The organism is Lentzea sp. NPDC058436 (assembly GCF_042721515.1).
In the GTDB taxonomy this organism is placed as follows: Bacteria; Actinomycetota; Actinomycetes; order Mycobacteriales; family Pseudonocardiaceae; genus Lentzea.
Window position 1 is genome coordinate 227246 of the sequence record NZ_JBHXLF010000003.1, and the last position, 55844, is coordinate 283089.

The 55844-nt window shown below is 70.4% G+C and carries 55 protein-coding genes and 1 pseudogene (2 of these 56 running past the window's edge); 29 read left to right on the forward strand and 27 right to left on the reverse strand.

Features of this window, described 5'->3' with window-relative positions; translation table 11 throughout:
* The 3 genes in view from ACFWN2_RS14765 to ctaD are tightly spaced (at most 38 nt apart) and all read left to right on the forward strand, a layout consistent with a single transcriptional unit that may run on beyond the window.
* Window positions 1-2227: the 3' portion of a hypothetical protein gene (locus ACFWN2_RS14765; RefSeq protein WP_382427773.1), read on the forward strand. The gene continues 1670 nt to the left of window position 1, outside the view; 2227 of the gene's 3897 nt are visible here — the last part of the coding sequence; the start codon falls outside the window, past its left edge; it ends in the stop codon at window positions 2225-2227.
* Entirely contained in the window at window positions 2228-3553 is a 1326-nt protein-coding gene (locus ACFWN2_RS14770; RefSeq protein ID WP_382427775.1) for a hypothetical protein, read from the forward strand.
* 38 nt (window positions 3554-3591) lie between these two features.
* Window positions 3592-5346: a cytochrome c oxidase subunit I gene (ctaD, locus tag ACFWN2_RS14775; RefSeq protein WP_382427777.1), complete on the forward strand. Its 1755-nt coding sequence runs from the start codon at window positions 3592-3594 to the stop codon at window positions 5344-5346.
* A 36-nt stretch (window positions 5347-5382) separates the two neighbouring features.
* On the opposite strand, the gene ACFWN2_RS14780 is transcribed toward ctaD, so the two are convergent.
* The gene (locus ACFWN2_RS14780; protein WP_382427779.1) at window positions 5383-6195 is read right to left on the reverse strand and encodes a hypothetical protein; all 813 of its coding nucleotides are present in this window, start codon (window positions 6193-6195) and stop codon (window positions 5383-5385) included.
* 240 nt (window positions 6196-6435) lie between these two features.
* Between ACFWN2_RS14780 and ACFWN2_RS14785 the strand changes: the two genes are divergently transcribed.
* Window positions 6436-6972: a DUF4240 domain-containing protein gene (locus ACFWN2_RS14785; RefSeq protein WP_382427781.1), complete on the forward strand. Its 537-nt coding sequence runs from the start codon at window positions 6436-6438 to the stop codon at window positions 6970-6972.
* A gap of 57 nt (window positions 6973-7029) precedes the next feature.
* Here ACFWN2_RS14785 and ACFWN2_RS14790 read toward each other — a convergent pair whose 3' ends face one another.
* Together ACFWN2_RS14790 and ACFWN2_RS14795 are read right to left on the reverse strand one after the other, a co-directional pair.
* The gene (locus tag ACFWN2_RS14790; RefSeq protein ID WP_382427783.1) at window positions 7030-8958 is read right to left on the reverse strand and encodes a VWA domain-containing protein; all 1929 of its coding nucleotides are present in this window, start codon (window positions 8956-8958) and stop codon (window positions 7030-7032) included.
* Entirely contained in the window at window positions 8955-10346 is a 1392-nt protein-coding gene (locus ACFWN2_RS14795) for a sigma 54-interacting transcriptional regulator (RefSeq protein WP_382427785.1), read from the reverse strand. Before ACFWN2_RS14795 ends, ACFWN2_RS14790 begins: the two co-directional genes overlap by 4 nt.
* 155 nt (window positions 10347-10501) lie before the next feature.
* Here ACFWN2_RS14795 and ACFWN2_RS14800 point away from each other — a divergent pair, with 155 nt between their 5' ends.
* The 4 genes from ACFWN2_RS14800 (at window position 10502) to ACFWN2_RS14815 (ending at window position 15010) form a co-directional block, all read left to right on the forward strand.
* The gene (locus tag ACFWN2_RS14800) at window positions 10502-10927 is read left to right on the forward strand and encodes a hypothetical protein (protein WP_382427787.1); all 426 of its coding nucleotides are present in this window, start codon (window positions 10502-10504) and stop codon (window positions 10925-10927) included.
* A 60-nt stretch (window positions 10928-10987) separates the two neighbouring features.
* Window positions 10988-11785: a hypothetical protein gene (locus tag ACFWN2_RS14805; protein ID WP_382427789.1), complete on the forward strand. Its 798-nt coding sequence runs from the start codon at window positions 10988-10990 to the stop codon at window positions 11783-11785.
* A gap of 100 nt (window positions 11786-11885) precedes the next feature.
* A complete protein-coding gene (locus ACFWN2_RS14810) occupies window positions 11886-13688 on the forward strand; it encodes a substrate-binding domain-containing protein (protein ID WP_382427791.1) in 1803 nt (600 codons plus the stop codon).
* On the forward strand, window positions 13685-15010 hold the full coding sequence (locus ACFWN2_RS14815; protein WP_382427793.1) for an extracellular solute-binding protein: 1326 nt from the start codon (window positions 13685-13687) through the stop codon (window positions 15008-15010). The genes ACFWN2_RS14810 and ACFWN2_RS14815 overlap by 4 nt, the downstream gene beginning before the upstream one ends.
* On the opposite strand, the gene ACFWN2_RS14820 is transcribed toward ACFWN2_RS14815, so the two are convergent.
* Together ACFWN2_RS14820 and ACFWN2_RS14825 are read right to left on the reverse strand one after the other, a co-directional pair.
* Window positions 14998-15828, reverse strand: coding sequence for a catechol 1,2-dioxygenase (locus tag ACFWN2_RS14820; protein WP_382427795.1), 831 nt, complete (start codon window positions 15826-15828; stop codon window positions 14998-15000). The two genes, ACFWN2_RS14815 and ACFWN2_RS14820, sit on opposite strands and share 13 nt — an antisense overlap.
* Window positions 15829-15839: 11 nt before the next feature.
* Window positions 15840-16403, reverse strand: coding sequence for an NADPH-dependent FMN reductase (locus tag ACFWN2_RS14825; protein ID WP_382427796.1), 564 nt, complete (start codon window positions 16401-16403; stop codon window positions 15840-15842).
* 96 nt (window positions 16404-16499) lie between these two features.
* Between ACFWN2_RS14825 and ACFWN2_RS14830 the strand changes: the two genes are divergently transcribed.
* Window positions 16500-16982 carry a MarR family winged helix-turn-helix transcriptional regulator gene (locus tag ACFWN2_RS14830; RefSeq protein ID WP_382427798.1) on the forward strand — a complete coding sequence of 161 codons (483 nt, stop codon included), beginning with the start codon at window positions 16500-16502 and terminating at the stop codon, window positions 16980-16982.
* Window position 16983: 1 nt separating this feature from the next.
* Here ACFWN2_RS14830 and ACFWN2_RS14835 read toward each other — a convergent pair whose 3' ends face one another.
* The 3 genes from ACFWN2_RS14835 to fabG are packed head-to-tail and all read right to left on the reverse strand — an operon-like array spanning window position 16984 to window position 19571.
* Window positions 16984-18009 carry a ferrochelatase gene (locus ACFWN2_RS14835; RefSeq protein ID WP_382427800.1) on the reverse strand — a complete coding sequence of 342 codons (1026 nt, stop codon included), beginning with the start codon at window positions 18007-18009 and terminating at the stop codon, window positions 16984-16986.
* Between the two features lie 52 nt (window positions 18010-18061).
* On the reverse strand, window positions 18062-18829 hold the full coding sequence (gene fabI, locus ACFWN2_RS14840) for an enoyl-ACP reductase FabI (protein ID WP_189156736.1): 768 nt from the start codon (window positions 18827-18829) through the stop codon (window positions 18062-18064).
* Between the two features lie 37 nt (window positions 18830-18866).
* Window positions 18867-19571 (reverse strand): 3-oxoacyl-ACP reductase FabG, encoded by a 705-nt coding sequence (gene fabG / locus ACFWN2_RS14845; RefSeq protein WP_382427803.1) that lies wholly within the window; start codon window positions 19569-19571, stop codon window positions 18867-18869.
* A gap of 108 nt (window positions 19572-19679) precedes the next feature.
* On the opposite strand from fabG, the gene ACFWN2_RS14850 reads away from it, so the two are divergent.
* Window positions 19680-22259 carry an FAD-binding and (Fe-S)-binding domain-containing protein gene (locus tag ACFWN2_RS14850; protein WP_382427805.1) on the forward strand — a complete coding sequence of 860 codons (2580 nt, stop codon included), beginning with the start codon at window positions 19680-19682 and terminating at the stop codon, window positions 22257-22259.
* Here ACFWN2_RS14850 and ACFWN2_RS14855 read toward each other — a convergent pair.
* Window positions 22239-23543 (reverse strand): MFS transporter, encoded by a 1305-nt coding sequence (locus ACFWN2_RS14855; protein ID WP_382427807.1) that lies wholly within the window; start codon window positions 23541-23543, stop codon window positions 22239-22241. The two genes, ACFWN2_RS14850 and ACFWN2_RS14855, sit on opposite strands and share 21 nt — an antisense overlap.
* A 104-nt stretch (window positions 23544-23647) precedes the next feature.
* Between ACFWN2_RS14855 and ACFWN2_RS14860 the strand changes: the two genes are divergently transcribed.
* The 4 genes from ACFWN2_RS14860 to ACFWN2_RS14875 are packed head-to-tail and all read left to right on the forward strand — an operon-like array spanning window position 23648 to window position 27002.
* Entirely contained in the window at window positions 23648-24307 is a 660-nt protein-coding gene (locus tag ACFWN2_RS14860) for a response regulator transcription factor (RefSeq protein WP_382427809.1), read from the forward strand.
* Window positions 24308-25612: an ATP-binding protein gene (locus ACFWN2_RS14865; protein ID WP_382427811.1), complete on the forward strand. Its 1305-nt coding sequence runs from the start codon at window positions 24308-24310 to the stop codon at window positions 25610-25612.
* Window positions 25609-26472, forward strand: a complete 864-nt coding sequence (locus ACFWN2_RS14870; RefSeq protein WP_382427812.1) for a TAXI family TRAP transporter solute-binding subunit — start codon at window positions 25609-25611, stop codon at window positions 26470-26472. The genes ACFWN2_RS14865 and ACFWN2_RS14870 overlap by 4 nt, the downstream gene beginning before the upstream one ends.
* Window positions 26469-27002, forward strand: a complete 534-nt coding sequence (locus ACFWN2_RS14875) for a dihydrofolate reductase family protein (protein ID WP_382427813.1) — start codon at window positions 26469-26471, stop codon at window positions 27000-27002. Before ACFWN2_RS14870 ends, ACFWN2_RS14875 begins: the two co-directional genes overlap by 4 nt.
* On the opposite strand, the gene ACFWN2_RS14880 is transcribed toward ACFWN2_RS14875, so the two are convergent.
* From ACFWN2_RS14880 to ACFWN2_RS14900, 5 genes are all read right to left on the reverse strand, one after another.
* On the reverse strand, window positions 26987-27952 hold the full coding sequence (locus ACFWN2_RS14880) for a VWA domain-containing protein (protein WP_382427814.1): 966 nt from the start codon (window positions 27950-27952) through the stop codon (window positions 26987-26989). The two genes, ACFWN2_RS14875 and ACFWN2_RS14880, sit on opposite strands and share 16 nt — an antisense overlap.
* Window positions 27949-28830, reverse strand: a complete 882-nt coding sequence (locus tag ACFWN2_RS14885) for a DUF58 domain-containing protein (protein WP_382428725.1) — start codon at window positions 28828-28830, stop codon at window positions 27949-27951. Before ACFWN2_RS14885 ends, ACFWN2_RS14880 begins: the two co-directional genes overlap by 4 nt.
* Before the next feature lie 59 nt (window positions 28831-28889).
* Window positions 28890-29939, reverse strand: coding sequence for an AAA family ATPase (locus ACFWN2_RS14890; RefSeq protein ID WP_382427816.1), 1050 nt, complete (start codon window positions 29937-29939; stop codon window positions 28890-28892).
* Between the two features lie 62 nt (window positions 29940-30001).
* Complete coding sequence (locus ACFWN2_RS14895) at window positions 30002-30532, reverse strand: molybdenum cofactor guanylyltransferase (RefSeq protein ID WP_382427818.1); 531 nt, start codon at window positions 30530-30532, stop codon at window positions 30002-30004.
* Entirely contained in the window at window positions 30529-31212 is a 684-nt protein-coding gene (locus ACFWN2_RS14900; protein ID WP_382427820.1) for a TetR/AcrR family transcriptional regulator, read from the reverse strand. The genes ACFWN2_RS14895 and ACFWN2_RS14900 overlap by 4 nt, the downstream gene beginning before the upstream one ends.
* Window positions 31213-31289: 77 nt before the next feature.
* Here ACFWN2_RS14900 and ACFWN2_RS14905 point away from each other — a divergent pair, with 77 nt between their 5' ends.
* Both ACFWN2_RS14905 and ACFWN2_RS14910 read left to right on the forward strand, forming a co-directional pair.
* Window positions 31290-32198 (forward strand): ATP-binding cassette domain-containing protein, encoded by a 909-nt coding sequence (locus tag ACFWN2_RS14905; RefSeq protein ID WP_382427822.1) that lies wholly within the window; start codon window positions 31290-31292, stop codon window positions 32196-32198.
* Window positions 32195-32938, forward strand: a complete 744-nt coding sequence (locus tag ACFWN2_RS14910) for an ABC transporter permease (protein WP_382427823.1) — start codon at window positions 32195-32197, stop codon at window positions 32936-32938. The genes ACFWN2_RS14905 and ACFWN2_RS14910 overlap by 4 nt, the downstream gene beginning before the upstream one ends.
* Here ACFWN2_RS14910 and ACFWN2_RS14915 read toward each other — a convergent pair.
* Window positions 32925-33797 carry an oxidoreductase gene (locus ACFWN2_RS14915; protein ID WP_382427824.1) on the reverse strand — a complete coding sequence of 291 codons (873 nt, stop codon included), beginning with the start codon at window positions 33795-33797 and terminating at the stop codon, window positions 32925-32927. The two genes, ACFWN2_RS14910 and ACFWN2_RS14915, sit on opposite strands and share 14 nt — an antisense overlap.
* Before the next feature lie 27 nt (window positions 33798-33824).
* Between ACFWN2_RS14915 and ACFWN2_RS14920 the strand changes: the two genes are divergently transcribed.
* Window positions 33825-34166 (forward strand): DUF2203 domain-containing protein, encoded by a 342-nt coding sequence (locus ACFWN2_RS14920; protein ID WP_382427826.1) that lies wholly within the window; start codon window positions 33825-33827, stop codon window positions 34164-34166.
* On the opposite strand, the gene ACFWN2_RS14925 is transcribed toward ACFWN2_RS14920, so the two are convergent.
* Window positions 34163-35056, reverse strand: coding sequence for a hypothetical protein (locus ACFWN2_RS14925; protein WP_382427828.1), 894 nt, complete (start codon window positions 35054-35056; stop codon window positions 34163-34165). The genes ACFWN2_RS14920 and ACFWN2_RS14925 overlap by 4 nt on opposite strands.
* A gap of 90 nt (window positions 35057-35146) precedes the next feature.
* Between ACFWN2_RS14925 and ACFWN2_RS14930 the strand changes: the two genes are divergently transcribed.
* The 3 genes from ACFWN2_RS14930 to ACFWN2_RS14940 all read left to right on the forward strand — a co-directional run bounded on the left by ACFWN2_RS14930 (window position 35147) and on the right by ACFWN2_RS14940 (window position 37222).
* Window positions 35147-35695, forward strand: coding sequence for a cysteine hydrolase family protein (locus ACFWN2_RS14930; RefSeq protein ID WP_382427830.1), 549 nt, complete (start codon window positions 35147-35149; stop codon window positions 35693-35695).
* Window positions 35692-36594, forward strand: coding sequence for a GlxA family transcriptional regulator (locus tag ACFWN2_RS14935; RefSeq protein WP_382427832.1), 903 nt, complete (start codon window positions 35692-35694; stop codon window positions 36592-36594). The genes ACFWN2_RS14930 and ACFWN2_RS14935 overlap by 4 nt, the downstream gene beginning before the upstream one ends.
* Window positions 36595-36667: 73 nt before the next feature.
* Window positions 36668-37222, forward strand: a complete 555-nt coding sequence (locus ACFWN2_RS14940; RefSeq protein WP_382427834.1) for a cysteine hydrolase family protein — start codon at window positions 36668-36670, stop codon at window positions 37220-37222.
* On the opposite strand, the gene ACFWN2_RS14945 is transcribed toward ACFWN2_RS14940, so the two are convergent.
* Genes ACFWN2_RS14945 through ACFWN2_RS14960 form a run of 4 tightly spaced genes read right to left on the reverse strand, consistent with a single transcriptional unit; the run spans window position 37219 to window position 38991 of the window.
* Complete coding sequence (locus ACFWN2_RS14945) at window positions 37219-37389, reverse strand: hypothetical protein (protein ID WP_382427836.1); 171 nt, start codon at window positions 37387-37389, stop codon at window positions 37219-37221. The two genes, ACFWN2_RS14940 and ACFWN2_RS14945, sit on opposite strands and share 4 nt — an antisense overlap.
* Before the next feature lie 44 nt (window positions 37390-37433).
* Window positions 37434-37823, reverse strand: a complete 390-nt coding sequence (locus ACFWN2_RS14950; protein WP_382427838.1) for a hypothetical protein — start codon at window positions 37821-37823, stop codon at window positions 37434-37436.
* A complete protein-coding gene (locus ACFWN2_RS14955) occupies window positions 37820-38461 on the reverse strand; it encodes an epimerase (protein WP_382427840.1) in 642 nt (213 codons plus the stop codon). The genes ACFWN2_RS14950 and ACFWN2_RS14955 overlap by 4 nt, the downstream gene beginning before the upstream one ends.
* A complete protein-coding gene (locus ACFWN2_RS14960) occupies window positions 38458-38991 on the reverse strand; it encodes a TetR/AcrR family transcriptional regulator (protein ID WP_382427842.1) in 534 nt (177 codons plus the stop codon). Before ACFWN2_RS14960 ends, ACFWN2_RS14955 begins: the two co-directional genes overlap by 4 nt.
* Window positions 38992-39037: 46 nt before the next feature.
* Here ACFWN2_RS14960 and ACFWN2_RS14965 point away from each other — a divergent pair, with 46 nt between their 5' ends.
* Window positions 39038-39538 (forward strand): GNAT family N-acetyltransferase, encoded by a 501-nt coding sequence (locus ACFWN2_RS14965; protein ID WP_382427843.1) that lies wholly within the window; start codon window positions 39038-39040, stop codon window positions 39536-39538.
* On the opposite strand, the gene ACFWN2_RS14970 is transcribed toward ACFWN2_RS14965, so the two are convergent.
* A complete protein-coding gene (locus ACFWN2_RS14970; RefSeq protein WP_382427845.1) occupies window positions 39510-40826 on the reverse strand; it encodes an NlpC/P60 family protein in 1317 nt (438 codons plus the stop codon). The genes ACFWN2_RS14965 and ACFWN2_RS14970 overlap by 29 nt on opposite strands.
* A gap of 193 nt (window positions 40827-41019) precedes the next feature.
* Here ACFWN2_RS14970 and ACFWN2_RS14975 point away from each other — a divergent pair, with 193 nt between their 5' ends.
* From ACFWN2_RS14975 to ACFWN2_RS14985, 3 genes are all read left to right on the forward strand, one after another.
* Window positions 41020-42171 (forward strand): sensor histidine kinase, encoded by a 1152-nt coding sequence (locus tag ACFWN2_RS14975; protein WP_382427847.1) that lies wholly within the window; start codon window positions 41020-41022, stop codon window positions 42169-42171.
* Window positions 42168-42827 carry a response regulator gene (locus ACFWN2_RS14980; protein ID WP_382427849.1) on the forward strand — a complete coding sequence of 220 codons (660 nt, stop codon included), beginning with the start codon at window positions 42168-42170 and terminating at the stop codon, window positions 42825-42827. Before ACFWN2_RS14975 ends, ACFWN2_RS14980 begins: the two co-directional genes overlap by 4 nt.
* 100 nt (window positions 42828-42927) lie before the next feature.
* Window positions 42928-44100 (forward strand): glycosyltransferase 87 family protein, encoded by a 1173-nt coding sequence (locus tag ACFWN2_RS14985; RefSeq protein ID WP_382427851.1) that lies wholly within the window; start codon window positions 42928-42930, stop codon window positions 44098-44100.
* A 37-nt stretch (window positions 44101-44137) separates the two neighbouring features.
* Here the strand turns inward: ACFWN2_RS14985 and ACFWN2_RS14990 are convergent.
* Window positions 44138-44461: pseudogene (locus ACFWN2_RS14990) on the reverse strand (cupin domain-containing protein); the annotation flags it as partial.
* A gap of 85 nt (window positions 44462-44546) precedes the next feature.
* Here ACFWN2_RS14990 and ACFWN2_RS14995 point away from each other — a divergent pair.
* Window positions 44547-45116 carry a TetR/AcrR family transcriptional regulator gene (locus ACFWN2_RS14995; RefSeq protein ID WP_382427853.1) on the forward strand — a complete coding sequence of 190 codons (570 nt, stop codon included), beginning with the start codon at window positions 44547-44549 and terminating at the stop codon, window positions 45114-45116.
* Here ACFWN2_RS14995 and ACFWN2_RS15000 read toward each other — a convergent pair.
* Entirely contained in the window at window positions 45109-46623 is a 1515-nt protein-coding gene (locus tag ACFWN2_RS15000) for a class I adenylate-forming enzyme family protein (protein WP_382427855.1), read from the reverse strand. The genes ACFWN2_RS14995 and ACFWN2_RS15000 overlap by 8 nt on opposite strands.
* Before the next feature lie 9 nt (window positions 46624-46632).
* The gene (locus ACFWN2_RS15005; protein ID WP_382427857.1) at window positions 46633-47442 is read right to left on the reverse strand and encodes an NAD-dependent deacetylase; all 810 of its coding nucleotides are present in this window, start codon (window positions 47440-47442) and stop codon (window positions 46633-46635) included.
* Between the two features lie 466 nt (window positions 47443-47908).
* Here ACFWN2_RS15005 and ACFWN2_RS15010 point away from each other — a divergent pair, with 466 nt between their 5' ends.
* Window positions 47909-49411: a flagellar basal body protein FliL gene (locus ACFWN2_RS15010; protein WP_382427859.1), complete on the forward strand. Its 1503-nt coding sequence runs from the start codon at window positions 47909-47911 to the stop codon at window positions 49409-49411.
* Between the two features lie 84 nt (window positions 49412-49495).
* Window positions 49496-50797, forward strand: a complete 1302-nt coding sequence (locus ACFWN2_RS15015) for an FAD-dependent monooxygenase (RefSeq protein WP_382427860.1) — start codon at window positions 49496-49498, stop codon at window positions 50795-50797.
* Here ACFWN2_RS15015 and ACFWN2_RS15020 read toward each other — a convergent pair.
* From ACFWN2_RS15020 to ACFWN2_RS15030, 3 genes are read right to left on the reverse strand one after another with little or no spacing between them, the layout of a single operon-like run.
* Window positions 50717-53506, reverse strand: coding sequence for a BTAD domain-containing putative transcriptional regulator (locus ACFWN2_RS15020; protein ID WP_382427862.1), 2790 nt, complete (start codon window positions 53504-53506; stop codon window positions 50717-50719). The two genes, ACFWN2_RS15015 and ACFWN2_RS15020, sit on opposite strands and share 81 nt — an antisense overlap.
* The gene (locus ACFWN2_RS15025) at window positions 53506-54138 is read right to left on the reverse strand and encodes a hypothetical protein (RefSeq protein ID WP_382427864.1); all 633 of its coding nucleotides are present in this window, start codon (window positions 54136-54138) and stop codon (window positions 53506-53508) included. Before ACFWN2_RS15025 ends, ACFWN2_RS15020 begins: the two co-directional genes overlap by 1 nt.
* Entirely contained in the window at window positions 54135-54866 is a 732-nt protein-coding gene (locus tag ACFWN2_RS15030) for an ATP-binding cassette domain-containing protein (protein WP_382427866.1), read from the reverse strand. Before ACFWN2_RS15030 ends, ACFWN2_RS15025 begins: the two co-directional genes overlap by 4 nt.
* Between ACFWN2_RS15030 and ACFWN2_RS15035 the strand changes: the two genes are divergently transcribed.
* Both ACFWN2_RS15035 and acnA read left to right on the forward strand, forming a co-directional pair.
* The gene (locus ACFWN2_RS15035; RefSeq protein ID WP_382427867.1) at window positions 54865-55272 is read left to right on the forward strand and encodes a hypothetical protein; all 408 of its coding nucleotides are present in this window, start codon (window positions 54865-54867) and stop codon (window positions 55270-55272) included. The genes ACFWN2_RS15030 and ACFWN2_RS15035 overlap by 2 nt on opposite strands.
* 136 nt (window positions 55273-55408) lie before the next feature.
* Window positions 55409-55844, forward strand: partial view of an aconitate hydratase AcnA gene (gene acnA / locus ACFWN2_RS15040; protein WP_382427869.1) — the beginning only. The gene runs 2393 nt beyond the window's last position; 436 of the gene's 2829 nt are visible here — the first part of the coding sequence; its start codon is at window positions 55409-55411; its stop codon lies off the right edge, out of view.

A 55844-nucleotide genomic window follows, 5' to 3' on the forward strand; every position in this document is an offset into this window, starting at 1 on the left:
GGACGGCGAGGAGGGCACGGCGGTCTTCAAGCTCACGCACCAGACGTTCGCGGACCACCTGCGGCCACCGTTCGCACCGAGCCGCGACGAGGTGTTCGCGCCGGACGCGGAGAAGGTCGCGTGCGCGCTCATCGGGTTGTACCGGCAGCGCATGGAGGCGGGCGTACCGCCGAACGTGCCGGGCTACCTGTGGAAGTACGCGTGGCGGCACTGCGGGCATGCGGGCACACGGGCGTTGGACGGGCTGCGCGCTCTCGCGGTGATGAACCGCATGTTGTTGCCGGACATCGCACTCGCGGCCACGACGGCAGCGAACGAGCTGATGCACTGGGGTCGCGGCGACGAGGCGATCGCCCCGCTCGAAGAGGCCGCCGAGCACTTCCGCGCGCTGGTGCCGAAGCTGCGGATGTACTTGGCGGACCTGGCTTTCGTGCTGAACAAGCTGGGCAGGCGGTTCCGTGACGCCGGACGCCTCCAGCAGGCCGTGGCGCCCGCGGAAGAGGCCGCCGTGCGGTACCGCGAGCTCGTGGCGTCGACTCCGACGACGGCGGAAAGCCTTACGCACAAACGGCTTGCGCAACGCCTCGCGAAGACCTCGGCGCACGGCGGTGACAACCCGACGTACGCGGCGCACCTCAGCGGCGCGTTGGTGGACCTGAGTGAGATCTACGCGATGCTGGGCCGCAGGCAGGAGGCGCTGTCCACGGCTCGTGACGCCGTTGCGGCCGTGGACACCGATGCACCGCTTGCGCGCGCGATGACGTGCCTCGCTGCTCGATGCAGTGACTCCGGCCTGCGCTATGAGGCCATGCAACGGTCGAAGCAGGCCGTGGAGCTGTACTACGCGCTCGCGCAGACGAACCCGGTGTTCCTCGCGGACCTGGTCAGCGCGCTGGTCGAGCTGAGCCGCGACTACCTGGCGCTGAGCAGGCTGTCCGACGCCGCGAGCACCACCCAGCAGGCCTCGGACATCAGCGGCACGCTCGGCCGGCACGCCGCGTTCCGCCCCCAGCTCGCGGACGCGGCGCTGAGCCTGAGCGTCGCCTACAGCATGGTGGGCCGCAGGGAAGCAGCCCTGAACGCCGCCCGCCAGGCCGCCGACCTGGCCGACGGCCTGCCCGTGCACGGCCAGGCGCTGCACAACCTGATGCGCCGCCAGCGCGACGCGGACAAGCCCCGCGACGCCCTGGTCACGGGCCTGCGGGCGATCGAGGTCTGCTTGCTGCCGGAGAACGCGGACCGGCTGTCGACGCTGGCGGCGGCGATGTTCACGCTCGACACGCTCTGCGCGGGGCTGAAGCAGCCCGAGATCGTCGACGAGACCTGGGAACGGGTGACCGCGCGGTTCACCGGCCCGCACCTCGCGACGTTGCTGATGCTGCGGGCGGCTGCCACGAAGGCCGGTGATCCGGCGGCGGCGCAGTGGGTCTGCCAGGCGCTCACGCACGTCGGGCAGTCGCGGCAGGCGATCCACGACGTGCACGACATCGCGCGCCGCCACTACGACTCCGGTCCGTGGCCCTGGGACACCACGCCGGACTGGCTGTCGGTCGACCGGGCGTTGCTGCGGACCGCGCGCTCGTGGGTGTTCGCGCGGTCGTACGCGGAGGAGCGTGATCTCCTGCTCCGGCACCCGGAGTTGCTGTCGACGGACGCGGACGTCGCCGTCACGGAGGCGTTGTACGGGACGAGCCTGATCGAGGCGCAGGTCATCCAGTCGCGCCGGACCACCGCCCAGCAGCAGGGCGTCGCGCTCGCGTACCGGCCGTGGCTGCTCGCGAGTCTCGCGGACGAGTTCGTCGACGCCACACCCACGCGCCGTCGCGAACTGCTCGCCACACGCCGTGATGAGCTGCTGGACAAGGAAGTCCTGAAGAACGTGCGCGACAACCGGCCCGTGCACGCGTTGCTGCTGCTGGCCGACGAGGACGCCGATGTGCTCGACCTCGTGCTGGACGCCGTGGAAGACCCCTCGCGCGTAACGGAGATCCTGCGCGGGCTCGCCAATGGCGCGTCGCCCCCAGCTCTTACGCAGGCCGTGACGGCGTTGGAACCGCATGCGTTGGCGGCGTTGTACAAGGTGGTCGCGCGCGCTCGGGCCGGTGACGAACGTCTGGCGTTGCCCGCTGCCGACCGGCGCATGGCGTGGATCCACGAGCTCACCTATCTGGTGCCCGCGAACTTCGCGTTGCTCTCCCTCATCCGCAAGCTCGCCGAGGAGTCCTAGATGACTGATCTCGTGGTGGTCCTGCCCGGCATTCTCGGCAGCACGTTGCGCAACAGGGACGGCATGGTCTGGGAGGTGTCCGGCAGGGCCGCGTTGCGCGCGGTGCTGACGCTCGGGCGCAGCCTGAAGCAGCTGAAGCTCCCGTCCGGCATCGGCGACGAACACCCGCAGGACGGCGTCGAGCCCGTCGCGCTCATGTCGGACCTGCACGTCATCCCGGGCATCTGGACGCCGTTGAAGGGCTACGACCGCGTCACGCGCAGGATGAACTCGCTCGGCTACACCGTCGAGAAGGGCAACCTGATCCTCTTCGCCTACGACTGGCGGCTGTCGAACCGCTACAACGGCGCGCTGCTGGCCAGGCGGGTGGACGAGGCGCTGGACCGCATCGGCCCGGACGCCAAGGTCAGCTTCGTCTGCCACTCGATGGGCGGGCTGGTCGCGCGGTGGTGCGTCGAGCAGTGCGGGATGGCGGAGCGGACGGACAGGCTGATCACCATGGGCACGCCCTACCGCGGGGCGACCGCCGCGCTGGACCAGCTGGTCAACGGCGTGCGCAAGGGGCTCGGGCCGTTGGCGGTGGACCTGACGGAGTTCTCGCGGTCGATGCCGTCGCTGCACCAGCTGCTGCCCGAGTTCGCGTGCATCGAGTCGCCCAACGGGCTGCTCAAGACCACTGAGGTGTCGTTGCCCGAACTCGACACGAAGATGGTCACGGACGCGATGGCGTTCCACGGTGCGTTGACCGACTCGTTCGCTGACAAGACGTACGCGATCATCGGCGGTAAGCAGCCCACGGCCACCACGGCGCGCATCGCCGACGGCAAAGTCACCTGTTATCGGACATATGAAGGCGACGAGTTGTACGGCGATGCGACCGTGCCGATGGTCGGAGCCGCACGGCGTGGGCTCGCCTTGTCGTCGAACACCCTGCACCGCGTGACGGAGCAGCACACGTCGTTGCAGGACAACGCCGCCGTGCTGGACGCCGTGGAGTCGTTCCTGACCGCGAAGACCATCGTCCCGCGCAACGTGACCGTGACGGAGCCCCAGGTCGTCGTGCCCGACCTCGTGCTCGTCGGGGAGGACCTGGAGGTCACCGTCGAGCTGAAGGACACCACCCCGCGGGCGTTGAAGGTGGCCTTGGTCGACGAGAACGGCAAACAGGTCGAATCGCGCAGTCCGGCGATCTCCGAGAGGATGACGGCGAGATTCGGTGAATTGGCCCCCGGCGCCTACTACGTGCAGGTCAGCGGCATTTCGGTAGGCGCTCCGGTGGTCCCGGTGACCAGTGCGGTGCTCGTCGTGGATTGCCCCTCGGTCTGACCGGGAGGACGATTCACGTCTGGCACGGAGGAGGCGCGATGACCACGATCAAGCCAACGCCCGTAGTGCCCCATCCGGGGGCGGCGCGTGCACGGCCGAAGGGCTCGTACTTCCTCTCGCTGTTCAAGACGACGGATCCCAAGCAGATCGGGATCATGTACCTCACGACGTCGTTCGCGTTCTTCATGGTCGGCGGCGTGATGGCGCTGCTGATGCGCGGCGAGCTCGCGCGGCCGGGGCTGCAGTTCCTGTCGAACGAGCAGTACAACCAGCTGTTCACCATGCACGGCACGATCATGCTGCTGCTGTACGCGACGCCCATCCTGTTCGGGTTCGCGAACTACATCCTGCCGTTGCAGATCGGCTCGCCGGACGTCGCGTTCCCGCGCCTGAACGCCTTCTCGTACTGGCTGTACCTGTTCGGCGGCCTCATCGTGGTGGCCGGGTTCCTGACGCCGGGCGGCGCGGCCGACTTCGGCTGGTTCGCCTACACGCCGCTGTCGTCGGCCGTGCACTCGCCGGGCATCGGCGCCGACCTGTGGATCATGGGCCTGGCCGTGTCCGGTCTGGGCACGATCCTCGGCGCGGTCAACATGACGACGACGGTGGTGTGCCTGCGGGCGCCGGGCATGACGATGTTCCGGATGCCGGTGTTCACCTGGAACATCCTGGTGACCTCGGTGCTGATCCTGCTGGCGTTCCCGATCCTCACGGCCGCGCTGATGGGGCTGGCCGCCGACCGGCACCTCGGGGCGCACGTGTTCGACCCGGCCAACGGCGGCGTGATCCTGTGGCAGCACCTGTTCTGGTTCTTCGGCCATCCCGAGGTGTACATCGTCGCGTTGCCGTTCTTCGGGATCGTGACGGAGATCTTCCCGGTGTTCAGCCGCAAACCGTTGTTCGGATACAAGGGTCTGGTGTTCGCCACTCTCGCGATCGCCATGCTGTCCGTGGCGGTGTGGGCGCACCACATGTACGCCACGGGCGCGGTGCTGCTGCCGTTCTTCGCGTTGATGACGTTCCTGATCGCGGTGCCCACGGGCATCAAGTTCTTCAACTGGATCGGCACGATGTGGAAGGGCCAGGTCACGTTCGAGACGCCGATGCTGTTCTCGGTCGGCTTCCTCGTGACGTTCCTCTTCGGTGGCCTGACGGGCATCCTGCTGGCCTCGCCGGCGCTCGACTTCCACGTGTCCGACACGTACTTCGTGGTCGCGCACTTCCACTACGTGCTGTTCGGCACGATCGTGTTCGCGACGTACGCGGGCATCTACTTCTGGTTCCCGAAGATGACCGGGCGGATGCTCAACGAGCCGCTGGGCAAGCTGCACTTCTGGACGACGTTCTTCGGGTTCCACGGCACGTTCCTGGTGCAGCACTGGCTGGGCAACGAGGGCATGCCGCGCCGCTACGCCGACTACCTGCCGTCCGACGGCTTCACGTTCCTCAACACGTTCTCGACCATCGGCTCGTTCCTGCTCGGCGCGTCCGTGCTGCCGTTCGTGTGGAACGTCTTCCGGTCCTACCGCTACGGCGACCCGGCCCCGCAGGACGACCCGTGGGGCTTCGGCAACTCCCTGGAGTGGGCGACGACGTCACCGCCGCCGCGGCACAACTTCAAGGAGCTGCCGCGCATCCGCTCGGAGCGTCCGGCGTTCGAGCTGCACTACCCGCACATGGTCGAACGGATGCGGGACGAGGCGCACTTCTCGCTGACCCATCCCGGCAAGCACCGTGCGGGCAAGGACGAGGTCACCGAGAAGACGCTCGCCTCCACCGACCGCGACACGTAGGGCCTGTTGCGAAATCCGATCCGCGACGGCCGGGCCCTACTTCCTGCCGGGGAGCAGGCCGCCCTGGACGACGGCCTTGCTCAGCGGCGCGGCCAGCTCGACGAACCGCTGCTTCTCCTGGTCGCTGAGCACGTCGTAGGCCGGCGCGGCCATGCGGTCCGTGTCGTCCTCGATGCCGTCGCGCAGCTCGCGGCCCTTCTCGGTGAGGAGCTGGTCCTCGCCGACGAGCCCGCGCCGCTGCAGGTCCTCCACCGTGGCCGCCCACTGCTCCTGCGACCACGCACGGGTCTTGCGCAACGCGTCGGCCGGGTAGTCGCCCGTCGCGACGTGCAGCACCAACGCCTCGATGCCGCTGATGTTGTGCCGCAGCAGGGCCGCGAGGTGGCCGTCACCGCGGAACTCGCGCAGCAACGTCTGGGCGTGGAACAGTTGCAGGAGCGTGTCGTCCGGCCACGGCAGGGCGGCGTGGGCGGCGAACAACGGGCGCCCCTGCGGCATGTCCTTGGACCGCTCGGCGGCGCGCTTCGCCAGCTCGGTGATCTCCTTGAGGTCGTCGGGAAGCACCTTGCGCAGCGCCTCGTCCGCCGCCTCCCACCGCAGTTCCAGCAGGCGCTGCGGCGTGACCTTCTCCCACGCCTGCGGAATGCGCGCACGGACGAGATCGGGGTTGAAGTTGTAGAACGTCGCGATCACGACCTCGGCCCCGACCGGCCCGAGCGCCGCGGCGCGCGACGCGAAGTACCCGCCGGGCCGGTCTAGCCCGACGCTCGCGTACCGGGAGTCCGCCTCGGGGGCGAAGTAGATCATTCCGTGCACGGCCTCGAGGGAGCGAAACAGAGTCCTGATCATGTCTACAACCTAGGGCCTGTGTCGAGGTCTGGTTCGACGGGAGTCGAGCTTGAGGTGGTTCCTGGCGGTGCGGCCGGGACGGCCGCGTACCGGTGTTGTACGTGGTCGTTCCGGCCGTGCCGCCAGGGGCCGCCTCGGGCCTGGCTGCTGCGGATCAGACCTCGGCACAGGCCCTGGGAACGTCCAGGCTCGTAAGTCAGGCTCCAAAAATTGTCAGACCCCTCTGCCAAGCTCTTTCCCGTGGACCCGAACACCTTCTGGAAGCTCATCGCCGCCGCCAGGGCGAGCGTCCCCGACCCGTCCGACGGCTACGCCGTGGCCGCCGCGGCCACCACCCTGCTCGCCGAGCGGCCGCCCGCCGAGATCGTCGCGGCCCAGCAGGTGCTGTGGGACCTGCTGACGGTCTCGTACCAGAACCCGCTGTGGGCGGCGGCGTACGTCCTCAACGGCGGCTGCTCGGACGACGGCTTCGACTACTTCCGCGGCTGGCTCGTCACCCAGGGCGAGGAGGTCTACACGGCCGTCCTCGCCGACCCCGACTCGCTGGCGGGCTTACCGGCGGTCGTGGAGGCCGCGGAGTCCGGAGACGAGTTCGAGTGCGAGGACGCCCTGTCCATCGCCTGGAACGCCCACATCAAGGCCACCGGCATGCAACTGCCGCAGGACGCGTTCCGGATCAGGTACCCGGAGCTGGATCCGGACTGGGACTTCGACTTCGACGACAGCGCGGAGCTCGCGCCCCGCCTGCCGCGTCTGGCCGCGCTCTACGACCTCTGAGGGTTCGGCTCGCGGTGGCGGGCCGCAACCCGCAGCCGCACCCCCGCAGCCGCCACCTCACCGCCGCCGGCGCCGCGACCTCAGGTAGTCGCTCACCACAGCGGCCCCGAGCCCTTCCTCGTCGGCCGACACCACCCGGCCCCCACCCCGCCGGGCCACGATGTCGACGAACGCCGCCAACCGAGGATCATCACCGAGCTTGAACACCGAGATCGTCGCGCCGAGCCGGGCCAGCCCGTCGACCTCGTTCAACGTCTTGCTCAACGTCCGCGGCAGCGGCGGGTAGTTGAACTCCGCGTCCCCGTCCGGCTCCAGGTGGGCCGTCGGCTCGCCGTCGGTCACCACCAGCACCACGGGCTGCGCGTCGGGATGCCTCCGGAGGTGGCGCCCTGCCAGCAACAGGGCGTGGTGCAGGTTCGTGCCCTGCTCCCACACGCCTTCCAACGCCGTCAGCTGCCCGATGTCCACGGCCTCGGCATAGCGCCCGAAGGTCACCAACTGCAAAGCATCCGTCCGGAAACGGGTGCGCACGAGGTGATGCAGCGCCAGAGCCGTGCGCTTCATCGGTACCCAACGTCCGTCCTGCACCATCGACCAGGAGGTGTCCACGCACAGAGCGACCGCCGCACGCGTCCGGTGTTCGGTCTCGGACACTTCGAGATCGACGACGTCCAGGGACATCGAGCCGGACCGCAGCACGGAGTTGCGCAGGGTTCGCGGCACGTCCCAGGGTTCGGTGTCGCCGAACTGCCACGGGCGCGTCGACCCGATCAGCTCGCCCGCGGCACCGGCGGACGACGTCTCCCGCGACCCCTGGGACGAGCGGAGCTGGTCGACGACGCCGCGCAGCGCGGTCTCGCCGAGGCGCCGCAACGCTTTCGGCGTCAGCCGCATCGAGCCGTCGGGGGCGCGTTCGACGATGTTCTGCGAACGGAGCGCCTTCTCCAGCTCCGCCAACCGGCGGGCGTCGACCGAGGCCGACTCGCCGAGCTGGCGTTCCAGCGCCTCCAGGTCGATGTCCTCCAGGCGCGCGCCCGGATACGACTGCGACAGCTGCTCGGCCAGGTTGTCGAGCTCGGCGAGGTCCGCCATCGCCTGCGCGCCCTCGCCCAGGCCCAGCGGGTCCTGGCCGCGGAAGCGCGCGGACGACGTCCAGTCCTCGCCCGGCCGCAGCCGTTGCAGCAGCGAGTCCAAAGTGGACAAGGCTGAGCCGATGCCGCCGAACGCCTGCTGCGACAGCGCGGACAGCTCGGCGCGCTGGGCGTCGGTCATCGAGTTCATCATGCGTTGGGCGGCGGCCGAACGGGCCGCCAGCGCGTCGATGAGCTCGTCGACGTTGCGGGGCTTCTCGGGGAAGAACTCGCCGTGCTTGCGCATGAAGTCGTCGAACATGCGCGGCGTGTCCGGGGAGCCGGAGGCGTGGGCCTCCAGCAACGCGTTGAGGTCGCGCAGCATCCGCTGGATGCGCTCGACGTCGCGCGAGTCCACGTTGGACATCGCTTCCTTCATGCCCTGGAAGCGCTGGTCCAGCAGTTCCCGGCCGAGCAGGTCGCGGATCTGCTCGAACGCCTCGCGCGCCTCGGCGGAGCGCCAGTCGTAGTTCGACAGCTCCCGCACGGCCGCGGCGGTGCCCGGTGGCAGGGCGTCGAGCTGGGCCTCGCGGAAGCGCGCGTCGTCGGACGGGTCCGGGAACAACGTGCGGCGTTCGGCCTCCAGGGCCTGGTCGAGCAGCTGCCGGACCTCGGTGAGCGTGCCGTCGAGGCGGTGCCGGCGCTGGATCGACGCGCGGCGCTGCCACAGGCGCGAGGTCAGGTCGTCGAGGCCGCGGGTGCCGTCGACGCCGCGGCGCAGCAGTTCGCGCAGGGCGGACTGCGGTGAGGCGCCCTCCATGATCTCGCGGCCGAGCTCGTCCACGGCCGCGCGGAGGTCCACCGGCGGCGCCAGCGGATCGGCGCCGCCGCCCCAGCGTCCGTAGCGGTATCTCATCCGTACACCGATCGGTCGTCGTCGGAGGAGTTGTCCTTCGACAGGTTGCGCGTCAGGTAGAGCGACTCCAGCGCCAGTTCCACGGCCGACGCGATGCGGCCGACGGGGTCCTTCGGGCCCGCGCCCAGACGTGCCGCGACCTCGTGCAGGATCGGGAGCTCCGGCAACGCCGCCAGCAGGTCGCCCGCGTGCACCCGGTCACCGGTCGCGACGGGGTGGCCGTCGGAGACGACCTCGGCCAGCGCGCGGAGGTTCAGCCCGGCCAGGCGCGCCCGTGCCGTGTCGGCGATCGAGCGGCGCAGCAGGTGGACCAGCACCTCCTCCTCGCGGCCCTCCTCCCCCGCCTCGAACTCGAGCTTGCCGCGCAGCACGTCCGGCACCGACTCCAGGTCGACGGGACGCGCGATCGCCGGGCTCTCACCGATCAGCGCGGAGCGGCGCAACGCGGACGCCGCAACGGTTTCCGCCGCCGCGACCGCGAACCGCGCCGAGACGCCGGAACGCTGGTCGATGGACGACGACTCGCGCAGGTGCCGGACGAACCGGGCGATGATCTCCAGCAGGTGGTCGCCCACCTCCGCCACCAGGTCGGCCTCCTGGCGGACCAGGTCGACCTCGGCGTCGACCTCCAGCGGGTAGTGCGTGCGCACCTCCGCGCCGAAGCGGTCCTTCAGCGGCGTGATGATGCGGCCGCGGTTCGTGTAGTCCTCGGGGTTCGCGGTCGCCACGAGCAGCACGTCGAGCGGCAGCCGCAGCGTGTAGCCGCGGACCTGGATGTCGCGCTCCTCCATGACGTTGAGCAGCGACACCTGGATGCGTTCTGCCAGGTCGGGAAGCTCGTTGATGGCGATGATGCCGCGGTGGGCGCGCGGGAGCATGCCGTAGTGGATCGTCTCGGGGTCACCGAGCGAACGGCCCTCGGCGACCTTCACCGGGTCGACGTCGCCGACCAGGTCGCCCACGGACGTGTCGGGCGTCGCGAGCTTCTCCGCGTAGCGCTCGTCGCGGTGCCGCCACACCACCGGCAGGTCGTCGCCGAGCTCGGCGGCACGGCGCTTCGACTCCGGCGTGATCGGGTCGAGCGGGTGTTCGCCCAGCTCGGAGCCCTCGATCACGGGCGTCCACTCGTCGAGCAACGAGATCAGCGTGCGCAGCAGGCGCGTCTTGCCCTGCCCTCGCTCCCCGAGCAGGACGACGTCGTGGCCGGCCAGCAGCGCGCGTTCCAGCTGCGGGAGCACCGTGCGGTCGAAACCGACGATGCCGGGCCATGGGTTGCGTCCTTCGCGCAGTGCCGCGAGGAGGTTCTCCCTGATCTCGGTCTTGACGCCGCGCGGCAGGTGCCCGGCGGCGCGCAGCTCGCCCGCCGTGCGGGCCAGGTTCTGGGTCACTCCGACGACGCTACGCACCGAATCCGGACCCGTCGATGTGGAGCAACTCCAGGCACGGGCGCGGCGCGTGCGCCAGAATGCGGGGCGACATGAGTGACAGCGTTGATTTCAGATGGGCCCCTTCCCCCGCCGACTGGCGCGCCAGCCTGCGCGCGATGGTGCCGATGTTCAGATGGGCGCCGTGGTTCGCGCTCGCGTTCGCGGTGATCTCGCTCGTGCAGCTGTTCGCCCTCGACGGCCCGGCCTTCGTGGGGATCTTCGGACTGGTGTGCGCGCTGGTCATCGGGTTCATGGAGCCGGTCGCGGTGTGGTGGCGCTTCTCGTCCGACGAGATGATCAGCAGGACCGTGGTGGGCAGCGCCGACGCCCAGTCGTTCCGGATGGCCGTGGGCCACGCGGTGCGCGAGGAGATCGTCTGGCAGGAGCTGCCGGGCTGGACCGAGACGCGTCAGGGCTTCGTCCTGGAGACGCTGGACGAGGGCGCGGCGTCGCTCTCCGTGCCGCACCGGGCCTTCGCGTCCGATGAGGACCTGACGTCGTTCCGTTCGCTGCTCGAGAACAACATCGGTCCGGCCAAGTAGGTGTCTCGGATCGGGCACACCGGGTGGGGCTCCCAGGGCAGGGCCACGTAATCTCGTCGGGTGTCCTGTGCAAGTGCCACGCTGGTCGTGTGGACGTCGGGATGGCTGCACGGTCTAGCCGCCGCCGACGACGTCCTCGACGCCCTGCACACGTGGGCCGAGCAGCACGAGGTGGTGGCCGACGACGACGGCACCGCCACGGCGCTCGACCTCCCCGGTCCCGACGAGGCCCCCGTTGGCCCCGCCCTGCTGCTGGCCGCCCTGCGGCGCGCGGGCGCGACCTCCGCACGGCTGGTGCTACCAGTACCGGGCGATGTGCGGGGCCTGGGCGGCAAGGGGACCCTCGCGACGTGCGCGCTGCGCTCCGGCGAGGCGCTCGTCGTGCCGTCCGTGCACATCGGGCTCGTGCCGAAGATCGTGGCCGACGGCGTGATGCGCTGGACGGTGTTCGACCTGCCGTCGTCCAACGGCCTGGAGCACATCCCGATCGGCGAGGCCGAGCACGGCCTGGGCGCCGCGCTGCGCGAGGCGACGGCGGCCCTCGCGGCGCTCGACGTGGCCAAGCACCGCCCGAACGTCCGCAAGGAGATCGCCGACCTCGCGGCGGAGAACTCCCTGCTGCCGTGGCCGGACGCGATGCCACCCCGCGCGCTCCGCGTGCTGCAACGGGCCGCCGAGGTCGCCGCGATCGTGACGGTGGCCAGTTCCGACTCCCCCGGCGGCGCGCTGTCGGCGTCGGCGATGACGGCCCGCACGGAAGCACTGCGTCCGGTGTCCGAAGCCGTGCGTCGCGCACGGTGCGCGGCGGTCGACGAGGCCGTGCGCGTGCTCGCGGACAGCGGCGCCGGTCGTCACTGACCCAAACGAGTGGTTCTCCCCCGGTAACCCCTCCTGAGCGGCCAACTCCCCCAGAAGTGTCGGTGCCCCCACATATGGTGCCGAGTGGGGAGGACGCCGAATGGAGGACGTCGACCAGCGCCGGTCGAGCACAGCACCCCGGTACGCGGGCGCCCTCATGCTGGCCGCGGTCGCCGGGCACCTGCTGTCCGAGACGGCCACGGGCGCGCTCACGACGTGGCAGTCGTGGGTGCTCTACGGCCTCGGCGCGAGTCTTCTGGTGCTTTCGGCGTCCGCGATCGACCGGCTGAACCAGCTGGCCAAGCGCATCCGGTTGCGCTGGGTGGTGTTCACGGCCGTGCTCGCCGTCGTGGCGGTGCTGGTGGCGTTCGCGGGGCCGCCGCTGGTCGCGTACGGGCGGGTGCTGGTGCTCGGCTGCCCGCAGCCGACCGAGGTGCGGGTGCTGACGTCGCAGGACGCCGAGCCCGCGATCGGTGAGGTGGCGCGGAAGTTCGAGCTGCACACGGCGTCGAAGAACCACGGGTGCCGCACGGCGCGGCTGTACGTGTTCTCGGCGCCGGGCGACCAGGGGTCGACCGCGTTGCGTGCCTCCTGGTCGGCGAAGGAACTGCGCGAGATCGGGCCGCACCCGGACGTCTGGCTGCCCGACTCGACCGCGGAGACGAACGAGGTCGTGCGCCGCACGAGGAGCGTCGGGTCCGCGGTGAACATCGAGCCGGGCAGGTCCGTCGCGTTCTCGCCTGTCGTGCTCGGGGTGCCGCCGCAGGTCGCGCGGGACGTCGCCTCCGGCGGCTCGGAGAAGTGGGGCGAGCTGCTGACCAAGGTCAGCGGTGCGGGGATTCCGGTCGGCAGGCCGAACCCGCTGCTCACGGCGGCCGGCGGGCTCGCCACCGCGGCGCTGTACGAGTCGCTCGCCCCTGCCGTCGTGGAGCGCAGGGTCACCGAGACCGACAGGCCGCTGCCCGGCGCCGCGATGATCACGACCGAGCAGGTGTTGTTGCGGCACAACAAGACCAGGTGCGCGCAGAAGCCGTGCCTCACCGCGCTGTACCCGTCGGACACTTACCGCGCCGACTACCCGCTGAACCTCGTCAACTGGGACGCCCACGACGTGCGCAACCACGCCGCCCGCGAGCCGGCGAAGGCGTTCCAGGCGTGGCTCGCCACGCAGGAGGGCCAGACCGCGCTCAACGCCGCCGGGCTGCGTCCCGCCGGACAGGCCGCGGGAGGCGAGTTCCGCGAGGAGTTCGGCGTGCGGGCCGGGCTCGCGCTCGACCGCGAGGAGGCCGGGCCCGACGAAGCGGGGCAGGCCGAGTTCCAGAAGAAGTACGAACAGGCCAAGAGGGACGGGCGCGTCTGGCTCACGCTCGACGCGTCCGGGTCGATGGCGGATCCGGCGCCGACCGGGGAGACGCGGTTCGCCGTCGCGGTCAACGGCGTCGGCAAGGCCCTCACGCAGATGGGCCCCGAGGACACGTACGGCCTGTCGGTGTTCAGCGACGACCAGGTGCGACAGCTCATCCCGCTCGGCAGACGGGACAAGGAGGCCGCGGCCGCCGCGCTGAGCACCGTCACGCCGGCCGGTGGCACGCCGCTGCACCAGGCGGTCATCGACAGCCTCGACCGGGTCGGCACCGACGACGCGGACCACGTCAGCGCCGTGATCGCGCTGACCGACGGCGAGGACACGACGAGCACGCAGACCCGGCAGGACGTCGTGGACGCGGTGCGGAGCAAGGGGATCCGCGTGTTCGTGATCGCCGTCGGCGGCGCGAGCTGCGCGACGCACGCGCTGACCACGATCACGGACGCGTCGGGTGGCGAGTGCCGCGACTCGACGGCGGACACGCTCGGGGACGACCTGGCGGAGCTGTTCCGCCGGGTGTGGGGAGGTTCCGGATGAGGTGGTTGCGGCGCACGTGGGCGGCCCTGCCCAGACTGGGTCCGCCCGGTGTGGTGTGGGCGAACCGCTCGTGGCTCGCGATGGGCGTGGCCGTCGGCATCGTGCTCACGATCCTGTTCACCAACGGCGTGCAGCCCCTCTTCCGCGAGTCGACGGAGTGGGAGAAGGGCAAGCTCGTCGTGCTCAGCGGCCGCGACCAGAGCGACGGCGGCCAGCGGCGCGCGTTGATCAACCAGTGGAACGCCGAACACCCCGAGCAGCCCGCGGAGATCGTCGAGCTGCCGGACGAGGCGGACGGCCAGCGCAGCGAGATGGTCGCGCGGGCCAGGGAGGCGACCGGCGGTGTGGACGTCTTCAACCTCGACGTCACCTGGACCGCCGAGTTCGCGCAGGCCGGCCATTTACGCCCGTTGTCCACTGTGGACACCAGCGGGTTCCTGCGCCGCCCGCTGGAGAGCTGCCGCTACCAGGGCGTGCTGTGGGCGCTGCCGTTCAACACGGACGCGGGCCTCCTCTTCTACCGCAAGGACCTGGTGAAGGAGGACCCGCTCGAACTGGACGACATCACCACCACCTCCACAAGAGCGCTGCGAGCGGCACAGGACACCCGTCTGGCCGCCGGCTACGCGGGCCAGTTAGCCGATTACGAGGGCCTCACCGTCAACGCGCTGGAACTGATCTGGGCGGAGAAGGGCGACGTGGTCGACGAGAGCAACAAGGTCGTGATCGACTCCGAACGCACCCGCCGCGCCCTCCGCTGGCTCGCGGACGGCCTCAAGGGCGACAAACCCGTGGTGCTGCCCGACTCCCGCGCCCAGACCGAACCGCTCACCACCCAGGCGTTCCGCGACGGCAAGATCGCCTTCATGCGCAACTGGCCGGTCGCCCACCGCACCCTGCAGGGCAACCAGGACGAGTCGGCAGGCCGCCCCCGCATCGACTTCGGCGTGACGCAGCTGCCCGGCCCGAGCGTCCTCGGCGGCCAGAACCTCGCCATCTCCGCCAAGTCCGCGAAACCCCGTGCGGCCCAGGCACTCATCGAGTTCCTCACCGGCCCGCGCAGCCAGCAGCTCCTCTTCGAACGAGGAGGCCTCGCCGCCACCCGCGGCATCGTCTACCAGGACAGCCGCGTCGCCACCGAGCACCCGTACTCCAGCACCCTGCTGGACGCGATCGAGGACGCCCGTCTCCGCCCGGTCACCCCGTACTACTCGCGCTTCAGCGACGAGTTCCGCGCCGTCGTCCGCTACGCGCTGGACCACGACGGCGCGTTGCCCGCGAACGCCGAGGAGTCGCTGACGGCGGCACTTCAGGGCCGCTGATCCGGGCGCAGCACGAAGTCGTGGGTGAGCGTGCGGCGGTCGTCGTGCAGCGTGGTGGTTCTGATGGCACCGGCGGGGATCGCGCCTTCCACCGCGCTGTCGACCAGCGGATCGCCGTCGAGGTAGATCTGGGTGGTCAGCGGCAGGCAACCGGGCGCGGTGACGGTGGCGTGGATGTGCAGCGGCCGCTTCCCCTCGAACCGCAGGGCGTCGAGCAGACCGCCGATCGGACCGTTCTCGGCCAGTCCCAGGGTCTCCACGCCGGGCATGACCGTGCGGAACTCGTAGCGGCCCTCACCATCGGCGACGACCGTGGCGCGGAGGTTGTGCTCGGGAACCCCGGTGGAGTCGTTGGGGATGTTCAGCGGCAGGAAGTCGCTGGTGTCGATGCCGGAGTAGACGTTGTTCGCGTCGATCTGCCAGACCTCCAGCGTCGCTCCGGGAAGCGGATCGCCTGTCGTGGTGCGCACGGTGCCGGACACGACGAGGGGCTCGCCTGGTTCGTCCGGGCGCATCGGCAGCACGGCAGGGCTCTCCAGCACGGGTGCGCCCGGCCGGTAGGCGGAGCCCTCCATCTCCCAGTGGCTCGCGCCGTCCTTCTCGGGGTGGGCGTACGGCGCGCCCACCGTTCCTTTGAGGACGGTCTTGTAGAAGAAGACCCGCAACAGGGCCAACTCCCCGGCGTCGGCCGCTGACCGCAGCCAGTCGAGCGCGGCGACCATCTCGTCGCGCGTGACCTGGTGCCGCAGCAGGACGTCGTCGACCGCGTGGCGCAGGTCGCCGAACACGACCTGCAGCCGACTCGCTGATCCGTTCACGACGTCCCTCCTCAACGCCGGACGGTCTTCAGCGCGCCGGCCCAGGACTCCAGCTGGTCGAACAGCACGTCGGCGGCGCTGTCGTGCCTCGCCGCGGGCTTGAACACCGAGAAGTTCTCGAAGTCGGTCTGCAACGAGAACGACAGCTGCTGCCGGACGTGGGCGATCTGCAGTTCGCTCGCGATCGCACGCAGGTGCTCGATGGCACGCGCGCCGCCGAGGGAGCCGTACGAAACGAAGCCCGCAGCCTTGTTGTTCCACTCCGCGTAAAGGAAGTCGATCGCGTTCTTGAGCACCCCGGAGGTGGAGTGGTTGTACTCCGGGGTCACGAAGACGAAGCCGTCGAACCCGCTGATCCTGGCGGCCCACGCCTTCGTGTGCTCACCCGCGTACCTGCCCGCGCTCGCCGGCACGGCCTCGTCGAGGTGCGGCAGCGGGTGGTCGAGCAGGTCGACCAGCTCGTAGGTGGCGCCGGTGCGCTCCTTCGCCCTGGTCAGCACCCAGTCCGCCACCGCGGCGCCGTTGCGGCCCGGCCGGGTGCTGCCGAGGATGATCGCGATCCTGAGGTCGCTCATTGGTGTTCCTCCACGTCGTTGACTTGAATCTTCAAGTCAACTTAGCGACTCTCACTTGAACTTTCAAGTGATCTCCGTCGGATCTACACTGCGTCCATGTCCGCCAGAGATCAGTCCGACGGGACCGAGCCGCGCTGGCTCACCGACGACCAGCTGGCGATGTGGCGCGGCTTCATGAGGCTCGTCCAGCGGCTGCCCGCCGCGCTGGAGTCACAGCTGCAGCAGGACTCGGCGCTCAGCTTCATCGAGTACCACGTGCTGGCGCACCTCTCGGAGCAGCCCGAGCTGCGCATCCGGATGAGCGAGCTGGCTGACGTCGCGAACACGGAGCTGTCCCGGCTCTCGCACATGGTCGGCCGGCTGGAGAAGCGCGGGTTCGTCTACCGCGAGCCCGATCCCGCGAACGGGCGCTACACGCTCGCGGTGCTGACCGACGCGGGTCAGGCGCACCTGGAGGAAGCGGCGCCCGCGCACGTGGCCCGCGTGCTGGACCTGTTCGTCGACGGCCTGTCCCCGGACGACCTGCGAGCACTGCGCCGGATCTCCGACACGGTGCTCGCGCGCATCGACCGCCGGTGAATCAGGTGCGGGCGGGCCTCTTGGCCGGCTCGCAGCACAGCGGCGCACAAGGCGCACCGTTCACCGTGCACCCCGCAGCCACGAACGACGACAACTTCCGCACGGGCGCACCGGAAGTGTGCTCGGCGACCAGTTCGGTGACGAGCTCGGCGAACCGCGGGTCACCGTTGGGCGTGGCCGCGCGGGCGAACTCCATTCCCAGCTCGGCAGCGCGGTCACGGGCCTCGGTGTCGAGGTCCCACACCACTTCGAGGTGGTCGGACACGAACCCGATCGGACACACCACGACGCCACCGACACCCTTGGCGTGCAACGCGTCGATGTGGTCGACGACGTCGGGCTCCAGCCACGGGATCTGCGGCGGGCCGGAACGCGACTGCCACACCACGTCGTACTCGGTCACGCCGAGCTCGGCGGCGACGAGACGCGAGGCCTCGACGATCTGGCGCGAGTAGCGGTAACCGCCTTCCGACGGCGGGCCGGCGGCCTTGTCCGCGGACACCGGCACCGAGTGCGCGGTGAAGACGATGCGGTACGGGCCGCTCAAAGACGCTGCCGCGGCACGGATCGCGTCGGCGAAGGAGGAGATGAAGAGCGGGTGGTCGAAGAACTGGCGCAGCTTCACCAGTTCCGGCCCACCGGGCACGGCCTGCAGGGCTCGCACGATGTCCTCGTCGTACTGACGGCAGGCGGAGTAGCCGCCGTACGCGCTCGTCGGGAACACCAACGCGCGCTCGACGCCGTCGGCCTTCATCTGCGCGACGACGTCCTCGACCATCGGGTGCCAGTTGCGGTTGCCGAAGTAGATCGGCAGCTCGAAACCACGGGCCTTCACGGCCTCGATGGCTTCCAGGTTCAGGCGGTTGATCGGCGACACGCCGCCGAAGTGCTGGTAGTGGGCCTCGACCTCGTCCAGCCGCTCCGGCGGCACGCCACGTCCGCGAACCACGTTCTCCAGGAAGGGACGGACGTCCTCAGGACCTTCTGGGCCGCCGAAGGACAGCCAGAGCAGCGCGTCGAAACTCACCGCTCCATCCAATCAGACGCCCGATCGCCTCACATGACGAACGGGTGTGACCTCAGAGACCGAGGAAGTGCACGCCGCCGTCGACGAACACCATCGAGCCGGTGGTGGCCGGGAACCAGTCGGACAGCAGGCCGCACACGGACTTCGCGACCGGCGTCGGGTCGTCGACGTCCCACGACAGCGGCGCCTTCTCGCCCCACATCTTCTCCAGCTCGCCGAAGCCCGGGATGGACTTCGCGGCCATGGTGCGCACCGGGCCGGCCGAGATGAGGTTCACGCGGATGCCGTCCGGACCGAGGTCGCGCGCCATGTAGCGGTTGATCGACTCGAACGCCGCCTTCGCCGCGCCCATCCAGTTGTAGGCGGGCCACGCCTGGCGGGCGTCGAAGTCGAGACCGACGACCGACGAGCCGTGCGTCAGCAACGGGCGGGTGGCCTGCACGAGCGCCTTGTACGAGTACGCGGAGACGTGCATCGCGACCGAGACGTCCTCCCACGGCGCGTCCATGAACGGCGCGCCGAGGCAGCTCTGCGGGGCGAAGCCGATGGCGTGCACGACGCCGTCGAGGCCGTCGACGTGCTCGCGCACCCGGTCTGCGAGCGTGTCGAGGTGCTCCTGGTTCTGCACGTCGAGCTCGACCACGGGCGCGGGCTTGGGCAGGCGCTGGGCGATGCGCGTCACGAGGCTCATCCGGCCGAACCCGGTCAGCACGACCTCGGCGCCCTGCTCCTGGGCGACGCGTGCGACGTGGAAGGCGATCGACGCGTCGGTGATCACACCGGTGATCAGCAGTCGCTTGCCTTCGAGCAGTCCGGTCACTTGGTCCAACCCTTTCCCTAGTGCAGAAGAAGAAAACTCAGTGGCCCATGCCGAGGCCGCCGTCGACCGGCAGCACGGCACCGTTGATGTAGCCGGACTCGTTGGCGGCGAGGAACGTGACGGCGCGCGCGATCTCCTCGGCCGCGCCGTAGCGGGCGGCCGGGATCTGCTTGAGCGCGGCGTCGCGGACGGCCTCGGGCAGCTCGTTCGTCATGTCCGTGGTGATGAAGCCCGGCGCGATGACGTTCGCGGTGATGTTGCGGGAGCCCAGCTCCAGCGCGATCGAGCGCGCCATGCCGACCATGCCCGCCTTGGACGCCGCGTAGTTCACCTGGCCGGCGCCGCCGGTGAGGCCGACGACGGACGAGATGAAGACGATGCGGCCGAACTTCTTGCGCAGCATGCCTCGGGAGGCGCGCTGGGCGAACCGGAACGCGCCGGTCAGGTTCGCGTCGACGACCTGCGTGAACTGCTCCTCGCTCATGCGCAGCAGCAGCGTGTCCTGCGTCATTCCCGCGTTGCAGACGAGCACCTCGACGGGACCGTGCGCGGCCTCGACCTCCGTGAACGCGGCGTCGATCTCCTCGGAGTTCGTCACGTCGCACTTCACGCCGAGCAGGCCTTCGGGAGCGCCGGACCCGCGGTGCGTCACCGCGACCTTGTCGCCCTGCGCCGCGAACGCCTGCGCGATGGCGAGGCCGATGCCGCGGTTGCCTCCGGTGACCAGAACGGACCGACTCACTAGCTCTCCTGAGAATCGCTGCTGGTTGACCGGGTGAGGCTATCGGCTACCGGCAGGTAGACCGGCATCGGCGGAGGCATGTCACACCCAGCCAGGCATGATCGGGTGATGCGGGCGTTTCTCGATCAGCTCCGGCGTCACGTGGACGGTGACGTGCTGGACGACCCGGCGAGCCGGGCCCTGTACTCGGCGGACGCGTCGAACTACCGGCACGTGCCGCGGGTGGTCGTCCGTCCACGCACGACGGACGCGGTGGTCGCGGCCGTCGGGCTGGCCGCCGAGCACCGCGTGCCGATCACCAGCCGCGGCGCGGGAACGTCCATCGCGGGCAACGCGTGCGGCACCGGTCTGGTGATCGACTTCAGCCGGTACCTGACCGCGTTCGAGATCTCCGGCGACCGCGCGTTCGCCCAGCCGGGCGCGGTGCTCGACAAGATCAACGCGGCAGCGGGCGACCACCTGTTCGGCCCCGACCCGTCGACGCACTCGCGCTGCACCATCGGCGGGATGATCGGCAACAACGCGTGCGGCGCGCACTCGGTGAAGTGGGGCAAGACCAGCGAGAACGTCACGAACCTCCAGGTCCTGACCGTGGACGGCCGCACGTTCGACACCACGGACCCGCCCGAGCTCAGCCTCCCGTCCCACGACCCGGCGTGGTTCCCGCAGCTCACACGCCGGGTCAGCGGGTACGCGCTGGACGCCCCGACGCTGACCCAGCAGCTGGTCGGCACCGAGGGCACCTGCGTGGTCCTGCTGGGCGCCGAGCTGAAGCTGGTGCGCAGGCCGGAACGCCGGATCCTGGTCGTGCTCGGCTTCGCGGACACCTACGAGGCCGCCGACCAGGTCACCCAGATCGAGGACGCGCTCGCGATCGAGGGCCTGAACGAGTCGCTCGTGCGCAGCGTTCGCACGCGTCCCGACCTGCCAGAAGGCCGCAGCTGGCTGTTCGTCGAGGTCGAGGACCACCCCGAACGCGTCGCGCGGCTCAGCAGGAACTCGATGATCATCCACGACCCGGCGCACCAGCGGGCGCTGTGGCGGATCCGCGAGGACGGCGCCGGTCTCGCCACCCGCATGGCCGACGGCAGCGAGGCCTGGTCGGGCTGGGAGGACTCGGCCGTCCCGCCGGAGCGCCTCGGCACCTACCTGCGGGACTTCGACCAGCTGCTGACCAGGTACGGCCGCCGTGGCATCACCTACGGCCACTACGGCGAGGGCTGCATCCACGTCCGCATCGACTTCGACCTGGCGAGCGGTTACCGCGAGTTCCTGCAGGACGCCGCCGACCTGGTCGTGAGCCACGGCGGCAGCCTGTCCGGCGAGCACGGCGACGGCCAGGCGCGGTCCGAGCTGCTCAGCCGGATGTACCCGCCCGACGCCATCAGGGCGTTCCGGGAGTTCAAGCACGCCTTCGACCCTCAGAACCTGCTCAACCCGGGCCGGATCGTCGAGCCGCTCAAACTCGACGACGACCTGCGGATCCTCGTCGCGCCGCCGAAGATCCCGACCCGCGCGGAGTTCGCGAGCGACACGCGCAGGTGCGTCGGCGTCGGCAAGTGCCTGAACACGCACGGCGGCGTGATGTGCCCGAGCTACCGCGTCACCCGCGAGGAGAAGCACTCCACGAGGGGTCGCGCGCACCTGCTGTTCGAGATGCTCAACGGCGACGTGATCAAGGGCGGCTGGCGCTCCCCCGAGGTGGCCGAGGCGCTCGACCTCTGCCTGGGGTGCAAGGGCTGCAAGCGCGACTGCCCCGTCGACGTCGACATGGCGAGCTACAAGGCCGAGTTCCTGCACGAGCACTACAAGAAGCGCGTCCGGCCCCTGTCGCACTACACGATGGGCTGGCTGCCGACGTGGCTGAAGTACGGGCTGGTCAACAGGTTCACGGCGAGGTTCGGCCGGTTCGCGGGCATCACGCCGGAACGCGAGCTGCCCACGCAGACCACCCGGCTGGTCCGCCAGCTGCACCCGATGGGCGAGGGCGATCCGGTGCTGCTGTTCCCCGACACGTTCACGAACCACTTCGAACCGGGCATCGGCCTCGACGCCGCGAACGTGCTGGCACACCTGGGAAACCGCGTCGAGGTGCCGTCCGCGAACGTCTGCTGTGGACTGACGTGGCACTCGACGGGCCAGTTGACGAAGGCCCGCCGAGTGGTCGAACGCACCGCACGCGCGTTGCTCCCGTGGACGAGCCAGGGAGTCCCGGTGATCGGCCTGGAACCGAGCTGCACCGCGTTCCTCCGCGCGGAGGCACCGAAACTCTCGGACGACCCCGCGGTGCAAGCGCTGGCGAAGGCCACCCGGACGTTCGCCGAGCACGTGGCCCCGAAACTGCCGTCACTTCCAGGCGCGCGCGAAGCCGTCGTGCAGACCCACTGCCACCAGTACGCCGAGCTCGGCTTCGAGCCCGACCGCGCCGCGATGGCGAAGGCGGGCCTGAAGCCGACGGTCGTCGAGGGGTGCTGCGGCCTCGCCGGGAACTTCGGTTTCGAGCGAGGCCACTACGACGTCTCGATCGCGTGCGCCGAACAGGACCTGCTGCCCGCGTTGCGCGCCAACGAGGACGCGCTGGTGATCGCGGACGGATTCAGCTGCCGCACGCAGATCCGCCACACCACCGAACGCACACCGGTCCACCTCGCCAGCGCGCTCGCCGGGCTAATCGCGGTCGAGGACTGAGTCCTTCGACGTCTCGCGCATGAACCCGTAGACCAGCAGGGAGATCAGCACGCACCCGGCGACGTAGTAGAAGAACACCGACTCCATGCCGGCCTGCTTGAACCACAGCGCCACGTACTCGGCCGTGCCGCCGAAGATCGCCACGGTCAGCGCGTACGGCAGTCCGACGCCCAGCGCGCGGATGTTGGTCGGGAACAGCTCGGCCTTCACGATCGCGTTGATCGACGTGTACCCGGTGACGATCACCAGGCCGCCGAGCATCAACAGGAACGCCGGCACCGCCTCGGACGTCGTGGCGAGCGCCGACAACAACGGCACCGTGGCCAACGTTCCCAGCACACCGAACCCGAGCAGCAACGGACGCCGGCCGATCCGGTCGGACAACGCGCCCGCAAGCGGTTGCAGCACCACGAACACCAGCAGTGCGGCGAAGTTGATCCAGCTGACCGTCGCGGCGTCGATGTGGCTCGTGTTCACCATGAACTTCTGCAGGTACGTCGTGAACGTGTAGAACGCGACCGTGCCACCGAGCGTCAGCCCCACCACGGTCAGGCACTCCTTGGGGTGTTTGAGCAACGCCCTGATGGTGCCCTTCTGCTCACCGCTGTCCTTCTGCTTCTCGAAGTTCGACGACTCGTCCATCCCGCGCCGCAACCACATGACGACGATCGCCCCGGTCGCGCCGATGACGAACGCGACCCGCCAGCCCCACTCCATCATCTCGGTCTTGGAGAGGAACTGCTGCAACACGATCTGCACGCCCAGTGCGACGAGCTGCCCGGCTGTCAGCGTCACGTACTGGAAGCTGGAGTAGAAACCGCGGCGGGCAGGAGAGGCCACTTCGGACAGATAGGTCGCCGAGGTCGCGTACTCACCACCGACGGACAGCCCCTGGAGCAGCCGCGCCAGCACCAGCAGGACCGGTGCCGCGACACCGATGGACGCGTACGACGGCGTGAGCGCGATGATCAGCGAACCGGCCGCCATGAGCGTTACGGACAACGTCAGCGCGGCACGACGCCCGTGCCGGTCGGCGTACCGGCCGAGCAGCCAGCCGCCCAGCGGCCGCATGAGGAAGCCGACGGCGAACACGGCGGCGGTGTTGAGCAGCTGCGCGGTCTGGTCGCCTTTGGGGAAGAACGCTGCCGCGAAGTAGATGCTGAACGCTGTGTAGGCGTACCAGTCGTACCACTCGATGAGATTTCCGACCGATCCGCGCAGCACGTTCGCCACCACACGGCGTTCGCTGCTCTTCTCCTGAACCACTGTCATGCCGGACACCATCCCGACGGCTCGGGACCGGTCACAACCACGGCCAATGCTTCTTTACAGTCACTTAAGCGCGTCGGTACGCGCGGGCAACAGTCGTCATGGCCGATACTGCTCGAATGCGGGTGCTGTTGGTCGAAGACGACGACGGTGTCGCGAACGCCCTGGTGGAGGCACTGCGGGCGAACGGGCACCGGCCATCCCGCGTGCGCAGGGGCGCCGACGCGCTGATCGCCCACCGCGACGCCGACGTGGTGCTGCTCGACCTCGGCCTGCCAGACCAGGACGGCCTGGAGGTGCTGCGCAAGCTCCGCAAGATCGATCCGGTGCCGGTCCTCGTGCTGACGGCACGGGGTGACGAGCGCACGGTCGTCAGGGGGCTCCGGCTCGGTGCGGACGACTACCTGGTGAAGCCGGTGCGGCTGGCCGAGCTCCTGGCCCGGATCGACGCGGTGGCCCGGCGCAGCGCGGCTCGTCAGCAGGAGCCGGACGACGTGGTGCGGGTGTCCGACGTGGAGATCGACCTGCAGAGCCGTCAGGTGCTGGTCGGCGGGCGGCAGATCTCGTTGACCACCAAGGAGTTCGACGTGCTGGCCGTGCTCGCGAAACGGCCGGGCACGGCGGTGAGCCGGCAGCAGTTGATGGACGAGGTGTGGGGCAACGCGTTCGTGGCGGTGTCGCGGACGCTCGACGTGCACCTCACGCAGTTGCGCGCCAAGCTCGACCGGCCGGGGCTGCTGCACACGATCCGCGGTTTCGGCTACCGGCTCGGTGAATAGATGCGGCAACGGCTTCTGTTGGTGCTGCTGCTCTTCTCGCTCTCGGCCGTCACGGCGTTCGCCTTCCCGCTGTTGATGAGCACGGCGTCGGAGCGCACCCAGCAGTTCGTGATCAGCCGCACCGCCGACCTCGACCGGTTCGCCACGCTGCCCACCGACGTCGTGGCGTCCGAGGCCGAGCGCTACGCCGAGGTCTACGGCGAGGAGATCGTGGTCGTGGACGCGGCCGGCACGCCGATCGTCGAGTCGGGCATGTCGGCGGACGACGTGTCGGCGCAGATCGACGCCGCGCTGCGCAACCAACCCGCGAAGCAGGTGCCGACCGTGCTGCCGTGGAGCGGCGGTGACGTCCTGTTCGCGCGGCCCGTCGGCATCGGCACGAAGGTCGCGGGCGCCGTGGTGCTCAGGGCTTCCACGAAGGTGGCCGCGCTCGACGTGGCACGGCGGTGGGCGATCGTGCTGGCCGGGGCGTTGCTGGCGGCCTGCGCGTGCGTGTTGCTCGCGCTAGTTGTGTCACGTTGGCTGCTCAGGCCGTTGAAGGAACTCGACCGGGGTGTGCGGGCGGTCGCGGAGGGGCAGCGGCGCACGCACGTCGCCGACACCACCGGACCGGCCGAGCTGCGGGCGTTGTCGGAGTCGTTCAACCGCATGTCCGACGCCGTCGCCGAGGCCGCCGACCAGCAACGACGCCTGATCGCCGACGCCTCGCACCAGCTGCGCAACCCCATGGCGGCGCTGCGGATCAGGGTCGACATGCTGCCGTCCAACGGCTCGCTGCTGACCGAGGTCGAACGCCTGGAGTCGTTGCTGGACGGCCTCCTGGCGCTGGCCTCGGCCGAGAGCACCGCCACCGAACGCGCCGCGGGCGGCGTCGAACCGGAACTCGCCGACCTCCAGGTCGTGGCCCACGACCGGGTCGACGCGTGGCGGGCGGCGGCCCAGGCGGAGGGCGTCACGATCACCGTCGACGACCGCGCGCCCGGACTGGTGCAGTGCGCGGTGTCGGACCTCGCTCAGGTGCTGGACGTGTTGCTGGACAACGCCATCAGGTACGGCGCCTCGGAGGTCACCGTGATCTGCGACCGCGCGACGCTGACCGTGCGGGACAACGGACCCGGCCTGTCCAAAAAGGACATCAAGCACGCCACCGAACGGTTCTGGCGCGGCGACGACTCCCGGAGGGGAACGGGACTGGGGCTCGCGATCGCGGAGCGGATCGTCACCGCGCACGACGGGAAGCTGAAGCTGCACACGGACGGTGGCCTGGTCGCGACCGTCGAACTGCCGAAGGAGCCGCTGCTGTGAAACGCAGAACGTTCCTCCTCGGCGCCCTGGCCCTCACCGCGTGCGGCACCAGCGAACCGTCCGGCACCATCCGCGTCGCGGGCGGCGAACCCGGCGGCTTCTACAACGACTTCGCCGCGCTGATCTCCCGCCTCTCCCCCAGCCCGCTGACCATCACGCCGATCGAGACCGGCGGCAGCGCGGACAACCTCAAACACCTCCGCGAGGGCACCGCGGACATCGGCCTGTCCCTCAGCGACAGCGCCCACATGGAACCCGGCCTCGTCGCGCTGGGCCGCGTCTACGAGAACTACCTGCAGCTCGTGGTGCTGAAGAACTCGCCGTACACGACGGCGGCGGACCTGGTCGGCAAGCCCGTGTCGCTCGGTGCCGACGGGTCCGGCGCCGCCTTGCAGGGCAGCAGGCTCGCGCTGGGCGTGCGGGAGGAGCACTACCCGTTGCGCAACGCCGTCGACGCCCTGAAGGCGGGCGAGATCGCCGCCCTGCTGTGGTCCGGCGGCGTCCCGACCCCGGAGCTCGACAAGGCCAGCGGCATCAGGCTGCTGCCGCTGGACGGTTTCCTGTCGATGCTGCGGCAGGACTACGGCAAGGTCTACGAACGGGTGGACGTCCGCATGGGCGTCTACGGCTCCTCCGTCGACGTCCCCACCATCGGCACGCCGAACCTGATCGTGTGCCGGCCGGACCTGAGCTCCGAGCACGCGGGCGCCGTGGTGCGGCTGCTGGTGGGCAGGGCCGCCGAACTGGTGCCGGAGCAGGCGCTCGGCACCCAGTACCTCGACGTGCGGAGCCTGATCGACACGGGCAAGGTGCCCCTGCACCCAGGGGCCGCGGCGGAATACAGGAGGTTGCACGGATGATCAGCACGATGGCGTCGGTCTCGCTGGACGGGTTCTTCGAGGGCCCGGACCACGACATCGACTGGCACCACATGAGCGACGAGCTGCACAGCCACATCAACGCCGAGCTCGCGAAGTTCGGCACGTTCGTCAACGGCCGCCGCAACCACGAGCTGATGCTCGCCGCGTGGCCGCACGCCGAGGACCACCCCGAGTGGCCGCAGGCGATGCGCGACTTCGCCCCGATCTGGCGCAACGCCCGCAAGATCGTCTACTCGCGCACCCGCCGGTTCACCGACTGGAACACCGAGACCCGCACCGAGGTCGACCCGAACGAGATCCGCGAGCTCGACGGCGACGTCATGGTGGGCGGCAACGAGCTGCTGCAGACGTTCTTCGGGCACGACCTGATCGACGAGGTCCGGCTCTACCTCAACCCCGTCGCGATCGGGAGCGGCACGCCGTTCTTCCGCAAGCCGAACGCCCTGGCGCTCAAGAGCACCAGGGCGTTCGACAACGGAGTGGTGGAGCTGATCTACGGAAGGCGTTGACCCAGCAGCAGAGCCGCCGCGGCCGCGAACATCGCCGTCAGGGTGCCGAGCAACAGCCACGGCTTCGACGCGTCCGCCTGCTTCTTCTCGTACCCGATCTGCTCGCCCAGGGTGTCGTACACGCGGCGCAGTTCCTCGGCGGAGGCGGCCTTGAAGAACTCGCCGCCGGAGATCTTCGCGATCTCCTTCATCGAGTCGTCGTCGACGGGCACGGACTGCTGCCGGCCCTCGATGTCGACCACGCCGTCCTCGGTGCCGAACGAGATCGTGGAGATCGGCGTCCCGGCCTTCTTCGCGTCCTCGGCCGCGTCGAACGCCTTGCGGGTGCCGACGGTCTCCTTGCCGTCCGTCATCAGCACGATGCGGGCGGGCGGTGGGCCCTCGGCGCCGCCGACGACCTTGCCGAACGAGTCGATCGACGCCATGGCGGCCACCAGCGCGTCGCCGGTCGCGGTCGACTGGGCGAGCTTGAGCCCGTCGATCGACTGGCTGACGGCCGTGCGGTCCGTCGTCGGCGCGACCAGCACGGTGGCCGAGCCGGCGAACGAGATCAGGCCCAGGTTGATGCCGGGGGTGAGGCCCTCGGCGAACGACTTGGCGGCCACCTGCGCGGCCTCCAGGCGGGAGGGCTTGACGTCCGTGGCCTTCATCGACAGCGACACGTCGACCACCAGCATCACGGTCGCCCGGTTGCGCGGGACTCGTTGCTCGGCGGTCGGACCGGCCAGCGCCACCGTCAGCAACGCCAGCGCGGCCAGCAGGAACGCCGCCGGGACGTGCCGCGACCAGCGTTCCCGCTTGGGCGCGACCTTCTCCAGCAGCTCCAGGTTCGTGAACCGCAGCACCCGCTTGCGCCGCATCCGTTGCACGAACACGTATCCGGCGGCGAGCACGACGACCGCCACCAGCAGCAGGAACCACCACGGGGCGACGAAGTTCGAGAAGCTCATGCGACACCCCCAGACCAGCGGCGCTTGCGCGCCACCACGAAACGAACCGTGTCGGCGATCCAGTCCGAGTCGGTCCGCAGCACCAGGTGCCCGGCGCCGGCGCGGCGCAGGCCCGCCGCCACCTCGGCCCGGTGTTCCGCGGCCGCGGCGTTGAACTCCTTGCGCAGCAACGCGGACGCGGTCACCTCGCGCTGCCGGCCGCTCTCCGGGTCGGACAGCACGACGGTGCCGACCTCGGGCAGGTCGACGTCACGCGGGTCGACGACCTCGATGGCCACGATGTCGTGGCGGGCGGACAGCGCGCGCAACGGCCGCTGCCACTCCATGCCGCCGAGGAAGTCGGAGATCACCACGATCAGGCCGCGCCTGCGGGGTGGACGGCGCAGTTGTTCCAGCAACGCCGCCAGGTCGCCGCGCGTGCCCTCGGGCGCCCGGTCGATCTCGGCGATCTTGCGGATCATGCCGCGCGCGTGCGCCAGGCCACCGCGCGCCGGGACGCGGACGTTCTCCGCGCCCGTCGACACGGCGGCGCCGATGCGGTTGCCGCCGCCGCGCGTCAGGTGCGCGACCGCGGCCGTCGCGGCGATGGCCAGGTCGCGCTTCTCGCAGGCGGCGGTGCCGAAGTCGAGCGACGGCGACAGGTCGATCGCGACCCACGTCTCCAGCTCGCGGTCGGCGACCGTCTCCCGGATGTGCGGGACGGTCGTGCGCGCCGTGACCGCCCAGTCCATCCGGCGCACGTCGTCGCCGGGCTGGTAGGTGCGCGCCTCACCCGGTTCGGTGCCCGGTCCCGGCACGAGGCCGAGGTGGTTGCCCTGCAGCAGTCCGTCGAGACGGCGCCGGACGTCGAGTTCCAGCATGCGCAGCGCGGCTTCCATCCGGACGCCGCGCAGGACGGGCGGTGCCCAGGACGGACGCTCTTCCGCTTTCTCCCGGCTCACGGCCTACCAGCCGGAACCGGCTGCTGCGGACGGGCCGACACCTGCGGCAACGGCACGATCTGCAGCACTCGCGTGATGATGTGGTCGATCGGCACGCCGTCGGCCAGCGCGTCGTACGAGAGCACCAGGCGGTGGCGCAGCACGTCCGGCACGACGTCCACGACGTCCTGCGGCAGCACGTAGTCGCGGCCGCGGACCAGCGCCAGGCCGCGCGCGGCGGCGATGATGCCGAGCGACGCGCGCGGCGAGGCACCGTAGGCGACCCAGCCGGCGACGTCGGTGAGGCCGTGCTCGGCGGGCGCGCGGGTCGCGATCACCAGGCGCACCACGTAGTCGACGAGAGCGTGGTGGACGAAGACGCGCGACGCCACGCCCTGCAGGCGCACCAGTTCCTCCGGCGAGAGGACCTGGTTCGGCGTGGGCGCCTCGACGCCCATGCGGTAGACGATCTCGCGCTCTTCCTCGGCGGTCGGGTACTCGACCTGGATCTTGAACAGGAACCGGTCGCGCTGCGCCTCGGGCAGCGGGTACACGCCCTCGTTCTCGATCGGGTTCTGCGTCGCCAGCACGAGGAACGGGTTCGGCATCGGGAAGGTCTTGCCGCCGATGGACACGTGGCGCTCGGCCATCACCTCGAGCATCGCCGACTGCACCTTGGCGGGCGCGCGGTTGATCTCGTCGGCGAGCACGAAGTTCGCGACGACGGGACCGAGCTCGACGTCGAACGCCTCGGTGGACTGGCGGTAGATGCGGGTGCCGAGGATGTCGGCGGGCACCAGGTCGGGGGTGAACTGCACGCGCGAGAACGAGCCGCCGACCACGCGGGCGAACGTCTCGACGGCGAGCGTCTTCGCGACACCCGGCACACCTTCGAGCAGCAGATGGCCCTTGGCCAGCAGACCCACGAGCATCCGCTCGACGAGCCGGTCCTGGCCGACGATCACCCGCTTCACCTCGAACACGGTGCGTTCGAGCAGCTGGGCGTCACGAGCCGGGGTGACGGGCGCCGATGCGTTCGGCGTTGCCTCGGCGGCGGGCTCGGTCACGTGCGGGCCTCCATGCAGAACAGGGTTTTACCGATCGTTGAACAGTCTTACCCTTCCGCTGTTCAACCGCTGTGAAGGGTGTCCAGGTCGGCGGGCGTGTCGACGTCCTGCGCCTCACCGGGCAAAGCGGACACTTCGACGGGGTCGAGCCTCAGCAGAGTCTTGCGCAGGGGCAGGTTCCGCGGATCTTCGGGTAGGGCGGCGCGCAGTTCGGCGGTGTTCCAGAACCCGATCAGCCACTGGACGCGGTCGTCCTTCAGCACGGCGTTGCGGCCGGCCTCCCGCAGCCTGGCGATCGTGTCCGTCGTGAGCCCCGGCTGATCGACGGCGAGCACCGCGACCCACTCCTCGGTGATCTTCGCGAGCCCGGCGGCGAGCCCCGCGAGCGGCCCTCCGCCCGGCGGGTCCTCGCGTGCCCAGACGACCCCGGGAAGATCCTTCTCCGGCCCGACCACGACCTTCTGCGCCGCATCCTCCACAACGGACAGAACGTGGTCGAGCAGTGTGGCGTCCCGATAGGACAGTGCGGCCTTGTCGACGCCGCCGAGCCGTTCGCCCTTGCCGCCGGTCAGGACGATCACCGCGTACGTCACGACCGGCCTCCGAGGTGCGCGGCGACGCCTTCCAGGAACAGGTGCAGGCCGAAGTCGAACTCGGCGGCCACGTCGTCGGCGTCGAAGAGGTCGTCCTCGTCGAAGACACCGGCCGCGACGATCTTGGCGAGCGCGGGCATCCTGCGCGCGTCGACGATCTCGCGCAGCCGCTGCCCGTACTGGCGGCTGAACTGGGCGGGGTCGTCCTCGAAGCCCTTCGTCAGCGAGACGCTCAGCCACGCCTCGCCGTGCACGAACGTCATCAGGCCCATGACCACGCCGACCTTCTCCCCCGGCTCCAGCGGCGTGCCTTCGAGCGCTCCGAGCGCGCTGTCGAACCAGGCGAGGCTCTTGGGACCGGTCGGCGGGCCGCTCATGGGGATCTGCAGGAACCACGGACGCCTGCGAACGCCTTTGAGCAGCTCCTTCGCCCAGACGCCGAGCTTGTCGCGCCAGTCGCCGTCCGGAAGGGGCGGCGGATCGTCGAACGCGGCGTCGCCCATCAACGCGAGGAGCTCGTCCTTGCTCTTCACGTGGCGGTAGAGCGCCATCGTGGCGTTGCCCATCTCCTGGGCGACGCGTGCCATCGAGACGGCGGCGAGCCCTTCGGCGTCCGCGATCGCGATGGCGGCCCGGGTGATGTCGGCGGCGTCGATGGTCGGCTTGCGCCCCCTTTTCATACCCCCTAGTCAAACAGATGCGTATGGCATACGCTAATTTGGGTTTTGCGTATGAGGTACGCATAAAAGGGGGTTCGATGATCGTCGAGACAGAGGGTCTGACGAAGAGGTACGGGGCGCAGACGGTCCTGAACGGCCTGGACCTGTTGGTCGCGGAGGGGTCGGTGCTCGCGCTGCTGGGGCCCAACGGCGCAGGCAAGACCACCACGATCCGCATCCTGAGCACGCTGACCAGGCCCGACGGCGGCGTGGCCCGCGTGTGCGGGTTCGACGTGGTCCGCGAGGCGGCCGCGGTGCGCGGCGTGATCAGCCTGACCGGCCAGTACGCGGCGGTCGACGAGGAGCAGACCGGCCGGGAGAACCTGGTCATGATCGCCCGGCTGCGCGGTTCCACCAGGCGGGCGTCCCGTTGGAGGGCCGCCGAACTGCTGGAGCGCTTCGAGTTGAGCGACGCGGCGGACCGGCGGGTGCGCACCTACTCCGGCGGCATGCGGCGGCGCCTGGACCTGGCGATGAGCCTGGTCGCCCGGCCGCGGCTGCTGTTCCTGGACGAGCCGACCACCGGCCTCGACCCGGTCAGCCGCACGACGATGTGGGACGCGATCGGCGACCTGGTGCGCGACGGCGTGACGATCTTCCTCACCACCCAGTACCTGGAGGAGGCCGACCGGCTGGCCGACCGGATCCTGTTGCTGCACAACGGAGGCGTCGTCGCGGACGGCACCGCGGACGCGTTGAAGAACTCGGTCGGCGGCACCCGCCTGGATCTCACCCTGGCGAGTGCGGACGAGGCGCGACGTGCTGGGGCCGTCGTCGGCGGGCTGGCCGACGGCCCCACGCTGAGCCTGCCGTCCGACGGCAGCGCCGTGCACGTGCACCGAGTGCTGGACGACCTGCTCAACGCGCACGTGGACGTGCTGCGGGTGTCCGCGCACCGCCCGACCCTGGACGACGTTTTCGAGACCTTGACGAGGGCAGCCGCATGACCGCTTCGCTGACGATGGTGGGCCGGAGCATCCGCCTGAGCCGCCGCAACCTCGACTCCGTGATCATGGCGATCGTCCTGCCGGTGATGATGATGTCGTTGTTCGTGTACGTGTTCGGCGGCGCCATCAGCGCGGTCGACTCCTACGTGAACTACGTCGTGCCCGGAATCCTCGTGCTGTGCACCGGTTTCGGCGCCACGTCCACCGCGATGTCCGTGGCAGACGACATGAAGAAGGGCGTGGTCGACCGGTTCCGCTCGATGCCGATCAGCGGGTTCTCCGTGCTGACCGGACACGTCGTCGCCTCGCTCGCCCGCAACGCGCTGGCGACGACCGCCGTGGTGCTGGTCGCGATGCTGATGGGCTTCCGCCCCACGGCGTCGCCGGGTTCCTGGATCCTGGCGATGGGCCTGCTGGCGCTCTACGTGCTCGCGCTGTCCTGGCTCGCCGCGGGCATCGGCGTGATCGCCAAGTCCGTCGAGTCGGCCAGTCTGCTCGGGTTCTTCATGCTGTTCATCCCGTACCTGAGCAGCGCGTTCGTGCCGGTGGCGACGATGCCGGCGTTCCTGCGGGTGATCAGCGAGCACCAGCCGATCACGCCGGTCATCGAGACCGTGCGGGCCCTGCTGAACGACCAGCCCGTCACCTCGGGCTGGCTCGCACTGGCGTGGTCGGGCGGCCTGCTGGTGGTGGCGTTCGGCTGGGCCACCTGGTTGTTCGGCCGGATCAGCCGTCGTTGAGGTGCGCGGCGTCGAGGCGGGTGAGCTCCTCGGGGGTCAGCACGAGTTCGCCCGCCTCGACGTTCTGCCGCAGGTGCCCCGGATCGCCCGTGCCGGGGATGACCAGCACGTGCGGGCCGCGGGCCAGCGTCCACGCCAGGCGGATCTGCGCGGGTGAGGCACCGCGGGCGTGCGCGATCCCGGTGACCTCGTCGTCCTGCGCCGACGTGCCGGCCTCCTGGTTCGCGCCGGCGAGCGCGAAGAACGGCACGAACGCGATGCCGCGCTCCCCGCAGACGCCGAGGAAGTCGTCCTGCTCCGGGTGGTGCCCGAGCCCGTAGGAGTTCTGCACGCACACGACCTCGGCGATCCGTTGCGCCTGGTCGAGGTGGTGCGGCCGCACGTTGGACAGCCCGAGGTGGCGGACCATCCCGGCGCGTTGAAGCTCCGCCAGTGCCTCGAAGTGCGCGCTGACGTCGTCCAGCCCGCTCACCCGCAGGTTGACGACGTCGAGGTGGTCGCGGCCGAGCTGGCGCAGGTTCTCCTCGACCTGTCCCCTGAGCTGCCCCGGCGTCGCGAGCGGCAGCCACTCCCCCTGCGGCGTGCGGCCGGGACCGACCTTGGTGACGACCACCAGGTCGTCCGGGTACGGCGCGAGCGCGCTGTTGATCAGCTCGTTGGCCGAGCGGGTCGCGGAGAAGTAGAAGGCGGCCGTGTCGACGTGGTTCACGCCGAGCTCGACGGCCGTGCGCAGCACCGCGATCGCCTGCTCGCGGTCACGGGGCTCGGCACCGGGGCCGAACGCCGTCCCCCGCTGCGGCAACCGCATGGCGCCGAAGCCGATCCGCCGCACGGTGAGGTCACCCAGTCGCCACGTCATTGCGCCCACTGTGCCAGCCTTGACGTCGTGGGACTGTTCACGCTCGACGAGGCCCGGACCGAACTCGCGCGGCTGCTGCCCGTGCTGGACGAGATCGTGCGGCTGCGCGCCGACGCCGCCGAACTGGCCGTGGGCGGGTCGTCGCTCGGCGGGCTGCCGGAGTTCAAGGCCGCGCAGGCCCGGCTGGACGAGCTGATGGAGTCCGTGCAGCAGACCGGTGCGGAGCTGAAGAGCCTGGCACCGCTGCTCGTGGACTTCCCGTCGGAGATGGACGGCGTGCCGGTGCTGCTGTGCTGGCTCGAAGGCGACCGTGAGCTGACCTGGTACCACCGGACGGACCTCGGCTTCGCGGGCCGCCGTCCCCTTTAGGGCGCGAGGAGACCGGCGACCAGCAGGACGCCGACGAGCCCGGCGATCAGCCCGAGCGCCGTCAGGCAGCGCTTCACGGTGGTCCGGCCGGGCATGCGGTGCAGGATGATCCCCGCGGCCACGGTCAGCGCGCCCGCGATCGGGACGAGGGCGCGCCACGCCTTGTCCCACGTGAACGGCAGGTAGTCGTCCGCCCCGTACAGGGACAGGAGCAGGGCGGGCAGGCCGAGTCCGGCGGCGGCCGCGGCGGCGAGCGTGTTGAACCGTTGCTGCGCTTCGCCTTCCTGCGCGACGGCGAACGTCGAGACGCTGCTGAGCAACGCCTGCAGCCTCGTGACCTCGTCACCTAGACCGACGTCCATGGCCTCGCAGTGCCGCATGATCAACGTCGTGAACCGCCCCTCGCGGACGGCCTCCTGCGCCACGTCACGGGCGCGGCTCACGGCCATCGACAGCTCCACGAGCTGGGCCATGAGCATCCGCAGCGCGGTGTTCGCGCGCTGGGCCAGCAGGTCGGCGATCTGGCGTTCCATCTCGTAGCGCAGGCCGCGCAGCTCCGCCACGGCGTTCCTGGACCCCTCGGCGAGCGCCTTGGCGATCGTGAGCGCCTTCTCCCGCTCCTCGACGCGGTGCACGGGCTCGTGCAGCGTGCCGGCCACGTCCTCGGGCGACCAGGTGCTCTGCCGCCAGCCCTGCGCGTCACCCCACGCCGCCCGGATCACGACCTCGACGTTCTCCCCGTCGGTGCGCGCCTCGCCGACCAGGATCCTGCGGTGCTCGCCGGAGGTGATCCGCAGGAACGGCACCGCCGCCCCGCCGAGCCGCCCTTCGGTCAGCGAGACCTCCGCGCCCAGGTCGGGGTCCGCGGGCTCGCCCGCCAGGATGCGCATGTCCGCGATCTTCGCACGGTGACCGGATCCGTCCGTTCGTCGGCCGGGTCGTGCCTGTGTCGCGCCTGCGGGGTCCGCGAGGCTGAAGGCATGAAGCGAGCATTGATCGTCATCGACGTGCAGGAGTCGTTCCGGCAGCGCGCCAACTGGGCCGAGGTGTCGAACCCCGACGTCGCGGGCAAGGTGAACCAGCTCGTGGACATGACCCGCGACGCCGGTGACCTGGTGGTGTGGGTGCTGCACTCCGAACCTGGCTCCGGCGACGTGTTCGACCCCGCGCTCGGGCACGTGCGGCTGCTCGACGGGCTCAAGCCCCTTGACGACGAGCCCGTGCTGACCAAGACCGCGCACAACGCGTTCACCACGACGAACCTGCAGCAGACGCTGACGCAGCGCGGTGTGCGGGAGCTGCTGATCAGCGGCATCCGCACCGAGCAGTGCTGCGAGACGACCACGCGGGTCGGCTCGGACCTCGGGTTCGACATGACGTTCGTGACCGACGCGACCGCCACCATGCCGTTGCCTCACTGGCGCACAGGGAAGGTCCTGGGCGTCGAGGAGATCGTCGAACGGACGGAGTACGTGCTGGCCGGTCGCTTCGCGCGGATCTCGGATGTCGCTACGCTGACCGGATCGTGACCAGAGTCGTCTTCCTGCTCGTACCGGGAGTGCACCTGCTCGACCTCGCGGGGCCGGCGCAGGTGTTCTCCAGCGCCGCCGACCTCGTCGGCGGCTACGCGTTGTCCTACGTGGGCGACACGGACACCGTGCTCAGTCATCAGGGCGTGCCGCTGGGCGCGTCCACCGAACTGCCCTCTCTCGACGTGGACGACCTCGTGTTCGTGCCGGGCTGGCGGTCGCCGAAGATCGTGGGGACCGGACACCTGAGCGACCGCGCGTTGGCGTGGGTGCGCGCGCATCACGACAACGGCGGCACGGTCGCGAGTGTGTGTGCGGGCGCGGATGCGTTGGGGCGAGCGGGTTTGCTCGACGGGCGCCGCTGCACCACACACCACGAGTTGCAGGAAGAACTCGAACGGCGCTACCCCGCCGCACACGTCGTGCACGACGTCTTGTTCGTGGAGGACAACAGGGTCGTGACGTCCGCGGGCATCGCGAGCGGCATCGACCTCGCGTTGCACCTCGTCGCCGTTCGCCACGGACCCTCTGTCGCCGCAGCGATCGCACGCACGATGGTCATCTACGCGCGCAGGAACGGTGACGACCACCAGGCGAGCGTGCTGCTGCGGCACCGTTCGCACATCAACGAGACGGTGCACCGCATCCAGGACGTCATCGAGACACGCCTGACCGACCGCCTCTCGCTCGCCGAACTGGCCGTGCACGCCGGTTGCAGCGAACGCACCGTGACGCGGTTGTTCGGCCGCGCCACGGGCATGACGCCGTTGAAGTACCAGCAGGCGTTGCGAGTCGAACGGGCCGAACACCTCATCGGGCAGGGCGCCACGGTCGAGACCGCCGCGCGCAACGTCGGCTTCGAGGACGCCCGCATGCTGCGCCGCCTGCGTTCCCGCTGAGCCGCACGCGTGCGGCCGTCCACAGTCGACGGAACACCCTTGCACGCCACCGGAAGCGGCCTAAGCTGGCCGCGTGACCACTCTGGCGAACCGCCCCAACACAGCGTTGCTCGTGATCGACGTGCAGAACGGCGTGGTGAACCACGCCCACAACCGCGACGAGGTCGTCGCCAACGTCGCCGCCCTCGTCGACAAGGCGCGCGCGGCCGGCGTCGACGTGGTGTGGGTGCAGCACAGCAACCCCGAGCACATGCCGAAGGAGTCCGACGGCTGGCAGTTCGTGCCCGAGCTGAAGCTCGCCGACGGCGAACCGGTGGTGCACAAGACCTACGCCGACTCGTTCGAGGCGACCGACCTCGAAGAAGTGCTGGCGGGCAAGGGGATCGGCAGTCTCGTGGTGTCCGGCGCGCAGACCGACGAGTGCATCCGCTCGACGCTGCACGGCGCCATCGTGCGCGGCTACGACGCCCGGCTCGTGAGCGACGCGCACACCACGGAGGACCTGTCGGAGTGGGGCGCGCCCACGCCGGACAAGGTCATCGCGCACACCAACCTCTACTGGGAGAACCACACGGCGCCGGGCCGCACGGCGGGTGTCGTGAAGACCGAGGACGCCTTCAAGTCCTAGGGCTGGAAGATCTTCAGCTCGCCGGGCGTGAAGTAGTTCTGCGTCTGGGCGTCGATGCGCACGAGGACCTTCCCCCGGTCGTCGTCGAGGTGGACGACGGTGCCGACGTTGCCCGTCATCGTCGTCCCGGTCATCTGGACGGTGTCACCGATCTTGAAGTCACCCATGGTGAGCGAGCGTAACGACGAGTGCAGGCACCGGCATCTCGAACTCACGCACGGGTGACGAGGTGCGCGCTCGGCAGGTAGTCGATCTTCCAGTCCTCGTACACGCCGGCCAGCCCGCACTCCAGGCACCGCAACCCGACGGTCAGCCAGCGCACCTCGCCGTCCGGCAGGCACGACGACCCGAGTGCGGCGGCGAACTCCTCGCCGCCGCACGTGCACTCGCACTCCTCCGCGTCGTCTTCGTCCCAGTGCTCGTCGGAGTCGCCGATGAACTCCGCGAGGCCGCAGCCGAGGCACGTCCGGCGCATCGCCTGGTCCTCGGTCATCTGCACCGTGAACGCCTTGCCTCCGCACCCGCCGCACACGGACTCCACGACGTGCGTGACCTCGTAGCCGTCCTCCTGGTACGCGCGGATCGCCTCGTCGAGCGTCATCCCGCCACCCGGTTGATCTCGTCGCTGCGCAGCACCCGGTCCGCGGGCGCGCCCTTGGCCAGCGCCACCATCGCGCGGCCGAGGAGTTCCGTCGTCGTGGCGTACTTCGGCGCCACCCTGCGCAGCAGCGGGAAGAGCCACGAGGACCACGAGTAGAGGTAGCGGTAGATGCGGGTGCGCGACGTGATCCCGTGCAGCGGCTGGATGAAGCCGGGCCGCACCACGAACACCGGCCGGTCCAGCGCCAGCAGTTCGTTCTCCGTGCGTCCCTTCACCCGCGCCCACATCGTCTTGCTGTCGGCGTCAGCACCCTCGCCGGACACGTACACGTAGGTGCCGCCCACGACCCGTGCGGCCTCAAGCGCGTAGTCGTGCGTCACGGGCGTGTACTCGGCCTCGGTGAGACCCGCGGACGTCACGCCCATGCAGTAGAAGCACGCGTCGGCGTCGGCCAGTTCCGCCGCGATCGGCGACAGGTCGCCGAAGTCGGCGTGCACCACGTGCCGCAGCTTGGGATCCGTCGCGGCCGACGGCGACCGCCCCACCGTCACCACGGACTCCACCGCGGGGTCGAGCAGTGCCTCGCGCAACGCGCCCTGACCCACCATGCCGGACGCACCGAACATCACGATCTTCACGCCGTCAAAGTAGTCCTCAGCGCGCCGGTGACGCGGTCGCCGTCACCGGTCGCGAGCAGGTCGAGCAACGCGCCCCGCAGCAACGCAAGTTCCCGCGTGCGCGATGCCAGTCCGGCGTCGGTGTCGCGCACCTCCTCGGGCTGGGCGGCTTTCAGCACCTCCAGCCAGTCCTCCACGGTCGCGCGCGCGAAGCCCGCCCACGGTCCGTCGGGCTCCACGAGAGAGCGCGCGTAGGCCTCCAGCCACAACGTCAGCAACGGCCGGTGCGCCGGCGCGGCGAGCCAGTCCCACAGCCGCGCCACGACGCCTGGCCCGGTGCCGATGTCGGCGAGCAGCGCCAGTTCGTCGGCGCGTGCCCGCGCCAGCAACGCCCTGACCAGGCCTTCCTTGCTGCCGAACAGGTAGAGCAGCACGCGGGTGCTCGACCCGATGGCCGCCGCGAGCGGCCGCAGCGACACGTCCGCCAGGCCGTGGGTGAGCACGTACCGGTAGGCGGCTTCGAGCAGTTCGGTCTCGCGGGCGGACGGCATGGCGCTATTCTCGCATTACTGAAACACTCGTGTCAGTGGAGGACACATGCTGATCCGCCCCCTCGACCGGCCCGGCGACCTGGGCTGGGTGGTCCAGGCGCACGGCGAGCTCTACGCGTCCGAGCTCGCCTGGGACACCTCGTTCGAGGCGATGGTCGCCAAGATCGTCGGCGACTACGCGACCGAACACGACCCCGCGAGAGAGGGTGCGTGGATCGCCGACCTCGACGGCCAACGCGTCGGATGCGTGTTCTGCGTTCGTGAAGACGACACGACGGCGAAGCTGCGCGTGCTGCTCGTGCATCCGGACGCCCGTGGCCACGGCGCCGGCAACAAGCTCGTCGGCACGTGCGTCGAGTTCGCGCAGAAGGTCGGCTACGAGCGCATGGTGTTGTGGACGGTCGACGGGCTCGCGTCAGCCCGCAAGATCTACGAGGCGCACGGGTTCGAGCTCGTCGAGGAGACGCCCCAGCACAGCTTCGGCCACGACGTGACCGGCCAGCTCTGGGCTCGCGACCTCAGAGCATCCGGGTCACGTACGGCATGATGCCGCCGTACCGCACAGGCGAGATCCGCACCACGGCACCGGAATGCGGCGCTTCCACCATCATCCCGCCGCCCAGGTACAACGCCACGTGCGTGCCGCCGCCCGGTCCCCAGAAGATCATGTCGCCGGGGGCCATCTGCGACAGCGGCACCTTGCGGCCGGAGTTGTACTGGTAGCCGCTGTAGTGCGGCAGGTACACGCCGGCACCGGCGAAGGCGTACATCATCAGGCCCGAGCAGTCGAAGCCGATCTTGCGGAAGTCGCCGAACGAGTCGGCCACGCCGCCGTCGCGCACGCCGTACGTCGGGCCGTTGTAGTTGCCACCGCCCCACGCGTAGATGACGCCGCGCTGGGCCAGCGCCCGGTTGATCACGGTCTGCACGCGGTTGCCGGAAGGCGCGGGTGCCGACGCGGCCGGGCGGGGTGCCTGGGGCTGCGGTTTGGGAGCAGCGGCGGCAGCAGCGGCCGCGGCGGCGCGACGGGCGTTCTCCTCGTCCTCGCGCCTCTTCGCCTCGGTCCACTGGTCGTACTGCTGGCGCTGGGCCTCCAGCCCGCCGACCGCACTGCGCGCCGCGGCCAGTTCGCGTTCGACGGCGTCCTTGTCCGCCTGCATGGCCTCGGTCGCCGCGGCCTGCGCCGTGTGCGCCTCGACGGCCACCTGCTGGGCCTGTTCGGCGACCTTCTTGGCCTCGTCGGCGGCGGCCTGCTTCTCCTCCGCCTTCTTCAGCGCGGCGCGGGCGGCGGAGTCGAGGTTCGCGGCGGTGCCCTGGTCGCGGGTCACCTGTTCCAGCCGGTTCAGGCTGGACGCCGACACCGCCTCCAGCATCTGGGCGCGCGCCAGCAGGTCCTCCGGCGACTTGGCGTCGATGAACGCGGAGAACGACCCGACCGTGGTGCCCTGCGCGTAGGAGGCGGCGGCGAAGTCGTCCAGTTCCTTGCGGCTCTTCTCCACGGCGGCGGTGGCCGCGTCGGCCTCGACCCTGGCGTTCGCGGCGTCGCGGCGGGCGGCCTCGGCCTCGGAGATCGCGGTCTCCAGGTCGACGCGGGCCTTGTTGGCGAGCTCGCGCTTGTACGAGACCTCGTCCATCAGCTCCTGCAGGCGCGACTCGGCCTGCGTGAGCCTGCCGGTCAGCTCACCGACGCGCGCCGCCTTGGCGTCCGCCTCCGCGCGGGACGCGGAGATCTCGGCGTCGCTGGGGTTCGGCGGAGGAGGCGGCACGGCGGCGGCCGTCCCCGTGAGGACGACCGTCATCATCAACACCGTCACGGCGGAGAGTCGTGTCAACACAGGGCATCACCTCCGACCGAATTAGACCAATCAGACTCATCCGGCGCATCTGGAACTCACGCACCGTCAACCACACGTGTCACAGTGGACCACGGTCGGTGGTCCTTTTGGGACGATCGGAGTGCGGCGTGTCGCCGGTATGGACCAACCCCGCGCGTCGGGCCTCGGGGCGATCACCCGTTACCGTGAGCGGGTGGAGCGGCTGCGCGGCATCAGGTCGGCGGTGGCCCGCCGGATCACGGCGACGCACCTCGTGGCTGCACTGTGCTTCCTGCTCGCCGTCGTCCCGGCGTACCTCTACCGCCCGGACGGCCTGCACGCGGTGAACCTCGCCTGCGCGGCGGTGACGGTGGTGCCGGTGCTCCTGTCGGCGCGGTACCTCCTGGTCTCCTGGTTCCTCTCCGTCCTGCTGCTGCTCCTGCTCCCCGGCGCCTACGGCACGCGCACCGGCCCGGAACTGGACTGGGGCTGGCCGTGGACCCTCGGCCTCACGGCGGCGGTCGGGTTCCTGCTGTACCGGGTCGCGCTGCGGCTCGGCACCGTCGTGGTGGTGGCGGTCCTGGCGGTCACGTTCGTGGCGACCTGGCCGCGCCTGGACGACTGGGGCGACGCGGCACTGCCCGGTTTCCTCGCGACCGGCGCGGTCCTGCTGGGCAACGCGGTGCGGCGGCGCCGGGAGGCGGACGGCCTGCTGCGGGCCGAGCAGACCCGTCTGGTCGCGCTGGAGGAACGCACCCGCATCGCACGGGAGCTTCACGACGTCGTCAGCCACCACATGTCCGCGCTGGTCCTGCGCACCGACGCCGTGTCATACCGGCTGCCGGGCCTCGCGCCGGAGGTGCGGGACGAACTCGACGTCATCCAGCGCATGGCCCGCGAAGGCCTCACCGAGATGCGGCGGATGCTGGTGGTGCTGCGCGCCGACGACGGCGACGGATCCGCGCCGCAGCCAGGACTGTCCGACGTGGAGTCCATGGTGGACCGGTTCCGCGAGACCGGCACGGAGATCACCCTCGGCGTCGACGTCGGCCCGGTGCCCGCGGGCGTGGGGCTCTCGGCGTACCGGATCGTCCAGGAGGCGTTGAGCAACAGCGGGCGGCACGCTCCCGGCGGCGCGGTCTCGGTCGTGATCGGCACGAGCGGCGACGTGCTGAAGGTCGAGGTGCGCAACGCCTCCGCGACCCGCCCCGCGCTCGACGACGACCCCGGACGCCCCCGGCACGGCCTGGCCGGCATGGCCGAACGGGTGCGCGTCCTGGGCGGCGGGTTCACCTCGGGCCCCACGCCCGACGGCGGCTTCGCGGTGGTCGCGGACCTGCCCCTGCACGGAGAGGACACCGCGTGACGATCAAGGTGCTGGTGGTCGACGACCAGGCGATGATCAGGGAGAGCTTCCGCGTCGCCCTGGACAGCCAGTCCGACGTGGACGTCGTCGGCGAGGCCGGCACCGGCGCCGACGCGGTGGCACTGGCCCGCGACCTCGCGCCCGACGTGGTGCTGATGGACGTGCGGATGCCGGTGATGGACGGCCTGGAGGCGACCCGGCTGATCGTCGGCTCCGGCGACGCGCCGCCGAAGGTGCTGGTGCTGACGACGTTCGACCTCGACGAGCACGTCTACGGGGCGCTGCGCGCCGGCGCCAGCGGGTTCATGCTCAAGGACTCCCCGCTCGCCGACCTGGTCAACGCCGTGCGCGTGGTGGCGGCAGGGCACGCTCTGTTCGCCCCGTCGATCACCCGGCGGCTGGTGGCCGCCTACGCGGACCGGGCGCCGGGCAAGCCCGACGACGCGGCGTTGCGGTACCTCACGGCGCGCGAGGCGGAGGTGCTGCGCCTGATCGCGCGAGGACTGTCCAACGCCGAGATCGCGGGCACGCTGACCATCGCGGAGCAGACCGCCAAGAGCCACGTGAGCCGGGTGCTGACCAAGCTGGGCCTCCGCGACCGCGCGCAGGCCGTGGTGCTCGCCTACGAGTGCGGTCTGGTGGTGCCCGCCGAGTAGTACCGGGGTACGGGTCCCGCGCGCCCCGTACCGGAGGGGCACGTCAGGACACCACCTCGGCGGGACGTGTGCCGGCGCCGCCGCTCCTAGCGTCGGGCAGGTGATCAAATCAGCCCGCCTGCCAGCTCTTCTGGCCGCGGCGACGGGTGTTCTGGCGGTCGTGTGGTGGGTCCTGGACCGGCCGCTCGGGGTGGACAGCGGCGTGTACCGCGCGGGTGCGCTGGCCCTGCTGCGCGGGCAGTCGCTCTACGCCCCGCTGACGGCGATCCCGGACTGGTCGCCCGCCCTGCCGTTCACCTACCCGCCGATCGCCGCCGTGGTGTTCCTGCCTCTCGCCGTTCTGCCCGTGCAACTGGCCTGGGGCGTGCTCGCCGCCGGGACGGTGCTGGCGCTGCGGACCTCCGTGCGGCTCGTCGGCGGGGCGTGGTGGGTGCTGCCGCTCCTGCTGTTCCTGGAGCCGGTCTGGCGGACGATCGGGCTGGGCCAGGTCAACGCGCTGCTGATGGCGCTGGTCCTCGTGGACGTGCTGGCGCTGCGCGGATCCCGCTTCGCCGGGGTGCTGGTCGGCGTCGCGGCGGCGGTGAAGCTGACGCCGCTGGTGTTCGTGGCGCACCTGTTCCTGACCGGGCGGCCGCGGGACGCGGTGCGGGCGCTGGCCGTGTTCGCCGGGCTCGGCGTGACGGGATTCGTGCTGCTGCCCGCCGACGCGGTGCGGTACTGGACGTCCACGATGCTGGGCGCGAACAAGGCGGGCGGCAACGCGTGGTGGGGCAACCAGTCGGTCAGCGGCCTGGTCCACCGCCTCGGCGGGTCCACCGCGGTTCTCGTGCTGCTCGTCCTGGTGTGCCTCGGCGTGGCGGCGTGGCTGGTCCGCGACCTGCACCAGAGCGGCGACCCGGTGGGCTCGGTGCTGGTGACGGCGTTCGCCGGGGTGCTCGTCAGCCCGATCTCGTGGACGCACCACTGGGTGTGGGTGGCGCCCCTGTGCGCGGTGTTGCTCGCCCGGCGGCACTTCGCCTTCGCCGGGGCCTTGGTGGTGCTGAGCACCGGGTGGGTGTTCGCGCTGGTACCGCGCGGCGAAGGCGAGGAGCGGCTGTGGACGCCTCTGGAGTCGTTGGCGGGCAACGCCTACGTGCTCATCGGCCTTGCGGCCCTGCTCCTGCTGGGGGTTCGGCGTGCGCGAACTCGGTGGACGGTTCGGTGGCGTAGTTCTCCCAGATCGGCGCCATGGTCTCGCGGGTCATGGGCCGCCCGGACTCGATCATGGCCTTGAGGTCGCGGAAGTACTGCACGTACAGGTCCGGTGTGAACGTGGTCAGCATGACCGCCGGGTCGTCGCCGGGGTTGGCGAAGGTGTGCGGCGCGCCCGGCGGGACCAGGACCCACGTGCCCGTGCCGGCGTCGTAGTCGTCGTGCCCCACCGTGAACCGCACGGTGCCCGACAGCACGTAGAAGCCTTCGTCGTGCTGCGCGTGGCGGTGCTGGGGAGGACCGGGGGTGTGCGGAGGGATGACCACCTCCGCGATCCCGAGGCGGTGAGCGGTGTTGCCGCCGTCCTCCAGGATCCGGATCGACGACGGGCCGTTGGAGAGGAGCTCACCCTCGCCGGGGCGAATGATCGACACAGCGACCATGACGAAAGCCTCCAGGTTGTGATTTCAGCTTGTGCAATCACCCTAGCCCTGTGACTGCACATCGTGCAATCGGTAGTCTCCCGGCATGCCGCGATGGAAACCGGACGCCGTCGAACGCCTGCAGGCCGCCGCCCTGGACCTCTTCGACGAGCAGGGTTTCGAGCGCACGACGGTCGCCGAGATCGCCCAGCGGGCAGAGCTCACCCAGCGCACGTTCTTCAACCACTTCCCGGACAAGCGCGAGGTGCTGTTCGAGATGAGCGCGAAGCTCCAGCAGGAGATCGTCGGCGAGATCGAGGCCGCCGACCACGACCTGGAGCCGCTGGACGCGGTCGTGCGCGCGTTGGAGGTCGTCGCCGACAAGATGCTTGAGGGTCGCCGTGCCGTCGTGGTGCGCCGTTACGCCGTGATCGCGGCCAACCCTGAACTGCAGGAGCGCGAACTCGGCAAGAACGCCGTGCTCACCGAGTCCATCGCGGCCGTGCTCAACGCGCGCGGATGCGATCCCGCGACCGCGTTCCTCGCCGCCGGCGCCGCCATGCTCGCGCAGCAGGCGGCGTTCCAGCAGTGGACGCGGCCGGGCGAGACCCGGACGTTGCGCGATCTCCTGCCCGACGCGGTGCGCGCGCTGCGCACGACCGTCGGCGCTAGTTGACTCCCCGGTCCCTGCCCGCCCAGTAGGGCTCGCGGAGCTTGAACTTCTGGATCTTGCCGGTCGCGGTGCGCGGGATCGAGTCGCGGATCTCGATCGACGTCGGCGCCTTGTACCCGGCGAGCCGCTCCTTGCAGTGCCTGATCAGCTCGGCCTCGGTGGCCTCGCCGGAGAGCACGACCAGCGCCTTGATCGTCTCGCCCCACTTCTCGTGGGGCACGCCGATCACCGCGACCTCGGCGACGGCCGGGTGCGAGAACAGGCAGTCCTCGACCTCGATGGACGAGACGTTCTCGCCGCCGGTGATGATCACGTCCTTCTTGCGGTCCGAGATCGTCAGGTAGCCCTGGTCGTCGAAGTGGCCGCCGTCGCCGGTGCGGAACCAGCCGTCCTCGATGGCGTCCGCCGTGGACTCGGGGTTGTCCCAGTAGCCCTCCATGACGACGTTCGACCGCGCGAGCACCTCACCGGTGTCGGAGATCTTCAGCTTCGCGCCCAGGGCCGGCGCGCCCGCCCGTGACTGCAGCTTGGCCTTCTCCTCCCCCTCCGGACCCGGCTGTGCGCGGTTGAAGGTGAGCAGCGGCGCCGTCTCGGTCAGGCCGTAGATCTGCAGGAACTCCCAGCCGAGCTCCTCGGTCACGCGCTGGATCGTGCGCGACGGCGGCGGCGCACCCGCGCACACGATCCGCACGCGGTCACGGCCGGGGATCTCGCCGTCCCACGTCTGGGCGGCGTCCAGCACGGCGTTCCACACGGCCGGTGCGCCGCACATGAGCGTGACGCCGTGGTCGCGCACACGGCGCAGGATCTCGGCGCCGTCGACCTTGCGCAGCACCACCTGCGGCACGCCCAGGCCCGTGAGACCGAACGGCATGCCCCAGCCGTTGCAGTGGAACATCGGCAGCACGTGCATGTACACGTCGCCCTCCCACGCACGCGTGTGCATGGCGAACGTGACGGCGTTGAGCCAGATGTTGCGGTGCGTCAGCTGCACGCCCTTGGGCCGCGCCGTCGTGCCGGACGTGTAGTTGATGGTCGCCGTCGCGTCCTCCGAGGGCGCGCTCCACGGCCGTGGCTCCACATCGAACCGAAGCAGCGACTCCGACTCTTCGCCGAGCGTGAACCGGTGGCGCGCCACGACGTCGTCCAGTTCCAGCTCGGGGTCGACGAACAACGCCGACGCACCGCTGTGCTCGACGATGTACTTCACCTCGTCGGGGCGCAGGCGGAAGTTCACCGGCACGCAGATCCGCCCGCTGCCGGGCAGCGCGTGCAGCAGTTCGAGCATGCGCGCGGAGTTGTGGCTGACGACGGCGACCCGTTCGCCCTCACCGACGCCCAGCGCGTCGAACCCCGCCTGCCACGCGCGCACGCGGGTCGCCATCTCCGCGTACGTCGTCGTCGCGACCGGCTTCGCGGGCTGGTCCGGTTCGTCGATCGTCGCCGTGGTCGCCGCGAACGCGAACGACGCCCGGTCCAGGAAGTCCGTGGTGATCAGCGGTACGCGCATGGACCGACACTACGACCAGGTGCTCGGATCTCCCCAGGACGAGAACCCGCCTCCCCCGGATGGAGGAACGGAGCTGAGATCGGGGAGCACGTCACCGACGGGTTCGTGCAGCACAACGGCCGCCACGTCGTCGTACGGCGTCGGTTCGGCGTTGCAGATGATGACCTCGGCACCCGCTTTCGCCGCCAGCGGCACGAGGCCCGCGGCGGGCTGCACCGACAGCGATGTTCCCGCCACCAGCAGCACGTCGCAATCCAGGACGGCGAGGCGGGCGCGGCGCAGCACCTCGCCGTCGAGGTGCTGTCCGAACGAGATCGTGGCGGACTTGAGGATCCCCCGGCAGCGCTGGCAGTCCGGGTCCTCCTCGCCCTCGGCCACGCGCTTGAGCGCGTCCCGCATCGGGCCGGTGGCACCGCATCCCAGGCACACGGTGGTGTGCAGCGTGCCGTGCAGCTCCAGCACGCGGTGCGGGTCGGAGCCGGCTTTCTGGTGCAGGCCGTCGATGTTCTGCGTGATCACCGTGCGCAACCGCTCGGACCGTTCCAGTTCCACCAGCGCCTTGTGCGCGGCGTTCGGTTTGGCCGTCCACACGGGACTGGTCAGTTTCGTTTGCCAGGAAAGCCTGCGCAGAGCGGCATCGGAGACGTAGGCCTCCAGCGAGGAGGCACGCCCGGCGTCGGCGTCCCGCGTCCACAGCCCGTCGGGGCCGCGGTAGTCCGGGATGCCCGAATCCGTGGAGACCCCGGCCCCCGTCAGCACCGTGATCCGGTGGGCGGACGCGACCAGCGCGCGTGCCGCTGTGCACGCCTGGGAGGCCATCGGTTAACACTATCCGGGTGCGCAGCGCAGTGGGAGCCGCGATCGCGGCAGTGGGCTTGGTCACCACCATCACCGGGACTTTCTTGCCGTGGCTGAAGTCCGGATCGACCACGAGGGACAGTTACGAAGTGCTTTCGCTCCGTGGTTTCGCCGGGTTGGACGGGGTGGCGGGGACCGTCGTCACGTCGGTCTGGGTGGGGCTAACGCCACTGGCCATGGTTGCGATTGGTCTCTACGTGGTCCGTTTTCCACGGTTTGCCGCATGCATCGGCCTTCTCTTTGGCACGATCAGTGGAACCGTGGCCCTACTAGCCACAGTCCAAGGGGATAGCAAGGGTTCATTGGTCGGAATCAGCACAGCTGGACCGGCCACGACACTTGCCGGTGCCGTACTGACGATCGTGGGGGCGATCACGGTGCTCACCTCTACCAGGCGCAGCGCAGTGAGAACCTCAGGAGGGAACCCGTGAGCTACCCAGGTGGTGGCGGTGGCCAGTGGCAGCCGCAGAACAACCCGTACGGGCAGCAGCCCCAGCAGGGCGGCTACCCGCAGCAGCCGCAGCAGCCGGGTGGCTACCCGCAGCAGCCGCAGCAGGGCGGATACCCCCAGCAGGGCGGCTACCCGCAGACCGGTCCGCAGGGCTTCCCGCAGCAGGGCTTCCCGCAGACGGGCCCGCAGGGTTTCCCCCAGCAGGGCTTCGAGCAGCAGCCGTACGGCTACGCGCCGATGGGCGGCGAGCCGCCGAAGAAGAAGCGCACCGGCCTGGTCGTCACGGCCGTCGTCGCGGTGTTGCTGCTGATCGGCGGCGGTGTCACGTTCTTCGCGCTGCAGAAGTCCGACCCGGCGGCGAACGCGGGTCAGGACACGCCGGAGGTCGCGGCCAAGAACCTCATCGAGCAGCTCGGCAGTGGTGACGTCGTCGGCATCATGGCGTCCTTGGCACCGGCGGAGGCCGCGTTGTCGAAGGACTACATGGAGTCGATGACGAAGGAGATGAAGCGTCTCGAGATCCTCAAGCCCGAGGCCGACCCGAACAAGCTGACCGGCGTCGAGTTCAAGAGCGAGAACATCAAGTTCGACGAGGCCGCCGCCGAGAAGATCAACGACCACCTCACCATCAACAAGCTGGTCGAGGGCAAGATCACGATCACCTCGGACGCGTCGAAGATCCCGCTCACGGACAAGCTCGTGGACGCGCTCGGCACCGAGTTCAAGACGACCACGTCGAAGTCCGAGACCGTCGACATCACCGCCGAGGTGAAGAAGCGCGGCACCCCGATCGGCATCGCGTCGATCAAGGTCGGCGACAAGTGGTACCCGAGCGCCTTCTACACGATCGCCAACGCGGTCCTGGAGGAGGACAAGCAGAAGTGGCCGGCGCAGGGCATCGCCGCCAAGGGCGCGAGCTCCGCCGAGGACGCCGCGAAGCAGATGGTGAACGCCGCGCTCGACGCCGACCTGGAGAAGGTCATCGCGCTGCTGCCGCCCGACGAGGCCGGTGTGCTGCAGGACCTCGGCCCGCTGCTGGTCAAGGAGGCGGGCACGACCAAGCCGACCGGCGCCAAGCTGAACGCGCTGGAGACCGACGTCAAGGACGTGACCGGCGGCAAGCAGGTCACGGTCAAGAAGCTGTCGATCACGGCCGAGGGCGAGACCGTGACGATCACCCGCGAGGGTGACTGCTACTCGGCCGAGGTGCCCGGCCAGGGCAACCAGAAGCTGTGCGCGGACGAGATCACCCAGCTGATCAAGCAGCAGGGCGGCAAGAACATCCCCACCGAGGCCGTCGAGATCATCGGCCGCGTGGCGTCGTCGGTCATGAAGACCGGTGTCGGCGTGGTGTCCACCGAGGTCGACGGCAAGTGGTACGTCAGCCCGGTCCGCTCCTACTACGAGCTGGCGCTCTCGCTGTTCCGCGGCTTCGAGCCGAAGGACGTCGACGCGCTGATCGAGCTCCTCAAGAAGTAAGTTCCCGCAGGTCCGCCACGGCCCTGTCACCCGCAACAGCGCGGTGACAGGGCCGTGGCAGTTCGCGGGCCGAGTGTGGGCGCCATGGACACACAGGTTCTGATCATCGGCGCCGGCCCGACCGGACTCACCCTCGCCCTCGACCTCGCCCGCCGCGGCGTCCCGTTCCGCATCGTCGACGCCGCGCCCGCGCCGTTCGCCGGCTCGCGCGGCAAGGGCCTGCAGCCGCGCAGCATGGAGGTCTTCCACGACCTGGGCGTGATCGAGCCGGTGCTGGCGGCCGGCCGGTTCCACATGACGATGCGCGCCTACAAGGGCCGCGAGGTGGTGCGCGAGTGGAACGTGCACGAGGGCCGCCACCCCACCGAGGAACGCCCGTACGCGAGCACGATGCTCATCGCCCAGTTCCGGGTCGAGCAGATCCTGCGGGACGCGCTGCCGCAGGCCGTCGAGCACGGGATGCCGCTGACCTCGTTCACGCAGGACGAATCAGGCGTGACAGCCGTTGTCGGCGGGGAGACCGTGCGCGCCAAGTACCTCGTCGGGTGCGATGGCGGGAAGTCGTTCGTGCGCAAGGAACTCGGCGTCTCGTTCGTCGGCGAGACGCACGAGGACATGCGGATGCTCGTCGGCGACCTGCGGATCTCCGGCCTGGACCGGGACCACTGGCACCAGTGGGGCGGCCGCGCCGACCAGTGGCTCGCCCTGTGCCCGTTGCCGGACACGGACCTCTTCCAGTTCCAGGCGACCGGTGACGGCGACCCGTCGCTGGAGCTGTACCGGGCGATCGTCCGCGAACGCACCGGCCTGGACGACGTCGTCGTGCACGACGCGACCTGGACGTCGTTGTACCGCACGAACATCCGCATGGTGGACAGGTTCCGCGTCGGCAGGGTGTTCCTCGCGGGCGACGCCGCGCACGTGCACTCCCCCGCCGGAGCGCAGGGCATGAACACCGGCATCCAGGACGCCTACAACCTGGGCTGGAAGCTCGGCATGGAGACGCTGCTCGACACCTACGAGTCCGAGCGCAAGCCCGTGGCGCAGTGGCTGCTCGGCATGACGACCGCGATCATGATGTCGGGCAACCCGTTCCAGAAGCGCGACGACGAGACGCTGCAGCTGTCGCTGTCGTACCGGACCACCGAGGGCGAGGGCCTGCAGGCCGGCGACCGGATGCCGGACGGCATCACCGAGCAGGGCCGGATCTTCGACCTGCTGCGCGGACCCGACTTCGTGACGCTGGACTTCCCGGACGGCCCGGTGCTCGTGCGCCCTGACGGCTACGTCGCCGCGATCGGCAGGTCAGCCATCGACGCCTACTTCGGCGCGCACCCGGTCACGCAGCTGCACCACCGCCGGGTCGCTGCTCGGACCGCCGCGTAGCCGTTCCGCCTCGTCCAGGGCGTTCCGGGCACTGCCAGGATCGCCCTGGGCGAGCAGCCAGTCCGAGTACCACTCCAGCACCGTCGCCCGAGCCGGCCCGTCCGCGCTCCTGCTGATGGCGTCGAGCGCCCTCCCGTGCTCCTCCCCCGCCGCGTCGAGGTCGCCGAGCCGCGTCAAGGCCAGCCCGAGCCCCGCGTGCACGTTCGCCCGGAACTGGCTGGCCGCCGAGTCCACCGTGGCGTCCAACGCCTCCCGGTAGCACCGCACGGCGTCCTCGAAGTCACCGCTCCAGTAGGCGATCTCGCCGTGCGCCTGCGCGATCCGCCCCTGGTCCAGGTCGAACGACGACCACGGCACCCGCGCGAGGTCGTCCCGCGCCCCGGCCAGGTCACCGGTCCGGATCTTCAGCCGCACCGCCTGCACCAGCACCGACATCGGCACGAGAACCGACTCGGGATCCCCCAGCTCCGCCGCGACCTGCCGGGCCTCGGACACCGCCTGGAACCCGTCGGCGAACGCGCCCCGGTTGATCAGCACCATGACCAGGCAGGACAGGCAGAACACGACAGCCCACCGGTCGCCGGCCGCCCGGAACCCGTCGAGCGCCCGCCGGTACTGCGCCTCGGCGAGCGGAGCCGCGCCCTCGCTGAACTCCCCCGCCACCAGCCCGCGCACCAACGCCGAGAACGCCCGCATCCACGGGTCGGCCGACCGCTCCATCCGATCGGCCAGCACCCCGAGCCGTTGCCCCAGTTCGGGATCACCCCAGACGTGACCGCTGGTGAGCATCAACGCGCACAGGGCCGTGGGCGCGTCCGCCTCCCACAACCGCCTCAGCGCCGTGCCGATCTCCGCGGTGCCGAACGCGGCCACCGCCTCCGACAGCGGGTCGTCAGGGATCTGCAGCGCCCAGCGGTGGATCTCCTCGAACCGCTTGGTCATCACCAGCCAGTGCCACGTGCGGGCGGCCATCATCCGCCGGGCCGTGCCGAGGTCGTTCCGCACCGCCCACGCCATCGCCGCGTCAAGGTTGGCGCGCTCCACGTCGAAGACCTTCAGCGCCTCCAACTGCCGCGGCCCCCTCAGCAACGGCTCATTCCGCTCGGCCAGCGCCACGTAGTAGGCGGCATGCCTCAAGGGGTCCGTCGCGTTCTGCTCCAACGCGTACTCACGCACGGTCTCCAGCAACCGGTACCGCTCGCCGGCCCGCACGACCAGCGACTTCTCGACGAGCGCGGCCAGCAGGTCCTCGGTGTCCCAGAGGTCCTGATCTTGTCGGACCTCCTGAGTACGTTGAAACGCAGGGGTTCCCAGCTCGGGGGTACCCCTGCGCGAGCCTGCCCCGCACACGAAGTGCACCGCCTCGGCCGTCGCCCCGCCCACGAACACGGCCAGCCGCGCCAGCAGCCCCCGCTCGGCGTCGTCCAGCAGCTCCCAGCTCCAGTCGATCACCGCCCGCAACGTCCGGTGCCGCGCCGGCCCGGTCCGCGCGCCGCGGTCCAGCAACCGCAACCGGCTGTCCACACGCGACTCCAGCTGCGCCGCCGACAGCGACCGCGCCCGAGCCGCCGCGAGTTCCAGCGCCAGCGGAATCCCGTCCAGCGCACCACAAACCCGCCGCACGACCTCGGCGTCCAAAGCCGAGCCGACGCGCGCCGAGAACAGCCGCACGGCGTGGTCGAGGTCGAGCGGCGCCACCGGGTGCACGACCTCGCCCGGAATCCCCAGCGGCTCGCGCGAGGTCGCCAGCACGCGCGCGTCCGGCGCCTCGGCCAGCAACCGCACGCACAACGCAGCGGCCGCGTCCACCACGTGCTCGCAGTTGTCGAGCACCACCAGCGACGCCCCGAGCCGGGAGAACACGGGCGCCGCCAACGGGTTCGGCCCCAGGGCAGCGTCCAGTGCCGCGAGTGGCTCGGCCGCCGAGTCCAGCTCGACGAACCACGCCTGCGGCACGGTCGCGGCATGCGTCAGCGCGAGACGTGTCTTGCCCACGCCTCCGAACCCGGTCAGCGTCACCAACCGGTTGTCCCGCAACAACTCCGCCAGCCCCGCCAGGTAGCCGTCACGTCCGACGAACGACCCGACCGCGGCCGGCAGGTTGCCGCGCGCGACGCGTTCGCGCAGCACTGTCACGTGGGCGGCCGCCAGCGCCTCACCGGGGTCCACGCCCAGTTCGTCGGCCAGGGCCGAGCGCACGCGCGCGAACACCGCCAACGCGTCCGACCGCCGTCCGGCGGCGTTCAGCGCCAGCATCAGCCGGGCCTGGACGTCCTCGCGCAACGGGTGCGCGGCCGCCAGTGCCTCCAGCCCCGCGAGGTCGTCCCGCAGCAACGCCAGCCGCACGGCCTCGTCCACCGCGAACGGCGCCTCCTCGAACGCCGCCCCGCGCCACAGGGCCGCGTCACGGGTGCGCGCGAACTCCTCGACGTCGGTCGACGCCTCCAGCCGGTAGCCCGCCGCGTGCGACGAGACAGCCGCCGCACCGAGCACCCGCCGCAGCCGCGACACGAGCGACTGCAACGCGGCGGGACCGTCGACCGGCGGCGCGTCCGGCCACAGGTCGGCGACCAGCCGCTCCGGAGCGACGACGGTGCCGGGTTCCACCGCCAGCCGGATCAGCAACCACCGCAGCCTCTTGCCGCGCACCTCGACGGGCGCGCCGTCCGCGGCCACGACCTGCAGCGGTCCGAGCACGTTGACCCGCATCAGGCCCGCCGCACCCCGGCCACCACCGCGGCCACGACGAGCGCGACACCGACCAGCACCGTGCCCAGCAGGGACAGCGACACCCTGTTGTGGCCCAGGGCGTCCAGCACCCACCCGAGCGGGGTGGCCCGTCCGAGCGGATACGTCAGCACCACCACCGAGAACACCGCCAGCACGGTGCGCCCGATGGCGTCCAGAACAGGGCGGGCGAACAGCAGGCCCACACCGACGCCGAGCAACGCACATCCAGTATGCGCGGCGAGTCCGACAAGAAATTCGCCCGCCGTGTACGGGTGCGGGTTCGTCACGACCGGCCACACCGCCGCCAGCAGCGCCATCGCCAGCGCGAACAGCACCGCGACCAGCGCCGCCGCCGTCAGCACCCGCGACCACCCGCCGGCGGACACGACGGTGATCTCGCGCCGCACCACGTCCTCGGACGTCGCCACCACAACGGCCATCCACGCCGCGATCGGGTAGAGCAACGCCGACGAACCCGAGTACGCCTCCAACGGCTGCCCGGCATCACTGGAGAACAACATCCCCATCACACCGAGGAACACCAGCAGAGGCGCCAAATACCGTTGCCCGCGAAGGACGTCGACCGCGAGGTAGCGAACGAGGGAGATCACCGCACGCTCCGCACCGAACACCCGAGCCGCAACGCCTCCGCCAGCACCTGGTCACTCTGGTCCGGTGCCACCACAACCCGGACCGACGCCCCACGAGTCTGCACGGACCGCACGCCTTCCAGCGCCTCCAACACGTCCAAGGCGGCCACCCGGCTGAGATCGATCGTCACGTGGCCACCGGCGAGGTCGACGCGCGTGGCCGACGCGAGGTGTCCCTCGTGGTCGGACACCAGCGCCGTCCGCCCGTCCAGCAATGCCACCAACTCGAGAGAGGCTTCGGGGTCAAGGCCGGTCCACGGTTCGTCGAGCACCAGCACGTCGGTGGCCAGCAACGCCTGCGCCAGCGCGACCTTCTGCGCGTTGCCCTTGGACAGCTCCGACATGGGCGCCGTCATCGAGCCGACGAACCCCAGCCGCTCCAGCACGTCGTTCGACTCCGCACGCCGAATCCGTCCCATGTGCGCGAGGTACGACGAAGCGGACATCTTGACGTCCGAGGGGAACCGCTCCGGTACGTAGCCGACCGACGCGGGCCGCTCGACCCGTCCGGACGTCGGCCTCAGCACCCCGGCGGCGATCTTGAGCAACGTGGACTTGCCGGTGCCGTTCGCGCCGGTCAGCACGGTCAGGCCGGAGATCTCCAGCGTGAGGTCGCGCAGCACCCAGGGCCCACGCCCGTACCGCTTCGAAACCTGGTCGAGGAGCACCACGCCAAGATAACCACCCATGACACCGCTTCCGCTCGCTTTGGCGTGCATCTGGCTCGGCATGGTGCTGGCGATCTCGATCGAGGCGCCGCTGAAGTTCCGCGCGCCCGGCATCACGCTGCCGCTGGGACTCGGCATCGGCCGGCTCGTCTTCCGCGCGCTCAACGCCTCGGAGATCGTGCTCGCCGCCGGCACCGCGGTCACGTTCGCCCTGGTTCCGCGTCCGCTCCCGGCGACCGTACTGCTCATCGCCCTGGCCGTGACGCTCGCGGTTCAGGTGACGGTGCTGCGTCCGCGGCTCGAAGCCAGGGCCGCGGTGATCATCGCCGGCGAGACGCCGCCGAAGTCGGGCACGCACCTCGTCTACATCGCGCTCGAAGGCCTGAAGGTGCTGATGCTGGTCGCCTTCGCGGTCGTCGTGTCGTGAGTTAGGACAACCTGGCTTGAACCGGCTTACAGGACAAGCGTACTGTTTGGGGTCGAGGGGCAGCGGTCAACCGCTTGAGGAAGACTCTCCCCGTACCCCGAACTGACCACCGCGCTGTCACCAGATGGAGTTGCACGTGACTCAGCCAGCTACGCCCTCGCCTGCCGGCGATGGAGGCAACAGCCTGGACAGCTTCGGCGCCCGCGGCACGCTCAACGTCGGCGACGCCTCGTACGAGGTGTTCCGGCTGAGCGCCGTGGAGGGCGCCGAGCGTCTTCCGTTCAGCCTGAAGATCCTGCTGGAGAACCTGCTGCGGACCGAGGACGGCGCGAACATCACCGCCGACCACGTGCGCGCTCTCGCCGACTGGGACCCCACCGCCGAGCCGAACACCGAGATCCAGTTCACGCCGGCCCGCGTCGTGATGCAGGACTTCACCGGTGTCCCCTGCGTCGTCGACCTCGCCACCATGCGCGAGGCCGTCACCCAGCTCGGCGGCGACGCCGAGAAGGTCAACCCGCTCGCGCCCGCCGAGCTCGTGATCGACCACTCGGTCATCGCCGACATCTTCG

Coding starts and splice junctions, on each gene's coding strand:
- ACFWN2_RS14770 (WP_382427775.1), top strand. CDS start 2,228: ATGACTGATCTCGTGGTGGTCCTGCCCGGCATTCTCGGCAGCACGTTG.
- ctaD (WP_382427777.1), top strand. CDS start 3,592: ATGACCACGATCAAGCCAACGCCCGTAGTGCCCCATCCGGGGGCGGCG.
- ACFWN2_RS14780 (WP_382427779.1), bottom strand. CDS start 6,195: ATGATCAGGACTCTGTTTCGCTCCCTCGAGGCCGTGCACGGAATGATC.
- ACFWN2_RS14790 (WP_382427783.1), bottom strand. CDS start 8,958: ATGAGATACCGCTACGGACGCTGGGGCGGCGGCGCCGATCCGCTGGCG.
- ACFWN2_RS14800 (WP_382427787.1), top strand. CDS start 10,502: ATGGTGCCGATGTTCAGATGGGCGCCGTGGTTCGCGCTCGCGTTCGCG.
- ACFWN2_RS14810 (WP_382427791.1), top strand. CDS start 11,886: ATGGAGGACGTCGACCAGCGCCGGTCGAGCACAGCACCCCGGTACGCG.
- ACFWN2_RS14815 (WP_382427793.1), top strand. CDS start 13,685: ATGAGGTGGTTGCGGCGCACGTGGGCGGCCCTGCCCAGACTGGGTCCG.
- ACFWN2_RS14825 (WP_382427796.1), bottom strand. CDS start 16,403: ATGAGCGACCTCAGGATCGCGATCATCCTCGGCAGCACCCGGCCGGGC.
- ACFWN2_RS14830 (WP_382427798.1), top strand. CDS start 16,500: ATGTCCGCCAGAGATCAGTCCGACGGGACCGAGCCGCGCTGGCTCACC.
- ACFWN2_RS14850 (WP_382427805.1), top strand. CDS start 19,680: ATGCGGGCGTTTCTCGATCAGCTCCGGCGTCACGTGGACGGTGACGTG.
- ACFWN2_RS14855 (WP_382427807.1), bottom strand. CDS start 23,543: ATGGTGTCCGGCATGACAGTGGTTCAGGAGAAGAGCAGCGAACGCCGT.
- ACFWN2_RS14860 (WP_382427809.1), top strand. CDS start 23,648: ATGCGGGTGCTGTTGGTCGAAGACGACGACGGTGTCGCGAACGCCCTG.
- ACFWN2_RS14865 (WP_382427811.1), top strand. CDS start 24,308: ATGCGGCAACGGCTTCTGTTGGTGCTGCTGCTCTTCTCGCTCTCGGCC.
- ACFWN2_RS14875 (WP_382427813.1), top strand. CDS start 26,469: ATGATCAGCACGATGGCGTCGGTCTCGCTGGACGGGTTCTTCGAGGGC.
- ACFWN2_RS14880 (WP_382427814.1), bottom strand. CDS start 27,952: ATGAGCTTCTCGAACTTCGTCGCCCCGTGGTGGTTCCTGCTGCTGGTG.
- ACFWN2_RS14885 (WP_382428725.1), bottom strand. CDS start 28,830: ATGGAAGCCGCGCTGCGCATGCTGGAACTCGACGTCCGGCGCCGTCTC.
- ACFWN2_RS14900 (WP_382427820.1), bottom strand. CDS start 31,212: ATGAAAAGGGGGCGCAAGCCGACCATCGACGCCGCCGACATCACCCGG.
- ACFWN2_RS14905 (WP_382427822.1), top strand. CDS start 31,290: ATGATCGTCGAGACAGAGGGTCTGACGAAGAGGTACGGGGCGCAGACG.
- ACFWN2_RS14910 (WP_382427823.1), top strand. CDS start 32,195: ATGACCGCTTCGCTGACGATGGTGGGCCGGAGCATCCGCCTGAGCCGC.
- ACFWN2_RS14915 (WP_382427824.1), bottom strand. CDS start 33,797: ATGACGTGGCGACTGGGTGACCTCACCGTGCGGCGGATCGGCTTCGGC.
- ACFWN2_RS14925 (WP_382427828.1), bottom strand. CDS start 35,056: ATGCGCATCCTGGCGGGCGAGCCCGCGGACCCCGACCTGGGCGCGGAG.
- ACFWN2_RS14930 (WP_382427830.1), top strand. CDS start 35,147: ATGAAGCGAGCATTGATCGTCATCGACGTGCAGGAGTCGTTCCGGCAG.
- ACFWN2_RS14945 (WP_382427836.1), bottom strand. CDS start 37,389: ATGGGTGACTTCAAGATCGGTGACACCGTCCAGATGACCGGGACGACG.
- ACFWN2_RS14950 (WP_382427838.1), bottom strand. CDS start 37,823: ATGACGCTCGACGAGGCGATCCGCGCGTACCAGGAGGACGGCTACGAG.
- ACFWN2_RS14960 (WP_382427842.1), bottom strand. CDS start 38,991: ATGCCGTCCGCCCGCGAGACCGAACTGCTCGAAGCCGCCTACCGGTAC.
- ACFWN2_RS14965 (WP_382427843.1), top strand. CDS start 39,038: ATGCTGATCCGCCCCCTCGACCGGCCCGGCGACCTGGGCTGGGTGGTC.
- ACFWN2_RS14995 (WP_382427853.1), top strand. CDS start 44,547: ATGCCGCGATGGAAACCGGACGCCGTCGAACGCCTGCAGGCCGCCGCC.
- ACFWN2_RS15000 (WP_382427855.1), bottom strand. CDS start 46,623: ATGCGCGTACCGCTGATCACCACGGACTTCCTGGACCGGGCGTCGTTC.
- ACFWN2_RS15005 (WP_382427857.1), bottom strand. CDS start 47,442: ATGGCCTCCCAGGCGTGCACAGCGGCACGCGCGCTGGTCGCGTCCGCC.
- ACFWN2_RS15015 (WP_382427860.1), top strand. CDS start 49,496: ATGGACACACAGGTTCTGATCATCGGCGCCGGCCCGACCGGACTCACC.
- ACFWN2_RS15020 (WP_382427862.1), bottom strand. CDS start 53,506: ATGCGGGTCAACGTGCTCGGACCGCTGCAGGTCGTGGCCGCGGACGGC.
- ACFWN2_RS15035 (WP_382427867.1), top strand. CDS start 54,865: ATGACACCGCTTCCGCTCGCTTTGGCGTGCATCTGGCTCGGCATGGTG.
- ACFWN2_RS15030 (WP_382427866.1), bottom strand. CDS start 54,866: ATGGGTGGTTATCTTGGCGTGGTGCTCCTCGACCAGGTTTCGAAGCGG.